At 31.0% G+C, this 51,333-nt stretch carries 56 protein-coding genes and 7 tRNA genes; 10 read left to right on the forward strand and 53 right to left on the reverse strand.

Going from position 1 to position 51,333, the window contains the following annotated elements:
- Positions 1 to 200 precede the first annotated feature (200 nt).
- The 11 genes from EDC18_RS13490 to EDC18_RS13535 all read right to left on the reverse strand — a co-directional run bounded on the left by EDC18_RS13490 (position 201) and on the right by EDC18_RS13535 (position 7,239).
- Positions 201 to 527, reverse strand: a complete 327-nt coding sequence (locus EDC18_RS13490) for a DUF6142 family protein (RefSeq protein WP_132253995.1) — start codon at positions 525 to 527, stop codon at positions 201 to 203.
- The gene (locus tag EDC18_RS13495) at positions 520 to 1,008 is read right to left on the reverse strand and encodes a VanZ family protein (RefSeq protein WP_243115123.1); all 489 of its coding nucleotides are present in this window, start codon (positions 1,006 to 1,008) and stop codon (positions 520 to 522) included. Before EDC18_RS13495 ends, EDC18_RS13490 begins: the two co-directional genes overlap by 8 nt.
- 34 nt (positions 1,009 to 1,042) lie before the next feature.
- Positions 1,043 to 1,276, reverse strand: a complete 234-nt coding sequence (locus EDC18_RS13500) for a hypothetical protein (protein WP_132253998.1) — start codon at positions 1,274 to 1,276, stop codon at positions 1,043 to 1,045.
- A 150-nt stretch (positions 1,277 to 1,426) separates the two neighbouring features.
- Positions 1,427 to 1,552: a hypothetical protein gene (locus EDC18_RS14890; RefSeq protein ID WP_279230945.1), complete on the reverse strand. Its 126-nt coding sequence runs from the start codon at positions 1,550 to 1,552 to the stop codon at positions 1,427 to 1,429.
- A 25-nt stretch (positions 1,553 to 1,577) separates the two neighbouring features.
- Positions 1,578 to 2,081, reverse strand: coding sequence for a GNAT family N-acetyltransferase (locus EDC18_RS13505; RefSeq protein WP_132254000.1), 504 nt, complete (start codon positions 2,079 to 2,081; stop codon positions 1,578 to 1,580).
- Between the two features lie 8 nt (positions 2,082 to 2,089).
- Positions 2,090 to 2,668, reverse strand: coding sequence for a signal peptidase I (gene lepB, locus EDC18_RS13510; RefSeq protein WP_132254002.1), 579 nt, complete (start codon positions 2,666 to 2,668; stop codon positions 2,090 to 2,092).
- Positions 2,669 to 2,876: 208 nt separating this feature from the next.
- Entirely contained in the window at positions 2,877 to 3,944 is a 1,068-nt protein-coding gene (locus tag EDC18_RS13515; protein WP_132254004.1) for an NAD(P)H-dependent flavin oxidoreductase, read from the reverse strand.
- 252 nt (positions 3,945 to 4,196) lie between these two features.
- Positions 4,197 to 5,045 carry a DegV family protein gene (locus tag EDC18_RS13520; RefSeq protein WP_132254006.1) on the reverse strand — a complete coding sequence of 283 codons (849 nt, stop codon included), beginning with the start codon at positions 5,043 to 5,045 and terminating at the stop codon, positions 4,197 to 4,199.
- Positions 5,046 to 5,367: 322 nt separating this feature from the next.
- Positions 5,368 to 5,769 carry an arsenate reductase ArsC gene (locus EDC18_RS13525; protein WP_132254008.1) on the reverse strand — a complete coding sequence of 134 codons (402 nt, stop codon included), beginning with the start codon at positions 5,767 to 5,769 and terminating at the stop codon, positions 5,368 to 5,370.
- Positions 5,770 to 5,792: 23 nt separating this feature from the next.
- On the reverse strand, positions 5,793 to 6,836 hold the full coding sequence (gene arsB, locus EDC18_RS13530; RefSeq protein ID WP_132254010.1) for an ACR3 family arsenite efflux transporter: 1,044 nt from the start codon (positions 6,834 to 6,836) through the stop codon (positions 5,793 to 5,795).
- A gap of 28 nt (positions 6,837 to 6,864) precedes the next feature.
- A complete protein-coding gene (locus tag EDC18_RS13535) occupies positions 6,865 to 7,239 on the reverse strand; it encodes an ArsR/SmtB family transcription factor (protein ID WP_243115125.1) in 375 nt (124 codons plus the stop codon).
- Between the two features lie 201 nt (positions 7,240 to 7,440).
- Here EDC18_RS13535 and EDC18_RS13540 point away from each other — a divergent pair, with 201 nt between their 5' ends.
- Positions 7,441 to 8,172 carry a DUF4397 domain-containing protein gene (locus EDC18_RS13540; protein ID WP_132254011.1) on the forward strand — a complete coding sequence of 244 codons (732 nt, stop codon included), beginning with the start codon at positions 7,441 to 7,443 and terminating at the stop codon, positions 8,170 to 8,172.
- An 82-nt stretch (positions 8,173 to 8,254) separates the two neighbouring features.
- Here EDC18_RS13540 and hcp read toward each other — a convergent pair whose 3' ends face one another.
- The 9 genes from hcp to ric form a co-directional block, all read right to left on the reverse strand.
- A complete protein-coding gene (gene hcp / locus EDC18_RS13545) occupies positions 8,255 to 9,889 on the reverse strand; it encodes a hydroxylamine reductase (RefSeq protein WP_442929371.1) in 1,635 nt (544 codons plus the stop codon).
- A 387-nt stretch (positions 9,890 to 10,276) separates the two neighbouring features.
- Positions 10,277 to 10,465 (reverse strand): ferredoxin, encoded by a 189-nt coding sequence (locus tag EDC18_RS13550; RefSeq protein ID WP_132254015.1) that lies wholly within the window; start codon positions 10,463 to 10,465, stop codon positions 10,277 to 10,279.
- Positions 10,466 to 10,684: 219 nt separating this feature from the next.
- On the reverse strand, positions 10,685 to 11,029 hold the full coding sequence (locus EDC18_RS13555) for a cupin domain-containing protein (protein WP_132254017.1): 345 nt from the start codon (positions 11,027 to 11,029) through the stop codon (positions 10,685 to 10,687).
- Positions 11,030 to 11,044: 15 nt separating this feature from the next.
- Positions 11,045 to 11,602 carry a hemerythrin domain-containing protein gene (locus EDC18_RS13560; protein ID WP_132254019.1) on the reverse strand — a complete coding sequence of 186 codons (558 nt, stop codon included), beginning with the start codon at positions 11,600 to 11,602 and terminating at the stop codon, positions 11,045 to 11,047.
- Between the two features lie 12 nt (positions 11,603 to 11,614).
- Positions 11,615 to 12,241, reverse strand: coding sequence for a hypothetical protein (locus EDC18_RS13565; RefSeq protein WP_132254021.1), 627 nt, complete (start codon positions 12,239 to 12,241; stop codon positions 11,615 to 11,617).
- A 22-nt stretch (positions 12,242 to 12,263) separates the two neighbouring features.
- The gene (locus EDC18_RS13570; protein ID WP_132254023.1) at positions 12,264 to 12,449 is read right to left on the reverse strand and encodes a DUF1858 domain-containing protein; all 186 of its coding nucleotides are present in this window, start codon (positions 12,447 to 12,449) and stop codon (positions 12,264 to 12,266) included.
- Between the two features lie 21 nt (positions 12,450 to 12,470).
- Positions 12,471 to 12,875 (reverse strand): hemerythrin domain-containing protein, encoded by a 405-nt coding sequence (locus EDC18_RS13575; RefSeq protein ID WP_132254024.1) that lies wholly within the window; start codon positions 12,873 to 12,875, stop codon positions 12,471 to 12,473.
- Between the two features lie 81 nt (positions 12,876 to 12,956).
- Entirely contained in the window at positions 12,957 to 14,147 is a 1,191-nt protein-coding gene (locus EDC18_RS13580) for an anaerobic nitric oxide reductase flavorubredoxin (RefSeq protein ID WP_132254026.1), read from the reverse strand.
- Positions 14,148 to 14,161: 14 nt separating this feature from the next.
- Positions 14,162 to 14,857, reverse strand: coding sequence for an iron-sulfur cluster repair di-iron protein (gene ric, locus EDC18_RS13585; RefSeq protein ID WP_132254028.1), 696 nt, complete (start codon positions 14,855 to 14,857; stop codon positions 14,162 to 14,164).
- A gap of 150 nt (positions 14,858 to 15,007) precedes the next feature.
- Between ric and EDC18_RS13590 the strand changes: the two genes are divergently transcribed.
- From EDC18_RS13590 to EDC18_RS13620, 7 genes are all read left to right on the forward strand, one after another.
- Positions 15,008 to 15,712 (forward strand): Crp/Fnr family transcriptional regulator, encoded by a 705-nt coding sequence (locus EDC18_RS13590; protein WP_132254029.1) that lies wholly within the window; start codon positions 15,008 to 15,010, stop codon positions 15,710 to 15,712.
- 89 nt (positions 15,713 to 15,801) lie between these two features.
- Positions 15,802 to 16,536, forward strand: a complete 735-nt coding sequence (locus EDC18_RS13595) for a DUF4397 domain-containing protein (protein WP_132254031.1) — start codon at positions 15,802 to 15,804, stop codon at positions 16,534 to 16,536.
- Positions 16,537 to 16,565: 29 nt separating this feature from the next.
- Positions 16,566 to 17,255: a DUF4397 domain-containing protein gene (locus tag EDC18_RS13600; RefSeq protein WP_132254033.1), complete on the forward strand. Its 690-nt coding sequence runs from the start codon at positions 16,566 to 16,568 to the stop codon at positions 17,253 to 17,255.
- 109 nt (positions 17,256 to 17,364) lie between these two features.
- On the forward strand, positions 17,365 to 18,081 hold the full coding sequence (locus EDC18_RS13605; protein ID WP_132254034.1) for a DUF4397 domain-containing protein: 717 nt from the start codon (positions 17,365 to 17,367) through the stop codon (positions 18,079 to 18,081).
- A gap of 38 nt (positions 18,082 to 18,119) precedes the next feature.
- Positions 18,120 to 18,842 carry a DUF4397 domain-containing protein gene (locus EDC18_RS13610; RefSeq protein ID WP_132254036.1) on the forward strand — a complete coding sequence of 241 codons (723 nt, stop codon included), beginning with the start codon at positions 18,120 to 18,122 and terminating at the stop codon, positions 18,840 to 18,842.
- 157 nt (positions 18,843 to 18,999) lie between these two features.
- Complete coding sequence (locus EDC18_RS13615; protein ID WP_165878595.1) at positions 19,000 to 19,644, forward strand: DUF4397 domain-containing protein; 645 nt, start codon at positions 19,000 to 19,002, stop codon at positions 19,642 to 19,644.
- 170 nt (positions 19,645 to 19,814) lie between these two features.
- The gene (locus tag EDC18_RS13620) at positions 19,815 to 20,546 is read left to right on the forward strand and encodes a DUF4397 domain-containing protein (RefSeq protein ID WP_132254040.1); all 732 of its coding nucleotides are present in this window, start codon (positions 19,815 to 19,817) and stop codon (positions 20,544 to 20,546) included.
- 44 nt (positions 20,547 to 20,590) lie between these two features.
- On the opposite strand, the gene EDC18_RS13625 is transcribed toward EDC18_RS13620, so the two are convergent.
- The 14 genes from EDC18_RS13625 to EDC18_RS13690 form a co-directional block, all read right to left on the reverse strand.
- Positions 20,591 to 21,178 (reverse strand): TetR/AcrR family transcriptional regulator, encoded by a 588-nt coding sequence (locus EDC18_RS13625; protein ID WP_132254042.1) that lies wholly within the window; start codon positions 21,176 to 21,178, stop codon positions 20,591 to 20,593.
- Positions 21,179 to 21,211: 33 nt separating this feature from the next.
- Positions 21,212 to 21,601, reverse strand: coding sequence for a response regulator (locus EDC18_RS13630; protein ID WP_132254043.1), 390 nt, complete (start codon positions 21,599 to 21,601; stop codon positions 21,212 to 21,214).
- Positions 21,598 to 23,898 (reverse strand): ATP-binding protein, encoded by a 2,301-nt coding sequence (locus EDC18_RS13635; protein WP_132254045.1) that lies wholly within the window; start codon positions 23,896 to 23,898, stop codon positions 21,598 to 21,600. Before EDC18_RS13635 ends, EDC18_RS13630 begins: the two co-directional genes overlap by 4 nt.
- 73 nt (positions 23,899 to 23,971) lie before the next feature.
- Positions 23,972 to 24,991, reverse strand: a complete 1,020-nt coding sequence (locus EDC18_RS13640; RefSeq protein WP_132254047.1) for a protein-glutamate methylesterase/protein-glutamine glutaminase — start codon at positions 24,989 to 24,991, stop codon at positions 23,972 to 23,974.
- Position 24,992: 1 nt separating this feature from the next.
- Positions 24,993 to 25,811, reverse strand: a complete 819-nt coding sequence (locus tag EDC18_RS13645) for a CheR family methyltransferase (RefSeq protein ID WP_132254049.1) — start codon at positions 25,809 to 25,811, stop codon at positions 24,993 to 24,995.
- 43 nt (positions 25,812 to 25,854) lie between these two features.
- Complete coding sequence (locus tag EDC18_RS13650) at positions 25,855 to 27,567, reverse strand: methyl-accepting chemotaxis protein (protein WP_132254051.1); 1,713 nt, start codon at positions 27,565 to 27,567, stop codon at positions 25,855 to 25,857.
- 14 nt (positions 27,568 to 27,581) lie between these two features.
- Positions 27,582 to 28,073, reverse strand: a complete 492-nt coding sequence (locus tag EDC18_RS13655; protein ID WP_132254053.1) for a chemotaxis protein CheW — start codon at positions 28,071 to 28,073, stop codon at positions 27,582 to 27,584.
- Positions 28,074 to 28,088: 15 nt separating this feature from the next.
- Positions 28,089 to 30,110 (reverse strand): chemotaxis protein CheA, encoded by a 2,022-nt coding sequence (locus tag EDC18_RS13660; RefSeq protein ID WP_132254055.1) that lies wholly within the window; start codon positions 30,108 to 30,110, stop codon positions 28,089 to 28,091.
- 11 nt (positions 30,111 to 30,121) lie between these two features.
- Positions 30,122 to 30,475: a response regulator gene (locus tag EDC18_RS13665; RefSeq protein WP_132254057.1), complete on the reverse strand. Its 354-nt coding sequence runs from the start codon at positions 30,473 to 30,475 to the stop codon at positions 30,122 to 30,124.
- 145 nt (positions 30,476 to 30,620) lie between these two features.
- Positions 30,621 to 31,889: an MFS transporter gene (locus tag EDC18_RS13670; RefSeq protein WP_132254059.1), complete on the reverse strand. Its 1,269-nt coding sequence runs from the start codon at positions 31,887 to 31,889 to the stop codon at positions 30,621 to 30,623.
- A gap of 67 nt (positions 31,890 to 31,956) precedes the next feature.
- On the reverse strand, positions 31,957 to 32,298 hold the full coding sequence (locus tag EDC18_RS13675; protein WP_132254061.1) for a hypothetical protein: 342 nt from the start codon (positions 32,296 to 32,298) through the stop codon (positions 31,957 to 31,959).
- Complete coding sequence (locus EDC18_RS13680) at positions 32,282 to 33,463, reverse strand: DUF1576 domain-containing protein (protein ID WP_207669225.1); 1,182 nt, start codon at positions 33,461 to 33,463, stop codon at positions 32,282 to 32,284. Before EDC18_RS13680 ends, EDC18_RS13675 begins: the two co-directional genes overlap by 17 nt.
- A 277-nt stretch (positions 33,464 to 33,740) precedes the next feature.
- The gene (gene mgtE / locus EDC18_RS13685; RefSeq protein WP_132254064.1) at positions 33,741 to 35,081 is read right to left on the reverse strand and encodes a magnesium transporter; all 1,341 of its coding nucleotides are present in this window, start codon (positions 35,079 to 35,081) and stop codon (positions 33,741 to 33,743) included.
- 254 nt (positions 35,082 to 35,335) lie between these two features.
- The gene (locus EDC18_RS13690; protein ID WP_132254065.1) at positions 35,336 to 35,842 is read right to left on the reverse strand and encodes a phosphatase PAP2 family protein; all 507 of its coding nucleotides are present in this window, start codon (positions 35,840 to 35,842) and stop codon (positions 35,336 to 35,338) included.
- A gap of 116 nt (positions 35,843 to 35,958) precedes the next feature.
- Here EDC18_RS13690 and EDC18_RS13695 point away from each other — a divergent pair, with 116 nt between their 5' ends.
- Positions 35,959 to 37,116, forward strand: a complete 1,158-nt coding sequence (locus tag EDC18_RS13695; protein WP_132254067.1) for an HD-GYP domain-containing protein — start codon at positions 35,959 to 35,961, stop codon at positions 37,114 to 37,116.
- Positions 37,117 to 37,152: 36 nt separating this feature from the next.
- Here the strand turns inward: EDC18_RS13695 and EDC18_RS13700 are convergent, their stop codons facing one another.
- From EDC18_RS13700 to EDC18_RS13720, 5 genes are all read right to left on the reverse strand, one after another.
- Positions 37,153 to 38,082 (reverse strand): ABC transporter ATP-binding protein, encoded by a 930-nt coding sequence (locus EDC18_RS13700; RefSeq protein WP_132254069.1) that lies wholly within the window; start codon positions 38,080 to 38,082, stop codon positions 37,153 to 37,155.
- Positions 38,082 to 39,113, reverse strand: coding sequence for an ABC transporter ATP-binding protein (locus EDC18_RS13705; protein ID WP_132254070.1), 1,032 nt, complete (start codon positions 39,111 to 39,113; stop codon positions 38,082 to 38,084). Before EDC18_RS13705 ends, EDC18_RS13700 begins: the two co-directional genes overlap by 1 nt.
- Before the next feature lie 16 nt (positions 39,114 to 39,129).
- Positions 39,130 to 40,344, reverse strand: a complete 1,215-nt coding sequence (gene opp3C / locus EDC18_RS13710; RefSeq protein WP_132254072.1) for an oligopeptide ABC transporter permease — start codon at positions 40,342 to 40,344, stop codon at positions 39,130 to 39,132.
- 1 nt (position 40,345) lies between these two features.
- Positions 40,346 to 41,275 (reverse strand): ABC transporter permease, encoded by a 930-nt coding sequence (locus EDC18_RS13715; protein WP_132254074.1) that lies wholly within the window; start codon positions 41,273 to 41,275, stop codon positions 40,346 to 40,348.
- A gap of 192 nt (positions 41,276 to 41,467) precedes the next feature.
- Positions 41,468 to 43,141, reverse strand: a complete 1,674-nt coding sequence (locus EDC18_RS13720; protein WP_132254075.1) for an ABC transporter substrate-binding protein — start codon at positions 43,139 to 43,141, stop codon at positions 41,468 to 41,470.
- A gap of 335 nt (positions 43,142 to 43,476) precedes the next feature.
- Here EDC18_RS13720 and EDC18_RS13725 point away from each other — a divergent pair, with 335 nt between their 5' ends.
- A complete protein-coding gene (locus tag EDC18_RS13725) occupies positions 43,477 to 43,950 on the forward strand; it encodes a CYTH domain-containing protein (protein ID WP_132254077.1) in 474 nt (157 codons plus the stop codon).
- Positions 43,951 to 44,286: 336 nt separating this feature from the next.
- Here the strand turns inward: EDC18_RS13725 and EDC18_RS13730 are convergent.
- The 14 genes from EDC18_RS13730 to EDC18_RS13795 all read right to left on the reverse strand — a co-directional run bounded on the left by EDC18_RS13730 (position 44,287) and on the right by EDC18_RS13795 (position 51,136).
- Positions 44,287 to 44,367: transfer RNA gene (locus EDC18_RS13730), tRNA-Leu, on the reverse strand.
- A gap of 28 nt (positions 44,368 to 44,395) precedes the next feature.
- Positions 44,396 to 44,468, reverse strand: a tRNA-Lys gene (locus EDC18_RS13735).
- A gap of 6 nt (positions 44,469 to 44,474) precedes the next feature.
- Positions 44,475 to 44,546: transfer RNA gene (locus EDC18_RS13740), tRNA-Gln, on the reverse strand.
- A gap of 18 nt (positions 44,547 to 44,564) precedes the next feature.
- Positions 44,565 to 44,638 (reverse strand) — tRNA-His (locus EDC18_RS13745).
- Positions 44,639 to 44,697: 59 nt separating this feature from the next.
- Positions 44,698 to 44,771 (reverse strand) — tRNA-Arg (locus EDC18_RS13750).
- 22 nt (positions 44,772 to 44,793) lie between these two features.
- A tRNA-Gly gene (locus EDC18_RS13755) sits at positions 44,794 to 44,864 on the reverse strand.
- Positions 44,865 to 44,872: 8 nt separating this feature from the next.
- A tRNA-Pro gene (locus EDC18_RS13760) sits at positions 44,873 to 44,947 on the reverse strand.
- Positions 44,948 to 45,167: 220 nt separating this feature from the next.
- A complete protein-coding gene (locus EDC18_RS13765) occupies positions 45,168 to 45,647 on the reverse strand; it encodes a metallophosphoesterase (RefSeq protein WP_132254079.1) in 480 nt (159 codons plus the stop codon).
- Positions 45,644 to 46,252, reverse strand: coding sequence for an XTP/dITP diphosphatase (locus tag EDC18_RS13770; protein WP_132254080.1), 609 nt, complete (start codon positions 46,250 to 46,252; stop codon positions 45,644 to 45,646). The genes EDC18_RS13765 and EDC18_RS13770 overlap by 4 nt, the downstream gene beginning before the upstream one ends.
- Positions 46,242 to 46,973: a ribonuclease PH gene (gene rph, locus EDC18_RS13775; protein ID WP_132254082.1), complete on the reverse strand. Its 732-nt coding sequence runs from the start codon at positions 46,971 to 46,973 to the stop codon at positions 46,242 to 46,244. The genes EDC18_RS13770 and rph overlap by 11 nt, the downstream gene beginning before the upstream one ends.
- Positions 46,937 to 47,461 carry a hypothetical protein gene (locus EDC18_RS13780; RefSeq protein ID WP_132254083.1) on the reverse strand — a complete coding sequence of 175 codons (525 nt, stop codon included), beginning with the start codon at positions 47,459 to 47,461 and terminating at the stop codon, positions 46,937 to 46,939. The genes rph and EDC18_RS13780 overlap by 37 nt, the downstream gene beginning before the upstream one ends.
- A gap of 241 nt (positions 47,462 to 47,702) precedes the next feature.
- Positions 47,703 to 49,931, reverse strand: coding sequence for an N-acetylmuramoyl-L-alanine amidase (locus tag EDC18_RS13785; RefSeq protein WP_132254085.1), 2,229 nt, complete (start codon positions 49,929 to 49,931; stop codon positions 47,703 to 47,705).
- Between the two features lie 307 nt (positions 49,932 to 50,238).
- Positions 50,239 to 50,772: a Gx transporter family protein gene (locus EDC18_RS13790; protein ID WP_243115124.1), complete on the reverse strand. Its 534-nt coding sequence runs from the start codon at positions 50,770 to 50,772 to the stop codon at positions 50,239 to 50,241.
- Positions 50,756 to 51,136: a NusG domain II-containing protein gene (locus tag EDC18_RS13795; protein WP_165878596.1), complete on the reverse strand. Its 381-nt coding sequence runs from the start codon at positions 51,134 to 51,136 to the stop codon at positions 50,756 to 50,758. The genes EDC18_RS13790 and EDC18_RS13795 overlap by 17 nt, the downstream gene beginning before the upstream one ends.
- Positions 51,137 to 51,333: the final 197 nt, after the last annotated feature.

Consider the following 51,333-nt stretch of genomic DNA (forward strand, 5'->3'; position numbering starts at 1 on the left):
TAACATGTTAAAGGGAATTGAGGATAAGTGCATTATTTTTTTACAAAAAAATAATGTTGAGGTTTTTACACCCCAACATTTATTATAGAACCTAATAATAACAACAACAATAATAATAATAATGATTATGATTTATAGAAAACTTTCCTAATATTAACAAAACAAAAGAGATATCGTAAAAAAATAACGATATCTCTTTTTTAATATACTATTCCTAAGTAATAAAAATACATAAACATAACTGCAATAATACCATTTCCAATTAATCCAATTAATGAATACATCTTTATGGCTTCTTGCTGAAACAATCCTATGATTCCAAAAAAGAATCCAATAACCGATGTAATTAAACTCACCAAACCTAAAAAACCAACTAATACCAACTGAGTTTCATCTACTGGTTTTATTACCATCAATATAAATATTAAACTTATAAATATTGTTAAAGATATAACCCCTAATACCGTTGAAACAATCCCTATTCGTGAATGCTTTAAATTATTCAACTTTAATTGTAATCTATCCATAAGTATCCCCTTTAATCTTTTTACACTTTGTATATACCTTCGCGGCTACATAATATAATATATATCCAATTGCACCACCTAGAGTATTTAATATCATATCATCCACATCAAAAATACCAACTCTAAAATGTAATTGTAATAATTCAATTAATAAACTAACAACAAAACTACATACAACAACCTTTACAAAACTCTTATAATATTTGCTTAAAATTGGCAAATAAAACCCTAAAGGGACAAATGCTAGTATGTTCCCAAATAAATTGGTTACCCAATATAAAAAAGTCATATTCTGTCGATATACTATAAATCTTCTAATCTCTTTGAAGGGGATAATATTATATGTATATTCATCTATTATTTGAGTTCTTCCATAGTAATCACTAAAAAACAATACGTTCATCAAGAGAATAATATATATAAAAAACAAAATATAACTTCCAAATTTATAATACTTCTTATCAATTTTTTTAAATATCAAAATATACACTCCCTAAAACTCAACAAGACCTTTATCAGTTCATTACATAGATTAAGATACTATTTATAAAGGATAAAAAGAAGCCAACAACACCTAATACAAGGGATCCCTTCATAATGATTGTTGATTTTCTATTTAAACTCTTGATACTTAGTATAATACATAGCAAACTTATACAGACGCCAATTAAAGGCAATAACCAAAGTACTAAACCCATTATTCCAAAAAAGATGGTCATTACGACATACTTGCCATCATGTTCATACATTATTAATCACCTATTTTCATTTTCATCCCCATTTTTTGTAACACAATGTGGACAAACACATATTATATAGTATCACTAAAGATGAAGCTACCGCTGTACAATTAATAATTGTACACTACCACATTCATTCCTCCTTATTAGGTGCAGAGTCTACTCTGCACCTCTTTTTAGAAGCAATCCTCCAAAGATTATACTTAAAGTTCCAACAGCAACGCTAACGACTATCGTTACAATCCCTAGAATAATATTAACTTTCCCAACCATTTTGGCACTCATTTAAAAGCCCCCTTTGTAGTTAAATTTACTTATTATTATCATTAATCCATTGATAAAATTGTACATCTATATACCTGTCAAATTTATAGCCCACTTCTTTTAATTCACCGGCCAACTTAAAGCCATGTTTTAAATGCAATTTTATACTTTCATGGTTTTCACTGGCTATTCTAGCAATAATAGTATGACACTTTCTATTTTCTCTCATCTCTTTTAACAAGTGAGCCATCAATTGATTACCTATCCCTTGACATCTAAAATTTTCATCCACATATAGTGATATTTCTGTTGTATTTTTATAAGCACATTTATCGAATAATTTGGATAAGGAAATCCAACCACAAACCACATTGTCCACTTCCATAACAAAAATAGGTAGATTATCTGAGAAATATTTGTCAAACCAGTTTTTTCTATCTTGGACTGTTTTTGGTTCAATATCAAAAGTTGCTACCGTCTTAAGTATAGCTTGGTTATATATTTCTGTTATTCTTCCTAAATCTTTTAGTTTACCGTCTCTTATAATCATATATACACCTAATTTCTATTTACTTTTAACCAATAACTCCCTATGACATTTTCAATTGGAACTGTTCCTATATGTCTGCTGTCCTCACTAACATTTCTATTGTCTCCAAGTACAAAAATATGTCCTTTAGGAACAATAATCTGTTCATCAATATTATATCTAGCAGGTTTATCCAAATAGGGTTCCTCTAATATTTCTCCATTTAGCATTACAGTATTCTCAGTAAACTCAATGATATCTCCTTCTTTACCCACAATTCTTTTTATCCAATAGTAATCATCTTGACTTTTTGTAATTAAAAAAGCTATTAAGTTGTTTCTAAGGTTAAACCCTAACTCATCCAAGACTGTTCTTTTTTTGTCTACTCTACTATCAATCACTACTATATCTCCATAATCATAGGACTTATTAATTGTGCTCAATTTATTAATAATTATTCTATCATTATTCTTTAGAGTGCCTTCCATAGATCTCCCTTGTACCTGAGTTGGTTGTACTATAAAAGTATTAATAACCAATACGCTAATAAATGCACCTATAATGTAAATACTCCAACTAAGTAATTCCTTAAAAATTCTCTTCTTCATATACTCACCCTAACTTTTAATATCTATTTTTATCTTTATTTTATTATACCCTAAAAGTTAAATATTTCAATTCATATTATCATATTATCTATAGATTTATTATTAAAGTCTTTCTGTTAACCCTATAATTAAAGTAACGAAAAAGGAATACAAAATGAGATGGTTATTATTATCCCATAGTGTATCCCTTAAGTTTTTTATACTTTTACTATGATTCTTTTATTTGACTTTCTATTTCATTCATAACGTCTTGTACTGACATAATTCTATCCGCTAAGTGAGCATTAGCTCCACAGAACATCAAGCCATTATCAGAATCACCTTTTACTGCGTCAATTAATGCTTTACTTATACAGAATGGTATTTCCTTAGGATTGCAAGACGATATACATAAATGACATTTATTATCAACAATTCTTTCTTTATTATTAAGTCTCTTTACGAAATTATTATTAATTGCTCTACCTGGTAATCCTACAGGAGACTTAACCAAAGTGATATCTTCTTCCTTACAATCAATATATTTTTGTTTGTAATTATCATGAGCATCACATTCATTTGTTGTAACAAATCTAGTAGCTATTTGTACACCGTCTACACCTAATTTTAAGTATTTTGTCACATCATAGCCATCATATATACCTCCTGCTGCTATAACAGGAATTTTCATATTATATTCTGCTTCATAGTTTTTGATTTCTTCCATTATCTCTATAAGAATCTTATCAAAATCAATATCATTATTAATATCTTCTTCTGAAAAGCCTAAGTGACCCCCTGCTTTTGGCCCTTCTACAATTACCATATCTGCAGTTCTTTTGTACTTCTTATCCCAACTTTTAAGAATAAGTCTTAATGCTCTTACAGAGGAAACAATAGGTGCGATTTTAACTTTTGTACCTTCAACAAGTTGTGGCAATTTTATAGGTAAACCAGCTCCTGATATAATTAAATCAATACCACTATCTACCGCTTCTTTAACATATTCATCATAGTATCTTTGAGCCACCATAAAATTAATGCCAATGATACCTTTATGAATATTATTCTTTGCTTCAGAGATATGTTTTTTCAATGCCCTTATATTCGCTTTTAAAGGATTCGAGTAAAAATCCTCCTCATCGTATCCAATTTGCGCGCCTGAAAGAACGCCTATCCCACCAGCATTGGTAACTGCTGCTGCTAACTTACCTCTTGATACCCCTATTCCCATGCCACCTTGTACAATAGGTAACCTTACTTCTATATCTCCAATTTTAAGTGGCTTTATGTCCATAACTACAACTCCTTTTGACCTTACTTTATAAATGTATAAATATACTTATATCTATTATAAAGTATATATGATAAAATGTAAATTGTTTTGATAATAAAATATTTTGATATACAAAGCTTTTTTGATATAAATCTTTTTAATCATTGTTAAATCAAATAAAACCATATCTTAAATTATTAATATATTATTCTTTTTTTATTCCTAGGATATAGAAAAAGCGCAACAAAAAATGCTACGCTTATCATTTATTTATTATTTTGAAAAAAATAAAGCTAAAGTACCAGGTCCTGCATGAGATCCTATTGCACACCCTATATTATTTATAATAAAGTCTTTACATCCAAATTCTTCTTCAATCATATTTTTTAATTTGTGGGCAGTTTCTAAGTCATCCCCATGGCTTATTGCAATTGTTTGATCTGATAAATTATTGCCTCGTTCTTTCATTAAGTCAACAATTCTTTTGATTACCTTTGCTCTACCTCTAATTTTTTCAAGTGGTACTAATTTTCCATTTTCAACACTTAGTATTGGTTTAATATTAAGGAGTCCACCAACAAATGCTGACGTACGACTTAATCGGCCACCTCTACATAAGTACTCTAAATTATCAACAGTAAATACATGTTCCATATTTTGTGCACTTTGTTTAACTGCTTCAATGATCTCATCTTTGGACTTGCCACTTTCTGCCATTAATGCAGCTTTATAAACAACCAGTCCAAAACCTAATGAAACACATTGACTATCAATATTCGTTATATCTGCCTCAGGAAATTCTTCTAATATTTCATTTCTTGCCATAACCGCAGATTGATATGTACCTGATAACTCAGATGATATTGCAATGTAAATACATTCCTTGCCTTCTTTAACATATTTGTCAAAAACTTTAGAGAACATATCTGGCGGTATTTGAGAGGTTTTATAAACCTTACCCTCTTTCATATCATCAAATATTTTTTTAGGTTTAATGGTTACTCCATCCAAATACTCTACATCATCAAGGTAAACAAGTATTGGTAATACTTCAATATTATACTTTTTGATTATTTCCTCTGGTAAATCACAATTACTGTCGGTGATAATTTGTATAGCCATATTAAACCCACTCCCACAAAATGTATTTATATTTCTATTATATTATAATATGTTATATTTTATTTGTCTATCTTTTGATTATCAAAGTATTTGAAAGTCTAATCTGCAAACTTGCTTGCAAGGATTTGGAGATTAGACTTTCAATGAAGCTTATGTCTCTTACGAAGTAAAGGCATAAGGTGAGTTAACAAAGCTTATGTCTCTTGCAAAGTAAGAGGCATAAGGTGAGTTAATAAAGTCTAATCTGCAAACTTGCTTGCAAGGATTTGAAAATCACCCTTTCAATGAATAAAGAGTGCACCATAAGGCACACTCTCTTGAATTAAAGTTCATTATTCTTTACTCTAGCAATTAACTCTTCAACTTTTCCTTTAATAATATCTCTCGTTTCTCTAAAGCCTTCAATTGGGCCACCTGATGGATCTGTTAAGCCCCAATCTTCTCTATGTTTCGTTGGGAATGTTGGGCATTGAACATTACATCCCATTGTAATGACGATATCCATTTGTGGTGGAATATCACTTAATAACTTAGGCTTATGTTCACTCATATCTACGCCTGCTTCTTCCATTACTTCAACAGCTAAAGGTTTAACTTCTGGATAATCCTCTGTCCCTGCAGAATATACTTCTAACACATCACTACCAAGATTTTTGGCCCAACCTTCTGCCATTTGAGAACGGCAAGAATTGTGTACACATATAAACGCTACTTTCTTTTTCATATAATCCACCTCTTTCGTTAGATTTAATCAAATGCTTTTTTTGTTTTATTAACTATTTTTACTAAGGTAAGCATAAGTGGTACTTCTACCAATACACCTACTACGGTAACTAATGCTGCTCCTGATTGTGCCCCAAATAGAGTAATTGCAACTGCAACTGCTAATTCAAAGAAATTACTTGATCCAATTAATGCTGCTGGACCTGCTACATTATGAGGTAATTTCCAAGCTTTCGCCCAACCATAAGCCAGGAAGAAAATTAAAAACGTCTGGATTATTAATGGGATTGCAATGAGTACTATGTGTACTGGATTGTTAATAATGGCATCTCCTTGGAATGTAAAGATCAAAGTAAGTGTCAATAATAACCCTGTGATGGTAACGCCATTAAACTTCTTAACAAATACTTCTTCAAAGTATTCTTCACCTTTAGCTTTAATAATAAACTTTCTTGATAAATAGCCACCTAATAAAGGTATTATTATAAAGAATGCAACGGATAAAAATAATGTATCATAAGGAATTGGTACATTTGACACCCCTAATAAAAATGCTACTATAGGTGTAAATGCCACTAATAAAATCAAATTATTAACAGCAACTTGAACCAATGTATACGCACCATCACCCTTTGTTAAATGACTCCATACAAACACCATTGCTGTACAAGGTGCTGCCCCTAAAAGCACTGCTCCTGCTAAGTAATTCTCAGCCAATTCAGGTGAAAACCAATTTTTAAAAACAAACTGAAAGAAAAATGCAGCGATCAAATACATTGTAAAAGGTTTAATTAACCAGTTCACCACTGTTGTAACTGCTAACCCTTTTGGTTTTTTAGACGCCTCTACAATACTACTAAAATCAATTTTTAACATCATTGGGTAAATCATTAACCAAATTAATATTGCAATTGGAATAGAAATCTTTGCAACCTCAAGTCTTTCTAGTGTCTCAGGAACAATAGGTAAAAATCTTCCAATAGCAACCCCTGCAACAATACAAATGGCAACCCAAATGGTTAGATACTTTTCAAAAAAACCTATACCTTGTTTTTGTTCTTTTTCCATAATGATAACCTCCTATAGGATAATAATATTATTTCACACATTGTTCTGTTAATACTTTTAAAACTTTCTCCTTATCGTCTCTTAGAAAAGTACAATCAAATTCACTACTCAAATAACGGTGTAACAGCTCTATGTCTTTATCCATTGTAAACTGACTTCTAAGATAATCGTATAGCTCTTTGTGTTCCTCAATAAAAGTATCACTAATCCTATAATATACCCATTGAGCACTCTTAAAACTTTCAATTATACCAGCACTTTTTAATTTATTTAAATGGCGGGAAGCATTCGACTGTGTTATATCAAGTAAGGATTCTAACTCACAGACACATAACTCCTTCTCCATTAATAAATGAAGAATTCTAAGCCTATTCCCATCACCAACTGCCTTTAAAATATTCACTAACAAATGATCCACCTCCATATGCGTATATGAGCATCTACTCATATACTATAATATGCAAAAATTATTAAAAAGTCAACTAACTTTACAAAAGCTTAACATTTTTATAATTCTACTTTTCTCTACTATATTAAAATCAGTCTCATAATATATCATCTATGGCATATAATAATTTAATTAGAATATAAAGAGGTTTTTTATATGTGGATCCCTCCCAAAGAAGATTCTATCCATTCCGCTCCTTCTTATTATATTACACAACAACAAGTACGAGGATATATAACATTAGGTCCCCAACCTCCCACTTCATTAATCGTAAGGCCTATTAGCAGAGTTAGTGCTCACATACGATTTGCTAATTTCTCACAGCTAGCACCTATTATCAATATATATCTGGATAACAGGCTTATTGCTAATAATCTTAGATACAAGCAACAGACAATGTATTTATCTTTAGAACCAAGAGCATATACTCTTTCTATTAATCTTTCTAATGAACCTGATACGCTTTTTTATGAAACAACTATCGTTATTCCAGATGAAGCTGTTATTTCTACAGTATCAGTTAATTTATTAGAAGGCTTAAAAATTATAGATATTAGTGATGATGCTGAAATTACCTCTGATAAAGTATCTATAAAATTTGTTAATGTTTCCCCTGATTCTCCACCTCTAAGCTTTCTAATAAACGCCCAAGAAAAGTTTAATAATATTAATGCCAATGAGAGCACTGATTATATTCAAATAACAACTGCTTCTAATTTTAATATAGAAATTAAACGTACTGATACTGGAGAAATTATATCTACTGTCCCTAATGTTTTATTACTAACTGGAAATGCTTATACTTTTTATGCCATAGGTCTATTCTACGGAACCCCTTCATTTGAAGTTGTTAGTTCTCTAGATGGTAGTTCTTATTTCTTGGATTGATTTCATTGGAAATTAATTAGGTTATTACAAAAAAACTAGAGCAAGTAAACTCACTCTAGTTTTAAATAGGGGGATAGGGGGATTATCCTAAGATAGCTTTTAAATCTTCATCTGGTGTAGAAATTGGTTTCACCGCAAATTGCTCAACTAAAACATTTAATACATTTGGTGAAACAAATGCTGGTAATGAAGGTCCAATATGAATATTCTTAATACCTAAAGATAATAAAGTTAAAAGAATACATACAGCCTTTTGCTCATACCAAGATAAAATAATAGATAATGGTAAGTCATTAACTCCACATTCAAATGCTTCTGCTAATGCTACGGCAATTCTAATTGCTGAGTATGAATCATTACATTGACCTACATCTAGTAATCTTGGTAATGGACCAATATTACCATGATCCAATTTATTGAATCTAAACTTACCACAAGCTACTGTTAAAATCACAGTATCGGCTGGCGTTTTTTCAGCTATTTCTGTATAATAATTTCTTCCTGACTTAGCACCATCACAACCACCAATTAAGAAGAAATGTCTAATTAAACCATCTTTTACTGCGCCAACAATTGTTTCAGCGTGACTTAAAGTAGCATTATGTCCGAAACCAGTCATAATTTCTTTTACTTCTTCATCTTCAGTAAATCCACCTAATTCAATTGCTTTTTCAATCATAGCAGTAAAATCTTTTTTACCATCTACTTCTTCAATATGTTGCATTTCTGGGAATCCTACAACACTTGTTGAGTAAATTCTATCTGCATAAGATGCTTTTGGTTTTTGTAAACAGTTAGTTGTCATTAAGATACATCCTGGAAGACCATCAAACTCTTTTTGTTGATCTTGCCAAGCACCACCGAAGTTACCTACTAAATGTGGATACTTATTAAGTTCTGGATAACCATGAGCTGGTAACATTTCACCGTGTGTATAAATGTTAACCCCTTTACCTTCTGTTTGCTCAAGCAACTCTTTTAAATCGTGTAAATCATGACCTGAAATAACGATGAAAGGTCCTTTTTTATTATTAATATTTACCGCTGTTGGTGTTGGATGACCATAAGTACCTGTATTAGCACTATCAAGCAATGCCATACATTTTAAGTTAACGCCACCAAACTCCATTAAAATATCAAGTAACTCAGCCACACCTAAATCATCATTCACTGTTGCACCAAAAGCTTTAAAGAAATAATTGTTAACTTCTTCATCTGCACTACCTAATACAAAAGCGTGGTGTGCATAAGCCGCCATACCTTTTAACCCGTATATTAACATCTCTCTTAAAGAACGAACATCTTCATTTAAAGTATCATCAACCATAATACCAGCAATTTTAGAATCTCTAATCATTTCATCTAAAGTACCTGGTAAAATATAAGTTGCTTCTGCTGGCACTTTACCTTCAACATCTCCAAGCTCAGCTTTTAACTCGGCTTTAATTGCAGCACCTTCTTTAAGAAACTCAGCAAATCTCTCATCATCAAAATTAACATTCGTTAAAGTTGAAAATGCAGTATCTATAACAAAATTTTGAACTCTAGCATTAATTTTTTTACCTTGATCTAATAACTTACTTCCGTAAAAACCAATACCTTTTAATTGATAAATTAATAAATCTTGTAAACCAGAAACCTCTGGTGTCTTTCCACATACTCCCATAGACGTACAGGCTTTACCACCTGCTGTCTGCTCACATTGATAACAAAACATTGACATAAAATATACCTCCTAGAATTTTTTAATCTATGATACAATCCTTAAAAAGAATGTGTTGTTGTATCTCTTAAACTTATTATAGTCCATAGGGGTATATCTTTCTGTAACAAATGTTACACCAAGCAAAGAAAATTAAACTAATTTGTTTTACCGTGTATAAAAGTTGATTAATATTGTATAAAACACTCTATGTACAAGCAAGTAAATGATTTTAGACTGAAAAATCACCTAATAGAAAAAGCCTAGGGGTATTATATATAAGATTATACAGCGGAGCCACGGATGGCGTAGCTCGACCCTCTTATCCAAGGATGGATAAGGGTCGATAAATCTTATTTATAATACCCCTAGGCACGACCCTAGCAATGGTTTTAAATGTATCTACCCAATTTCAATTGCATCAGTAGGGCAAGACTCTGCAGCCTCTTGTGCAGCATCCTCATGCTCTGATGGCACATCAACGTCTATAGCAACTGCCAACCCATCATCTTCCATTCTATAAACCTCTGGACAGATACTTGGACATAACTCACAACCGATACAAGCTTCCTTATCAACATGTGCTTTCATAATTAAAAACTCCTTTCAAAATTCATAATATATACCTTCAAGAGAAGTGGCAACAGTAACCTATTATTAGCCCTCATCTCCTAAAAGTATTAACACTCATCGTTAATAATATACTTCTATATTATCTCAACTTATTCCTCATAATGCAAATAAATTATAATTTTATTAAAAGTAGTACCCTCAAAATCCTAGAAGGCCTTTGAAAATACTACTTTATCTTTAATTTTGAGAAAAAATAACCACTAGTAACATTTTAAACTGCTCTATGGCTTCTAACCCGTGTGGAATACCCGCTGGCATTACAATCATTTCACCTTTACTTACTTCAAAAACCTCATCACCAATCGTGATTTTTGAACTACCATCTAAAACATAAACCAATGCATCCCCACTAGAAGAATGAGAACTGATTTCTTCTCCTTTATCAAAGGCAAACAAAGTTAAACTTGATGCTTTTCCCTGTGATAAAGTTCTACTTACCACTTGACCCTCTTGATAGGTTACAAGGTCCTCCATAATTTCTACTTTTGAAAAATCTATATTTTTAATTAAATGATTCGCCATATAATATCTCTCCTTTTAATTTTCATATTTGTTTTCAAGACTTTCTAATAGCCCAATATATTTTTTCTGAACTTCATTATCTGTTGCATTACGTTCATACTCAAAACTTTCTTTATTGATTCGATCGAGTGTTTCTTTGGCAAGATTGTTCTGTGCAAAAGTAAATACCACATTGTCTTCTTTATCAATATGTCTTGTTAATAAATCATGATACCCTATAGCATTGGCAATGATGTCTAATCTTGCTTTATTATCTCCTGCTATCACTTTGTTAACGGCTTCTTCTAATTGTTGCATAAACAGTCTTCCTAAATCATGTTCTACAAGCATACCGTATTTTACTAATTTTTCTGCTGCTGAACCTAATTCTTCAACCATTCTGTTAAATAAAAAATCTTCTTCCTTACCATGATGATGTTTATCCGCATAATTTCTAACAAAATCAATCATCTTAAAAAAATCTTTATAGTCTATATCTTCATTATCCATGACTTTATAACAAACTTTTTTTATGACTGCAAGCATACGCTTTATATATCTATGCTCATCGATCATTAATTCTAAACTATTCATAAACTCACGCTCCTAATTTTTATTTATGGTATGCGTAAAACCTGATTTTTCATAAGTAAAATTCCCACTTAGATTTTCTACAAAAGATTTAACCCAAGCTTCTCTTAGTTCATAAAAAACTTCTATATCTCCTGCAACTCGATCCCAATAAGGTTTATGCAAACAAGCTGTTACTGTCCATACAAATTTTGTATCTGTACTTGTAACAATTTGATTTACTCTATCACAAGGCATCCCTTCAATTACAAAGTTATTTAATGCATTAAAAACTTCCTCTGGGTTTTCAATTTCACCATCAAGATGAGTGGCTGCTAAAGCACCTTGTTCTTTAAAAAGACCTATAATACTTTCTTTAATAGAGTCATCCACTTCTAGCATTTTAGTAATCAAAAAACCCTGTCTTGTTTCAACATTGGATATTTTTTGTTGTAACCAACCGTGTATATTAGACGTATCAATAATACTTTCTAAATCTTTACCCCCTGTTGGCTCTCCAAATTTATCATAACTTTCAACTTTCCATTCTTCTGCTGGCAAGCCTTTTTCTTTAGCTAATTCTATAATCTTATCTTCTAATCTCTCAGCCCATATAATCTTATTGTATAACCAAAAATGTATATCTCCTAAAAACAAACTCATATGACATCCTCCAGTAAAATTATTATTTATTTAATGCTTCTAATATGGTATTGACATCTAAACCGTGTACCATAGCTGCTTCTTCAATGGTTTCTCCTTGTGCAGAAGGGCAACCCATACATCCCATTCCAAAGGACATTAAAACACCTGCTGCCTCTGGTTTTGCTCTTAATACTTCTCCAATTGTCATATCTTTATTTACATTCATGATAATGCCTCCTATTTTAATTTATAATAATATATACAACTCTTTTTCTTCCTTTTTAAGTCTTCCTAATAATGCTGCCATTACATTTTTAGTATTTTCTTTAAAGGACTCCATATCGCTAATTATCTTGCTCATAGTATTGTACTTCACTTTATAATCTTCGAAGATACTATTTAGGTTACCCATTTCTTCAACAAAAAGACTCGCTGTTTGTGAAATTTTATGATTCGTATTCTCTATTAAGTTAGGGTACATATATTTATCTTCTGAATTAAGATGAATCTTCAATATGCCAGCTAACTGATTAATTTTCATAGCTATTTGTGTTGCATTTTCTTTTATAGAATCGTTTTTTAATCCTTCAATTTCTCTAATGATCTTTTCTATATCGCTATGCTGCTTGGTTAGGATTTCAATTTGTTTCATCTCATTCACTCCTTGATTGTAATTATAAAGAATTACAATCTTTTATTCTGTAACCCAGGTTACCAATTGGTAATTTTTTTCTTATTTGAAAGCCTTCGCAAATTCTTTCCCATATGCTCTGCACTTTTCCATATGTTCTTCATCTGGATTCCATAAAACTTTTATGCCTTTATCTATAACTTCTATTTTTGATGCCTCTAATAATTGAGTTAATATATCAACAGATTGACCTGACCAACCATATGAACCAAAAGCTGCTGATTTTTTATCTTTAAACTGCAACCCTTTTATCATTTCCATAAGAGATGCCATAGATGATAATATACCGTTATTTATAGTAGAAGATCCTACCAATACACCTTGTGATTTAAAAACTTCTGTTATGACATCATTTTTATCGGATTTGGCTACATTATAAAGCTTAATATTATAATCTGGTAAAACTGCTTTAATACCTTCTGCAATGGCTTCTGCCATTCTTTTTGTTGCATCCCACATAGTTTCATATATTAATGTGATTTGTTTTTCTTGATAATTGTTAGCCCATTTCAAATAATTTTCAACTACTTGCACTGGATTGTCTCTCCATATAATACCGTGACTTGGGCAAATCATATTAATAGGAAGATTAAAGTCTAAGACCTCGTGAATTTTTTTAGTTACTAAGGGGCTAAATGGCGTTAATATATTGGCATAATATTTAATAGATTCTTGGTATAATTCACCTTGATCAACCAAATCATTATACATAAGCTCTGATGCATAATGCTGTCCGAAGGCATCATTACTAAATAAGATATCTTCTCCTTTTAAGTAGGTCATCATACTGTCTGGCCAATGTAACATTCTAGCTTCAATAAAAATCAATTGATTCTTCCCAATATCTAATGTATCTCCTGTTTTTACTTCAACAAAATTCCAATCTTTATGGAAATGGCCTTTTAATGAAGTGATACCGTTTTTTGTACAATATATAGGTGTATCAGGGATTTCTTTCATCAGCTCTTCTAAGGCCCCACTATGATCTATCTCGGCATGGTTTGCAATAATATAGTCAATGTCCTTTAAATCAATTTCTTTTTTTAATGCTTCTACATATTCCTTAGCAAAGGGTTTCCAAACGGTATCAATCAATACAGTTTTTTCATCTTTAATAAGGTAAGAATTATATGAAGAACCTTTATGAGTAGAGTACTCCTCACCATGAAAAGACCTTAATTCCCAATCTATTTTTCCTACCCAAGTAATTGTATCATTTATTTTAAAGCTCATAATTATCAACCCTTCTATAGTATATTTTTAAACAAAATATTATTTTCAAGATGTATATGTTGGTATAAGTCAAGTTCTAATTCTTTTAGTTTTTCATAAGTGGTAATATAAGTTTGGCAAACACCTGTAGGCGCTTTATAATCAAATGTAATTTTGTTCATTCTTTTTAATATGTCTCCTGCTTTTTCGTGTTCTTCCTCTAATTCAATAATGGTTTTTTTAATATGCCCTTTTTCCTTTTCATCAACTGCCTCATCGTACTTAAGGACTAAAGGAAATAAGACTTCTTCTTCTTTTACAAGATGGCTTTCTAATTCATCTTTTAACATATGAAAACCTGTGTTGATTTCACTTAATACATTTGGAAATTTATCTGAATGTACTTCGTATATTTTATTAACTAACCCACTTATAATTGGTAATGTCTCCCTTAAATAATCATGGTGGGTTCTTATGATATGATTGATTAGTTCTGGTTTTGAATATAAAGCATAATTAACCTCATTATCATTATTTCTAATTTCCCCATCTTTATTAAGGTTTTCTAGAATAAATTCACTATCTAAACCTTCTTCCTCAATGACTTCTCCTAATGCTCTGTGACCTCCACAACAAAAATCTATGCCATATTTTAAAAACACATTTATTGTTTTAGGTTGATCTGTTACAATCTCACCAATTTTATCTTCTAATCTAATTTCTTTACTCATAACGACACACTCCTTTAAGTCATATTGTTTTTTTGTTCTCTATGTGTTTATAATACAATTAACCCATAATTTTTTCTGTGATTATAATCACATTTTAATTAATTTATAATTATAGTTATAAAATATTTCATTTTACATAGGAGGTTTAATATGCTTAACACTTGTAATTGCAGTGCTTGCAATGATAAGTACTGTGCTAAAAAAGTTTCACTTTTTTCTAATCTAGATACAAACCAAATTTTAAAGGTGGTTAATAAAATAGATCATAAATCTTATAAAAAGGGAGAAATCCTCTTCTCTGAAGGGGATATTGCAGATAGGTTTTTCATTGTAAACAAAGGCAGCCTTAAGGTTTATAACTATACAAAAGATGGGAAAGAACAAATACTATATATATTATCTGAAAGTGATTTTTTAGGGGATTTGAATCTTTTTAAAGAAGGTGTTTTTGATTATTACGCCATGGCCTTAGAAGATACGGCCTTATGTACTTTGAACAAACAAGATTTTAATCATATCCTCTTAGAAAATCCTGAAATCAATCTTAAAATCCTAGATTATGCCTATGAACGTATTACTACCTTAGAAAAACTAATACAAACCCTAAACACAAAAGACATTAATACTAGACTAGCTAACTTATTAATTAATATCTCTAAAAACTTTGGCATAAAAAAAGGAAAGGAAATTGAGATAACCTTACCTCTTAGTAGAGAAGATATGGCCAGTTATTTAGGATTAACACGAGAAACTGTAAGTAGACATTTAAGTGATTTACAAAATCAAAACATTATTAAAATGATAGGTAATAAGAAAATGGTTGTATTAGATATGAATGAACTGAATAATTTATAAACCTTGCTCCTATAAAACTTTACATTATGAACATACACTCATTTATACTTCTTGTAATACTATATACTAACTTATTCTAAGGTGATGCTATGTTTAGAGATAGAGATAATTATGATAGTAACTATATGCAATCCACCGAACTGGTATTTCCTCCTGGTGGTAGAGGTTTTTATCCGGAACCCGATATATCTTTTGTTCCCCTTAGACCTTATGAATCTTATATTAGATTTGGTCATTTTTCTCCAGATTCCCCTCCTGTGGATGTCTATTTAGATGATCTAATCATAGGAGAAGGGGTTAATTTTACAGCAGTTACTGAGTATTTTTTAGTTGGCACGGATGCCCATACCGTACAAATATATATTACAGGGGATAAAGAGTACCCTATCTATGAAGAAACCTTTTATCTTCCTGCTGGTAGCCTTGTAACACTGGCCTCTATTAACTTGTTTGATAATATCTCCTTTGAATTAATTAATGATACAACCCGAATAGAACCGGAGCAAATGTTTGTAAAGTTTGTTAACTTATCTTACGGCTCACCTACCTTAGATTTACTTATAAATGATGAAGTCTATTTTTCCAATATTCCTTATAACGAAACATCTTATTACTTTCCAATTGTCAACAATAAACCATACTACAATATGACTTTACTAAACTCCCAAACAGGGGAATTGGTTCTTAACTTCTTTAATGTCCCTTTAGAAGGCAACCATGCCTATACCATTTATGCTTTAGGTATTTATAATGGTACTCCAGATACATTTCTTCTTATAACCATTGATGGAAGCACTTATGTATTAGAGGAATTTCCGGATTAAAAATTATTTCTATAAAAAAAGGTGATTTTATGACAAAGAAAAATAATATGGATAATACTATCTCTAATATTAATGTGCCCATTGCAATATACCCGCCTTCTGAATTACTGGTTAAACCAACCAGTAGAAGCAACTCATATATTAGAATAGGCCACTTTTCTCCTGATGCACCACCCGTTGATGCTTATATTGATGATTATTTACTGGCTAGTAATTTATCCTTTGGACAAGAAACTTTTTATAAAATCATTGAACCAGATAGTCATAATATAAAGCTTTATCCAACAGGAGAAAAAAACTCGCCCCTCATAGACGAAACAATAAAAATACCAAAAGGTACTGTGGTTTCAACAATTGCTATTAATAGATTAGATAAATTAGATATTATACTTGTGAATGACAATGTATACGTTAGCCCCGGTGAGATTATGATTAAATTTTCAAATATGTCTCCAAATGGAAGGAGTATGAACTTTTATATTAATGATGCGTTAATCTTTGAAAATGTAACTTATAGGGATGTAACATATTATACGGACTTAAGTATTAATACTTACTACAATATTCTTGTAACAGATTATGTAACTGGAGAAGCTATAATAGATGTTCCTAATTTGATTCTTTTACCTACCAGTGCCTACTCTTTCTATGGTGTTGGTCTTCAAGACAATTATAGATTAGTTATTACATTAGATGGAAGTTCCTATTTTTTTGATTAATATGCACTCAGAAACCTACTTATTTCAAACTATATAATGTATATTCTGATTAATCACAATATTGGTTTGTACACATATTATATAGTAAAATACTTTTAGGTGATTTTAGATGTGGATTAATCCAACAAGAAAACCTAGCTGTCCTTATTATCTTAAGTTAATTAATAAACAAAGTTTTGGTCATCCTCCCACTGATCTAGTCGTTAAACCTCATACTCGGAAAAATTCATATCTTAGATTTGCAAACTTTTGCACTGACACACCAGAAATAGATGTATATGTTGAGAATCGTCCAATTGCAAAAAAACTAAGGTATGGTACTTTATCTATGTACGCAACCCTCTCTCCAGGGAAACATCTGGTAAAGATTTATGCCCCTGATGATAAACACAAAGTTTATTATAGTGATTATATCACTATAGATAAAGATGATATTATAACTACTTTTGCTTTTGACCAAACTTATAATTCAGAGCTTATTGGTTTTAATGACGATGTTATTGTAATTCCTACAGAAATATTCATTCGCTTCATAAATTGCTCTCCCGATGCACCTCCATTAACCTTCATTATAAATCTTGAAAAAACTTTTAGTAATATATCTGTTAATTTAGTTCCTCAATATAAAAAAGTAAAAATAAATTCAAATTATGATATTATCATCCAGCGTTCAGATACTGATGAGGTAATTTACAATGTCCCCAATATTATTCTTATTCCAGGCAGGGCTTATACCTTCTATGGCATTGGCATAATTGATGAGGAACCACCTTTTCAACTTGTCGCTTCACTAGATGGTAGTTCCTATTTTGAGGATTATTATTAGATCAAATAAAATTTAGAATATGAATAGGTGGTATTTATATGTGGATAAATTCATTAGATTGTCTTAGTCCGCCTTATTATGTAAAAGCATGTGTAAGAACAAAAAGAACTTTAGGACCTTATCCTCCTACAGACTTAATTATTAAGCCTGAATCTAGGGATCGTTCTTATATTAGAGTTGCAAACTTTTCTCCTGAAACACCAGAAATCGATGTGTATATTGGTAATAGACTCTTGGCAAAAGACTTGCAATTTGGAGAACTTACGATATATATTACCGTAATTCCAGGGAAATATAAACTCACTTTAACGCCTCCAGGGGATAGGGATAACCCTTATTTTTCAAGTGAAATAACCATTGAGGAACGATCTGTTATTTCTACCATTGCAGTGAATTTATTAGACCCAGATGCTAGACTTAAAGTGATCGATGATGATGTGTATGTCTTACCTAATAAAATCTTTATCAAATTTGTTAATACTGTTTATGATTCTCCCCCATTGGACTTTATCTTGAACTTAAATAAGTTATTTAGTAATGTTACTTATCCTATGGTAACTGATTTTAAATTGATAGATATGGCTTACCTTTATAATTTGATTATTCAACGTGCTGATACCAATGAAGTAATCTTTAACATCCCTAATATAGTTCTTGAACCTGGGAAAGTTTATACCTTTTATGGCATTGGATTAATGGAAGGGGATCCCCCTTTTGAAGTTGTAGCTTCCTTAGATGGCAGTTCCTATTTTTTAAATTAAAAAGTGGCATGCCCACTTTTTAATTTATCTTTATCACTGTTGAATTGATTTCTACATACTATATAAAAAAACAATAGGTGAAACTATGTGGATTAGTTCTAAAAGTTCATTAAAACCTCCATATTATAAAAAAACATTCTCCAAGGAAATAATGCCCTTGAGTACAAATATGTCTACTCCTTTTGGACACACGCCCATTAATGAGGATTCTTATATACGCTTTGCTAATTTTATTCCTGAACTATTGGATGTAGATATATATTTTAATGATACACTTAAAGTAAGGAATCTTAGGTATGGTGAAGAAACCTCTTATATTTCCTTTTCTCCTGGAGACTATAAAATCACTATATTTTCAACCATTGACAATGCCCAACCTCTAGTTGAAACAAGTATTGAGATTACCACACCAGGCTTAATATTAACTATCCCATTACACTCCCTTGACAAAGAAGAACTAAATATTATAGAAGATAATGCACTGATTATTCCCAATGAAATCTTTGTTAAGTTTGTTAACCTTTCCCCTAATTCTCCACCCTTAAACTTTATTTTTAATTTAGTTGACATCTTCAGAAATATAATTTATGACTATAGCAGTAATTACAAATTAATAGAAAAAGCTCCTAATTATCATATTATAATTCAGAATGCCCAAACAAATAAAATATTATATGATTTACCTAATATTGTGCTAGAACCTGGTAATGCATATACTTTTTTTGCCATTGGAATCATGGATGGTGATCCACCTTTTAAATTAGTCGTATCCTTAGACGGAAGTTCTTATCTTACAGATTAATTAAAGATCTTATTATTTAGACACTTCCTTGAGTGTCTAAATTTTTTAACATATATCCTAAAATCTATTTCCCATTCCGTTCAACATATTTTATAGAAACCTTGAAGTGCATAGAACAATCTGATTTTTCTAACATATACTAAAATAAAGTATTGATAGGGAGGATACTTATGTGGATTACTCCAAGGAATAATAGAATCCATTCAACTTGCCCTTATTATATAAAATCTTTGGAAACAAGAAGATTTAGATCTTTAACTTATCACCCTCCAACAGATTTATTGATAAAACCCCATACAAGAGTAAGCTCTTATATACGATTTGCTAATTTTTCACCCTATGCCCCTAAAATTGATATTTATCTTGATCACAGAGTCATTGCTAAAAATGTAAATTTTGCTGAACAGACCATGTATATTACAGTAGCGCCAAAAGAGTATACTGTAAGCATATACCGTTCAGATGAACCTAATGAAGTATTATATGAAACAACAATTGATATTCCCGAAGAATCCGTTATTTCTACCATCTCTATCAATTTAATAAATGGGGTAGACCTAATATCCGTAGATGATGACGCTCGTATACTACCTGATGAGGTTTTTATAAAATTTGCTAATGTTTCTCCTGGTTCCCCACCCTTGGATTTTATTGTTAATTTAAATGACTATTTTACAAATACTCATTTTAACTATATCAGCAATTATGAAGTTCTTGAAAAAGCCCCTAATTATAACGTAATCATAAGACGTTCTGATACCCATGAAGTTATTTATAATGTGCCTAATATTTTATTAAAAACGGGTAATGCCTATACTTTTTATGCCATAGGCATACTTGACGGAGAGCCACCATTCACATTTGTAACCTCTTTAGATGGTAGTTCATACTTTGTTGATTAAGATTAAATAATTATTTAAGAAAGTTAGTATTATATCCGTTAATACTAACTTTTAAAATAATTATTTAATACACTCTGAATAGAATTATTAACTTCTTCTTTAATTGAAAAGTTAAATTTATTAATTCGCCATTTTATAATTTTATAAATAATTGTCCCATGTATAATCTCTGCCAAATTGTCAATGCCTTCTACTTCTTTTATTAGATTCATTTCTACTCCAGTATGGATTTTTTTTTCTATAAAATTTATTCTTGTTGTAAAAATATCATATATTTTTTTTGAGAGTTCTTCTATATTGTAAAACACTTCTATACATAAGGTTATAGCTGTAATTTCTTGGTAATTTTCATAGTATTCTGCATAAGCATTTACAAAATATAGAATGGCTTCTTTTGGATTAAGATTCTTCAATTCTGTTGTTTTAATAATATCTTCATCAAACTGAGAGTAATGGTCTAACACAGCTAAAAGTATTTCATTCTTTGTGTTAAAGTGTTTAAATATTGTGCCTTCTGAAATATTTAAACCTTTGGCTATTTCACGAGTTGATAATCCTTGAATCCCTAGTTCATTAATGATTTCAACTGTGGTAAAAATTATTCTTTCTTTTGTATGTAATACTTTTTTCATATTGCCTCCTAATATAACATAACCCCTTCATTTTTATCTTGTAATTAACTCTAGCTTACTTAGAACATTTAAAAACTTTTCTATATTGATAGGTTTAGCAGCATAAGCATCAGAACCTTCTTCAAATGTGTTTTGAACGATTTCTGACTCCCCTAAAGCAGTTGTCATTATAATCTTAGCGTTTATCATTTTCGAATGTTTTTCTAAATCTCTTATAGCCTTTAATGTTTTTAATCCGTCTACTTTGGGCATCATAATATCCAAGCATATTAAATCATAAGGTTCTTTCTCCTTTAGTGCAATCATTACAGCATCTATTGCTTCTAAACCATCCACTACCAAATCACATTTTCCATAATCAGTTAATACATTAAATAAAAACTTTCTACTGGCTAAATCGTCCTCTGCTATTAATATTTTCATTTATACCCATCCCTTTCATTAATCAAGTTGTTATATTCGTCTTTTAACTGGTTAATAAAATAGTATGCTTCCTCCAAATCCCCTCTTCTAATGGATAATTCTATTTTGAATGCCTTATTTTTTATAGAATCAGCATCTATCTTTATGGCTTCCATTTTTAAAACATTGGCGCGATTTTCTATTAAATCTAAATTGTTATCTTTCATTCCCTTATCTAACTCAATAATAAATTCTTTAATTTGTTCTAACTCACTTAATTTAACATTAAAAGTTTTTTTCCCATCTTTATTCCCCTTTTCTTTATGCTGGTTAATAACTTGGTTTATTTTATACAAAAGCAAGTTCATATCTATAGGTTTAGATATATAATCATTTACGCCATATTCTAAGAATTTTTCTTTGTCCCCTCCTAAGGCATAGGCAGTAAGAGCAATAATTGGTATACTATCTTTATAAATATCTCTAATCATATTTGTAACCTGTATGCCATCCATTAAGGGCATTTGAATATCCATAAGTATTAAATCTATATCTTTGATTTTTTTATAAATTTCAATCGCATCTAATCCATTATTAGCAGTTATAATGTTGTATTTGGAACCTAATATTTTTAAAACCAGTTGTTGGTTCACCATATCGTCTTCTACTAACAATATAGTATAATTTTTATCTTTATTGCATTTCTCTAGGGGGTTTAATACAATCTTTTCTTCTAAATTTGTATTTCCAGCCCCTAATAAAATTGGAATAGAAAATCCAAAGGTGCTACCTATTCCAATTTTACTTTCAACCCAAATATGCCCTCCCATCATTTCAACCAGTTGTTTTGAAATGACTAGTCCTAATCCTGTTCCACTATACTTTTTAGTATAGGAACCATCCAATTGACTAAAGCTTTTAAATAAGTTTCCTAAATCTTTTTCCCTAATTCCAATCCCTGTATCTTTAATAATAAAAGTAAGTTCCTTCTTATTGTTATCAGATTCTTTCATATCAACAATAATATCTACACTACCAAACTCAGTAAACTTTATGGCATTATGAATCAAATTATTTAGTATTTGATTTAATCTATAGAGATCACCGTAAACAAATTGTGGGATATTATTTATGCCCATAATATTTAGTTCTATTTCTTTTTCATTTGCTTTTTTATTATGTATTTTGATCAATTCTTGAATCATTTTATAAATATCAAATTGCCTATTTTCTATCTCTAATTTTTTTGCTTCCATCTTAGAAAAGTCTAAGATATCATTTATTATCTTTAACAACAAATTTCCTGAAGACTTTGCTATTAGTAAATTTTCTCTTTGATCCTTATTAAGCTCTGTTAAGAGTGTTAGATCTATCATACCAAGCAAGCCATTAAGAGGGGTTCTTATCTCATGGCTCATATTGGCAAGAAACTCACTTTTTAACTTATTAGCTTCTTCTGCCATCTCCATTGAATTCTTCATATTCTTTTCTATTTTTTTCTTTTCTGTAATATCTTCTATTACCACTAAGATTTTCTTATTTCCACCTATATTGATAGGCACGAAATCATATTTTAACCATTTTTCTATTTGCTTATTATTCACTAGTGTATTGTAATTGGAAATAATGTCTTTATATGGCTTTTTTTTCTCCAATACTTTTATTAAGTTTTTTCTAATATTACATAAAGGGCACCCTTTTCCTTGTCCACATTGAGCCCCCATGGCATTTAAACATTTTAATGTATTACCAAAATACTCCCCAATAATGGTATCTTTATCTTTAGCAAAAGTACTTCTATAAACTTGATTATAGTTATAGACCTTTATGTTTTCATCTAATATAACCATACCCAAAGGAGAGTTGTCAAAAACTGCTTTAAAATTATTTTTTTGGTTAATTTGTTCCACTTCATTTTTTCTGATTCTTGTAATATCCCTAAATACGATAACAACACCAACCACTTCTCCATTGGCATTACTTATTGGGGATATTTTAGCAGAAATATATTTTATTGAACCATCACTATGTACGAGAACCGTATCTTTTTTTAAGCCTAGCGATTTTTTCTCTTTTATAACTTCTTTATATGGAATAACAAGTTCTTTGTCATTTGTAATATTTGCTAGTCTGAATTCAGTTTCTAAATTTTTATGATATACGTCACTAATATCTTTACCTATTAAATTGGCAGCGCTTTGGTTTATATAAATAATATTGGCTTCATTATCAGTTGCTATTACGCCATCCCCAATACATTCAAGGGTAGATAATAATAAATCAATATCTTGTTCTTTTAATTTACTAATCTCTTTCATTTAGCACCTCGTTCATCCAATACATTATCCGTAAAACTTATGTCTCTTAGCCACCCACGAGACATAAGTTGAGTTAGTACAAACTGTTATATATTTCTTTAGATATCTTGTCTATGGAAAGTTGTTTATTTACAGCTCCAATATTTTCTGCCACTTTAGGCATGCCGTATACTACTGAACTTTTTTCATCTTGCCCAATTGTTAGAGCACCCATTCTTTTCATTTTTAACAATCCTTTTGCCCCATCATAACCCATTCCAGTTAATAGAACACCAATCGCCCGACTTTTTAAAACAGTAGCAACAGAATCGAATAATATATCTACAGAAGGACAGTGACCATTCATTTTTTCACCATCAAAGCATTCTACTTTATACTTTTTTCCAGCCTTGACAACTCTCATATGTTTGTCCCCTGGCGCAATTAATATTTTATTTTCTTCTATGTATTCTCCAGAGGTAGCTTCTTTTACTTCATATTTTAACATTGTATTAAGCCTCTGGGCAAACATTTTAGAAAAACCAGGTGGAATATGTTGAACAATGACAATTCCAGGTATGTTGTAATCCATATCCCTTAATATATTGGTTATGGCTTCGATGCCTCCAGTGGAAGCGCCTATGGCTACTATATCATATTTACTATTGCTATTTGTATTGGCCTTTTGTGTCCTTTCATCTTTAGAGCCATTACTAGTGAACATAGTGGTATTTAATAAACTTTTGATCTTTTTAATAAGATTTATAATGAAATAATGAATGTCTTCGGAACTTTTATAATTTGGTTTAGGAAGAAAATCTACTGCGCCTTTTTCTAACAATTCAACATTAAATTTATTTATACTACTTACTATTACAATGGGAATTTCATATTGAGGTAGTAGTTTTTTAATAAAATCAATACCATTCATTTTAGGCATTTCTATATCACAAGTCATTACATCTGGTTCAAATTGGAGAATTTTATCTCTTGCATCATAGGGGTCTGTTGCTGTTGCAACTACTTCTATATGGGGATCTGTTGATAAGTTCTTTTTTAGAAATTCTCTAAAAAACAACGAATCATCTACGATAAGAACTTTAATATTTCTCATGCTAATTTCCCTTTCTATAAACAGATGGTTGAATATAACTAAAGCCAACTTTTTCTCTATTTATAGTTTCTGAATGACCTATAAATAAATAGCCACCATCTTCTAACCCATTATAGAATTTATTAAGAAGCTTATGTCGTGTTTCATCATCAAAGTAAATCATGACATTTCTACAAAAAATTACCTGAAATTTCTTTTTAAACGGAAAAATACCTTCCATTAAATTAAACCGTCTAAAAAGAATTTCCTCTCTAATCTTTGATTTTATTTGATATGTTTCTTCATCTAATTTGTCAAAGTATTTATCTTGCCATGGTTTTGATATGTTTTTTATTTTATCATAAGGATATATCCCATTTATGCCCTGATCTAAAACTTCTTTTGAAATGTCTGTAGCTAATATTTTTGTGTCCCAAAGTCCTTTTTCTTCCCCAAAAAATTCATTTATGACCATAGCAAGGGTATAAGCTTCCTCCCCTGTTGAACAACCTGCACTCCAAATTCTTAAGTCCTTACCTTTAGCTCTTTTCTTTAATTCTGGTAAAACCTTTTCCCATAAATAATTAAAGTGCTGGGCTTCTCTTAAGAAATAGGTATGATTTGTCGTTATTCTCTCTACCAATTCTGATGCAATCATTCCCGTCTTATCTTCTATTAATTGATCATAGTAATCACTAAAACAATTAAAATTGTTAGCTTTAAGATAATTGTTTAATCTTGATGCTAATAACGTTTTTTTGCCCTCTTTTAAATGAATACCATAATTGTTTTTAATATAATGTGCCAGTAGATTAAATTCTTTATCTTTTAACATAATCATATTCTTACTTCCCCCCTTCACTTATTTTTTTAAACCCTAGCTCTTAGTACTTTCCAAATTCATTGTCATTTAAAATAATTTTTTTCTTTGTCTCTCTATGCTTATTACTGGTTTTTTCTTGAATTTTTATTAATTTTTTATCATAATCATACTCTTCTTTTTCTATATTTTTATTGTAATTATTGCCTTTTTTATTCTGTTTAAGGTTAAATTTACTTACTAGTTCATTTAACATATCTGCTTGATTAGAAAGTTCTTCACTAGCAGCAGCACTTTCTTCAGCTGTAGCAGAATTTTCTTGAACCACTTCTGATATTTGTAATAAGCCTTCATTTACTTGAGCAATGCCTGCTGATTGTTCTGTTGAAGCAACATTTACATCTTCAATAATTTCAGCAACTTTGCTTATATCTCCTACTATCTTAAATAGTGATTCCGCTGTTTTATTGGCTATATTTGTTCCTTCTTCTGCTCTTGAAATAGAATCTTCAATCATTGTAGTCGTTTCTTTTGCTGCATCTGCTGACCTTGCTGCTAAATTGCGTACTTCTTCTGCAACAACAGCAAAGCCTTTTCCATGTTGACCTGCTCTAGCTGCTTCTACAGCTGCATTAAGTGCTAAAATATTTGTTTGGAAAGCAATCTCATCAATTACTTTTATAACTTTCGAAATATTATTTGAAGCATTATTAATATCCATCATTGCTGTCAGCATCTTATTCATTTGTGTAGAGCTTTCTTCAGCACTTTTTCTTGTTTCATCAGCAAGAGAATTGGCTTTGCTAGCATTATTAGAATTTAATTCTGTTTGGGATGCTATTTCTTCAATTGAAGCCGTTAACTCTTCTAATGTACTGGCTTGCTCTGTAGCCCCCTGAGACAAGGAAATGCTAGAATCAGATAATTGTGTTGATCCAGCAGCAACTTGTTCAGATGCTAAATTGATATCTAGTAATAAATTATTAATGTTATCCGTCATCCTTTTAAATGTAGTTGCCATTTTTCCTAATTCGTCTTTTGTATCAATATCTACCTCTACATCTAAATTTCCTTCTGCTATTTTCTCTGTTGCCTCTACCAATTTATAAATAGGTTTCTTAATTATATGACTAATGAATATACCTAAACCTATAGAAATAAGAATCCCTATAAAAATAATAATTAACATTAATTTTTGAGCTGTTTCAACTTCCCTTGCTGCAGCATTTTCATTATAATCTACTACCTCAGTAATGAGATCTTTAACCTTAAAAAATGATACTCTGGATACTAAAAAAGCATCATATATTCTATCATTGATTTCTAAAACTTCAATAGAGTCTAGTCCAATGCCAGAATTGGTTAATCTATCTTTTTGCAAGTTTAAATCATATACAATTCTATGATCATACTCCCATTGGTTTTTGGCATCCTGAAAATTGTTCCATAGTTCTAATTCCTTGCTTGATTGTGGAAAAGATAAATAAATATCAGATTCTTCTTGTATTCTCTTAAAAGCATCATCTATCCATTTATATTGTGGCTCTCTTAATTGTTTCTCAATTAACCTTTCATTTACTAAGCCTCTTTCTGCCAACACCACATCCGAAATAGATGCTTCAATTTCTACCAAGCTTACAAGACTGGTTAATCTTACATCTCCCACTTGTCTTAAATAATTAATCCCTATAAAACCAACTACCCCTGCAATTGCTGCTACTGTCAAAAATCCAAGTATTAATTTCACACCAATTTTTAAATTTATAAACCATTTCATATATTATTCCTCCTTTAGTTTAAATGCTCTAATTCTTCAATTTCTGTATTGGATAATAATTTTTCTGAGTCTAATAATAGAACAACTTCTTTATTGGTTTTCCCTATTCCTTTTATATATCTATTGTTTTGTTTGCTTATTTCTGGAGGATCCACTATTTTATCTTCTAATATGGTTAGCACTTCAGACACACTGTCTACAATCAACCCTATTGAAATCTCATTTACATTAATGACAACTATACAAGTTCTATCATTATAGTCTATAATATCCCTTTTAAATTTTAGCCTTACATCCATAACAGGAATGATTTTTCCTCTTAGATTAATGATGCCTTTTATGTATTCAGGAAGTTCTGGTATCTCAGTAATTGGCTGTATGCCAATAATTTCTGTAACATACTTAATGTCAATGCCATATATTTCACTTCCAGTTGTAAAAATCAAAAATTTGTTTTTTTGTGTATCTTCATCTTCCATTATATTGTCCTTTAATCCGTCAGACATATATACCGCTCCTTTCTATTTTGAATACATATGTATTAACTTAGATGGGTCTAATATCAAACTAATACTACCATCCCCTAACAAAGTACACCCTGTTATACCTTCAATATTTTTTGTTTGCTGTATGTATTTTGGTAAATTTTTAACAACTACTTGCTGCTGTCCTACCAATTCATCCACTAATATACAAATGCTTTGTATATCATTTTCAATCATTATTAATACACCTTTAGAAAACTTATCTACATTCGTTTTAACATTATATATTTTACTTAATCTTATTATAGGATAACATTTACCTCTTACTAGAATCATTTCTGAGTTGTCAGGGTTTTTAATAATATCTTTGTCTTCTGCTCTAAAAGATTCTCTAATATCACATATTGGAATGGTATACCTTGAACTCCCAACCTTAATATTCATTCCTTCTATTATGGCAAGAGTCAAGGGTATCTTAATAATAAAACTTGTGCCTTCTCCTTTTTTGCTTTCTATAGTGATGTTACCACCTATGGTTTCTATATTTTTAGTCACCACATCCATGCCAACCCCTCTTCCTGAAAACTCTGTGACGTCTTTTTTCGTTGAGAATCCTGGGAGAAAAATCAAAGAATATATTTCTTTATCTGTGTAATCCTTAGGCTCTTTGGTTAGCAAATTATTTTCTTTAGCCTTTGCTATAAGCTTATTCTTATCTAGCCCTCTTCCATCATCTCTTACAATAATCATTACATCATTACCTGAATTCTTTGCTTCTAAAAGGATCTTACCTTTTCCATTTTTATTACTTTTTATACGTTCCTCTGATGTTTCTATGCCATGATCTAAAGAATTTCTAACTAAGTGCATTATTGGATCTGAAATGTGCTCAATTATATTTTTGTCTACTTCTGTTTCTTCCCCTCTTATTTCTAGTTCAACGTTTTTTCCTAGTTTTTTATTCATATCTCTTACAATACGATTCATCTTGTGAAAAGTATTGGCTAACGGGACCATTCGTATGGACATTACCAAATCTTGTAATTCACTTGTTAATTTATTTAATAATCTTGATGCTTTATTAAAGTTATTAAGTTTTAATCCTGTCAAATCTGGATTTTGAATGACCATAGACTCTGCTATTACCATTTCTCCTACAATATCCATTAATTTATCAAGTTTATCTACATTGACGTTAATCATATTACTTGATGATATTTTTTTATCTTTTTTATCAGTTGTTAAATTACTACGGGTAATAAGTTTATCTTCTTTTTTACCGAAAGATATTTCCCATTCTTCTTCAATCATTTCTTCTAATTCTAATGCCTTTAAAAATATTGTTTCTGAGAAAAAGTCGTATGCTTCTTTATAACTTTGATTTGTTTTTAAGTAAATAATAAACCCGTTCTTTTTTATTTCTTCTGCGCTATCTTCATTATTAATGACTTCCTCAGGTATATGAAAAATATCATTTGTAATTTCTTTGAGGTTGTGGATAATGGTATAGGCTCTAATATTCTCCATTTCACATCCCTCTTCAAAAAATATCTTGGCTCTAAATGAGTTTTTATACTTTTCCTCAACACAACTTTTATCTTGGCTTATATAGTACTTAACATTCTCATTTATTTCTTTAACTTCCTTTTGATTTTTTCCTTCTATTAATAGTAGGTACTCTTTTAGTTTACTAATTAGGTGGGTTATATCACCGTCAGGATTGTCCCCATTCTTTATTTTCTCAACTTCGATTTTTATAAAATCTATGCCTTCAAATATTAAGTCTGCTAAATCTGAAAAATTATAATTAATATGACTTTCTTCCCTTAACACAAAAAATATATCTTCTATTGTATGAGCAAGATGAGCAATATTATCGTACATCATCATCCCAGAAGAGCCTTTAATAGTGTGCATATGTCTAAAAATTTCATTAATATCTATTTCACTTAACTTTTCTGCCCCTTCATTGGCTAATATACACTGTTCAATCTGCTCAATAAGCTGGACCGTTTCAAAGATATACATTTCAATCATAGGTTCAAAATTATTGCTCACTTCAACACCTCCTACAGCTTACTTAACGTTTTCAACACTTGCTCCTCTTTAAAAGGTTTTACTATAAAAGATTTGGCACCATTTGTTATGGCTTCTACTACAATAACTTCTTGTCCCATAGCAGATACAATAACTACTTTTGCTTGACCATCAAACTTTACTATTTCTTTTAATGCCTCTATACCGCCCATTATTGGCATTGTAATGTCCAATGTAACGATGTCTGGTTTTAAAGCTTTATATTTTTCTACACCTACTTGCCCATTTTCCGCTTCTCCTATAACATCATAACCATTTCTTTCTAAGATATATCTAATTGTACTTCTCATAAATGCTGCATCATCTACTATTAATACCTTTTTCATTGTCTTACCTCCCAACAAGATTAAGTGAGTGATTACTCGCTTTTATTATCTTTATTTTAATTTATTTGTCAGTAAATGTCAATATATGCGACAAAAAACCTATTGGACACATTCTAAAGTCCTATAGGTTTTCTATAAAGTGTATTTATTTATATTTTTTTATTGGTTTTGGCGCACTTAAAGCCGATATTATGCCTAATAACGCAAACACCATCATAACAATTAATATTTCTTTGTACCCCTTAAAGTAATCAAAGGCAAAACCAAATGGCAGTGGACCAAAGGCAGAACCTATAACACCTATTGTCATTGATGCACCTTTAATACTCCCTAAATGTTTTCTACCATAATAATTGGCCCAAACATAATTAACACATACCCCATTAAGGCCTTTAACCAATCCGCTAGTTATGCCAAATAATAGGACTATTGCTATATGCCTACTGTTTATTAATATAATGATGCCTACTAGCTCTATAATAAACATAGCAACCATTACGTATTGGACTTTTATCTTATCTACAATATATCCTGCTAGAAAGGTAACTGGAAAACTTACCATGGCCATAGTACTTAAGACCAATGTTGCCACTGTTCTATCTAATCCATTTTCACCTATAATAGAATAAAAATGAAAGACTATTCCCGTACTTATCATGGAGGGAACTGCTATGTTAAATAACATTAACCAAAATGATCTTGTTTTTACTGCTTCATTAAGTGTCCATGAAATTTCCATTGTGTCTTCTTGTGATCTATTCTCTTCAGTAGAGACATCTGTTTTAAGATTATCTGGTAATAATCCAATGTCCTCTGGTTTATTTCTTAAAAATATGTAGGCTACGGGCAAATAAATAACCCATAAAAGGATTGCCCATACTCGCCATGTTACTCTCCAACCCCATAACTCAATTGTAAAATTGTTTATAATTGGCACAACGGCAGCAGATGTAACCATCCCCAAAGACATAAGACTTAGTGCAAAAGCTCTTCTTTTTATAAACCATTGTGGCACTAACGTTGAAGAAAGTAAGGACATAGATCCTTGTCCAAACAACCTTAACATAAAGAATCCAATAAATAACATTACAGGATTAATAACAAAACTACTCCATATACAAGCTATCCCTAACAAAATAGCTATAATAATACTCATACGTCTGTGTTTGTACTTATCTATGCATCTGCCTATTAAAAATAGTACAAACCCTGCACAAATAGTTGCAAGAGAATACATTAGTGAGACCAATGATCTCTCCCATCCAAATTGTCCAATGTATTGGTCAATAAATATTGAAATTGAGTAAGTTTGACCTGGACCGGAAAAGAAATAACCTAATGCTGCTAAGAATACAATAACCCAACCATAATAAAATGGTGTGGCCACTGTAAGTGAGTTTTTTTTAAATTCCATGTTGCCCTCCTTTAAATAGTTAGCAAAAAAAAATCACTTTTTTAAAAAAGTGATTCAATTAATATTATTATTTATTTCTGTATAGTTCTATCTCTATTAAATCTGCTGTAACATTTACTTCTGCTTTATCAATCATAATACCTATTAAATTTAGTTCTGCTTCAACGTCTGATTCTCCTGTTAACTCCCAATAGTATTCTTCAATTTCTTCTTGTTTTGGTGAAGTAACACCCTTAATCAATCGTTCGATCTTTTTGTCTTCGCCTTTTCTATAATCACTTTTAATGGTAATCATATAGTCTTCTTTTCTATTTTTTACATTAACATCAATATCTGTAGCGCCAATCATTAGCAAAAAGGTCGTTAATTCATCTATAATTTTACATACTCTTTTATTGCTGTGCTTCATAATAATCCTCCTTTTTAAATGCTTCAATAATTGGAATCAAAAACATAGCGACTATTCCAGTTGTAAATCCTACATTGTATAAATTCAATCCACCATGCAAAACTCCCATATGAGAAGCTGCTGTAGCAGTTAAAAATCCAGCTACTATACCATAAGGCCATCCATATTTACCTGGAATAGGCGCTAAACCTGTTGCAAACAAAGAGGCAACAATCACTCCTGGTGCATTAAGAGTCCAAGCATTGAGTATACTGCCTAGTATTAAACCACCAATAATAGGGGTCATGTTTTTAATATGTTTTCCAAAAGCGCCAAACCCAAATATTGTGAGTATGCCACCAATAGCTGGCCCATTTAATTCTCCTTTAATTAACAATACATATCCTAGAGCAGCTATTCCATTTATTCCCATATTAATGAGTGTCACACCAAAACCTTCTAAAGTGACAAAATCACAAATTAATCTTCCTGAATATGAAAATATGTTTTTTAAATTGCTTATCTTTTTATTATTATAAAAATAACCTACAATTATAACGACTACAAAGAAAATAAATAAAAACCATCCCATTAAAGTATTATTGCCTTCACTCCAAATGGCTTTACTTTCAACTTCTATTCCATACACTTTTAATATGGCCATTAAAATAGTTCCGATTAACCCTGAAGAAAATCCAACGTTATACATAACAAAACCTTGATGCACCCTTAATAGATATGTTGCTACAGGGGGTAATATAATACCCACTACTAAACCAACACCAGTACTTAATAATATCCTTGTGCCTAAAGAATAAGGGGTAGCAAATAATAATTGTGAAAAAACAGGTCCTAAGCAAGTTCCTAAAAAAGCAACATATATGTATTTATTAAATTTATCTTTTTGTATTTTGGCAAAAATTAAAACGCCAAATATAATAATCCACATATTTAATATGTTTTTTCCAAAAAGAGCAAACCCCGTTAATAAAGACAATGTACCAAAAGCAACCCCTGATAAATCTATTTTTTGATACCTAAAAATCATTATTGCAAATAAAGTTACTAATCCTGAATTTACAAAAGCAGCGCCTATACCTGCAACTTCAATATAATCTGTCATTAGAACACTAGGTTCTTGTAATAATAGAAGCATGCCCTCAAAGATATCTTTAGGATTTTCCATAATAAGACCTAACCCTAAAAATATTAAAGCATAAATTGTTACTAAAATATATTTCATATTATATGTAATAGATACTTGAGTGTGTTGATTTTGTTCGTTAATAACTAGCCCTCCCTAAAAATAAGAAAAAATTAATCTAAGTCCATATAAAGTATACAACATCCATATACCAATTGCAAGAATTACATTATTTTCCTTCATAATATGGTTTTTATCTTTTATTATGCATAATAAAGCGCTAATAGATGAGCTATTAGCGCCATTGTTATTTGTTTTTCTATACCAATCCCAAGAAATATGCTGCCAATTGAAAATAAGCAATTAATGCAAGGGCATCTACTATTGTTGTAATTAATGGTGCTGCCATAATAGCTGGGTCAAGCTTTAATGTTTTTGCAATTATGGGTAGTATCCCTCCCACTAATTTTGCTAGAACTACCGTTAAGAATAAAGTTAAACATACTACTAAGGAGATAAGAAAATCTGCACCTTCAACAAAGAAATAAATTCTAAAAAAATTAAGGAAAGCTAACGCAAAACCAACTATTATACTTACTCTAAATTCTTTCCACACTACCTTTAGTGCATCTTTTCTTTCAATCTGTCCTAATGCTAATCCACGAATGACCAATGTAGCAGATTGGGATCCTGAGTTACCAGCAGTATCCATAAGCATGGGAATAAATGTTGTTAATATTAAAACTGTTTCTAATATATCTTCATATCCTTGTATAATATTCCCAGTAAAGGTTGCTGAAAACATAAGGACTAATAACCATAGAATTCTATGTTTTGCCAATGAAAAGACACTAGTCTTTAAATACTCTTCTTCTGATGGTTCTAGTGCGGCCATTTTTTGGAAATCTTCTGTATTTTCTTGCTCAATAATGTCGACAACGTCATCAATAGTAATGATTCCAACCAATCTATTCTCTTTGTCTACTACAGGCATTGCTACTAAGTCATACTTTTTAAATAAATAGGCAATCTCTTCTTGATCATCATCTGTTTTAATGGATAAGAAATTTTTATCCATAATATCGTCAATAATGACATTTTCGTCATTTAATATTAATTTTCTAATAGGGACAATCCCCTCTAATCTTCTTGCCTTATCTGTTATGTAACATATATCTATAGTTTCTTTATCAACACCTGTTTTCTTAATATGCTCTAAAGAAGCCTTTACAGTCATTTCTTTATCAAGATCAACATATTCAATGGTCATAATACTTCCAGCAGAGTTGTCTGGATATTTTAAAAACTGATTGATCAATTTACGTTTTTCTTCAGTTGTATTTTTCAGAATTTTTTTAACCACATTCGCTGGCATTTCTTCTAATAAATCAACAGCATCATCTAAAAACAAATCATCTATAATATTTTTTGTTTCTTTATCTGTAATAGATTCAATAACATATTGTTGCTGTTCAAAAGATAGGTATGTAAATACATCTGCAGCCATTTCTTTAGGTAGTAATCTAAAGACAATCATTATGGCATCTTCTTCTAATTCTGCAAAAAGCTGAGCTATATCTACTACATTCATCTTTCCAATTTCATTTTTAATTTGAGAGTATTTGCCTTGTGCAAACAACTCAATAATTATATCTTTCATAAATTGAGTCCTCCTTTAAATTATGGTAGTATTTTAGTTTTTTTGTCATACTCACAATAGTTTTGTACCTATGTAAAGGTCCCGAATCCATACTACCACCTCTTTCGACTCAATTTATCCTGAAATAAGTATAGAGTCCCAAGAGACTCTATACTTATTTCATATATAATATATTATAAGTCTATACAAATCAAATTGCAAGCAAAGTATTTTTATTCCTCATTTTTTTGTCATTTATTTACAAATATATCCCCTTACTGTATCAAGAGAAATACTATATATGTGACGAAATATCCTATTATCCCACCAACAAGAACATCTAACGGAAAGTGTACCCCTACAATTATTCTTGAAATTCCCGTTAATATAGCCACACAAAAAGCAATAATACCTATAGTAGGATTTACTAAAAATACAGCTGTTGCTATTGAAAAAGCAGACATAGCATGCATACTGGGAAATGAACTGTTTTCTGCATGTTCAATATAATTTTTTATATTCAACTTAACAAAAGGTCTTTCTCTTTTAAAACTGTTTCTAATAATTTTAGTAATAAAATAAGCAATACTTGGTCCCATAATAAAAGGAATAAGGATTAAATCTTTTTTAAACACCATTATAAGAATAAACCCTATATATAAAGCAAAAAACACCTTTGAAGACAACCAAGTGATTACTGCCATCCACTTTCCAATGCCATTGTGTTTATTAGTAATGGAATGTATTCTATTAAATAATTTTTCATCTATTCTTGTTAGCACTTGTAATCATCCTTAAAACTTTTTATAATTAAAATATGCCCTGATTATATTATAAAAAGCTAAAATACACAATACATATCCTGTACACTTATAAAAAGAGAAAGAGGAACTATAAAATGACATTAAATTATACAAAAAAATTAGTAAAGGATATTATACCAGGTGAAATTGTATTACATCCAATATATCGCTCAGATGGTCTTCTCCTTATTAATAAATATAAAGAACTTACTCAAGAAGTTATATCTACAATTCAAACAAATTTATCTTCTAATTCTATCCTTATAGTTACTTCTAATAAAGGAGAATTAAACTTATTCCTTAATAGCTCTTATTCTCAGGATACTTTTAAAAAGGATTTAGACATCTTATCTAAAGATTTCAACCTTGGTTCTAACGTAACCTTTAGTACTGCTAGTTCCTTTGATCTAACCAGCACTATAGATAAAGGTTGTTTCTTCATAGACCTACTTTCTAAAATTCCTTTATGGCATTCCATTGATCATTTATTTGAGGCCACTCATTTAAAAAATAGAGCAATACAGTTCAAAGAAAAGTTTATTACCAAATTAACTACTGAAAAAGTTTTTCATTCTTGGTTAACAACAATTCTTAACTATGATGACAATTTAATGGTGCACAGCATTAATATAACTAGTATCTCCCTTATCATAGGCTTAACTTTAGAATTGCAAGATGATCTATTACAAGATTTATGCTTTGCTGCTTTATTTTCTAATTTAGGCTTTACAAAAATTCCAAAAGATAAGCTTGCTTTTGAACTTAAAAACAATCAATTATACACATATGTTATACAGAAACATCTTGAGGTTTTTTCTAGTATAACTATGGAATCTCCTAATTTGAGAAGAAAACAAATTATATATGGCATATTAGATAGCCATGAACATTACGATGGTACAGGTCCTCATAATAAAAAAGGTAATGAAATAAGTTTAATCGGTAGAATACTAAATCTGTCTCACTCTTATGATGCTTTAGTTAATGGATATGAATATACTACGGGAATGGTGCCTTTTCAAGCTTTAAAGTCCATTTGTGAAGGGAAAAACACAAGATTTGACCCTTATATTATTAATACCTTTATTCATAGAACCACTTTTTTTAATTTGGGACAAACCATTCATCTAACAAATACTGTAAAAGGTATTATTGTTGGTTTTTATGATTATTTAAACTATCCTTATTTACCCGTTCTAAAATTAGAAGATGGTAGAATAATCGATCTTGTTAAAGTTTATTATAATAAATAAGGCAGCATCCCCTAATGGTGGATACTACCTTGTTTTTTACAATTCTTTTTTATATTCTTCTATCTCAGGTTCTGAAGCATATACCCAATGTCCTTTTGCAATTTCAACCCAGCTAGGCTTATACTGTGTATAATCATGGCTTTTAGAATTATAGTGAATTCTTTTTCTCTCTTTTTCTGTTTTTGGATCTGGTAATGGTATTGCTGATAATAAGGATTTTGTGTAGGGATGCAATGGTTTTTCGTATAATGTATGGCTGTCTGCCAACTCTACTAACCTTCCATTATTCATAACCCCAACTCTATCACTAATGTATTTGACCATTGATAAGTCATGGGCTATAAAAAGATAGGTTAATCCACGTTCCTTTTTTAATTTATTCATCAAGTTAACCACTTGGGCTTGAATAGAAACATCTAAGGCAGATATTGGTTCATCTGCAATAATAAATTCTGGTTCTATGGCTAATGCCCTTGCAATACCTATTCTTTGTCTTTGACCTCCAGAAAACTCGTGTGGATACCTAGAAGCATGGTCTCTATTTAATCCAACTGTTTCCAACAACTCTATAACCTTATTCATTCTCTCTTCTTTATTCTTTGCTAATTTATGAATGTCGATACCTTCCGCTATAATATCTCCAACAGTCATTCTAGGATTTAAACACGCTTGAGGATCTTGAAAGATCATTTGAATCTTTTTATTAATCTCCTTTTGTTTAGATCCACTTAACTTCCCTTGAATTTTTTCTCCGTCAAATAGTATTTCTCCTTCAGTTGCCTCATATAATCTTATAATGGTACGACCTGTAGTGGATTTACCTGAACCGGATTCACCTACTAAACCAAAAGTTTCTCCTTTATATATATCAAATGTTATGCCATCAACGGCCTTAACAATAGATTTATGCCCTAAATCGAAGTATTGCTTTAAATTCTTAACTTCTAGTAACTTTTTTTGTGCCATTACGTATTCTCTCCTTCCACAAGTTTCTGAACAGTTGATGGTGGGACCACTACTGGTGCACTTTCATGCAATAACCAAGTAACCACATAGTGTGTGTCAGAAACTTTATAAAGAGGCGGATCCATTTCAAAATCTATTTTAAGGGCATATTCACTTCTACGAGCAAATGCATCCCCCTTTGGTGGATTCATCAAATCAGGTGGTGACCCTGGAATTGAATACAGTTCTGCTTCATCAGAATCTAAGCTTGGCATTGATGCCAATAATCCCCAAGTATAAGGATGTCTTGGACGATAAAAAACATCATCTGCTGTACCAATTTCTACTACTTTACCAGCGTACATAACGGCAACTCTGTCTGCAACATTGGCTACAACCCCTAAATCATGGGTGATGAAAATAACAGAAACCCCTGTTTTTTCTTGAAGTTCTTTTATTAACTCAAGTATTTGTGCTTGTATGGTAACATCTAATGCCGTTGTTGGCTCATCTGCAATCAATATCTTAGGGTTACAGGACAGTGCTATGGCAATAACAATTCTTTGTCTCATACCACCAGAGAATTGATGGGGGTACTGTTTAAACCTTTTTTCGGGCTCACTAATGCCAACCAATTTAATTAATTCAAGGGCCTTAATCTTAGCTTCTTTTTTACTAAGACCTTGATGCTTAATAATACCTTCCATTATTTGCTTACCTATTGACATAACAGGATTTAACGAAGTCATAGGATCTTGAAAAATCATAGCAATTTCTTTGCCCCTTATTTTTTGCAAGTCCTTTTCTTTTAATTTTGTAAGGTCTTTATTATCAAACTTTATACTGCTTCCTTCTTTTATTTTACCGTTATCTGCTAAAATGCCCATTATTGTTTTAGAAGCAACTGATTTACCTGAACCTGATTCTCCAACAATGGCCAATGTTTCACCTTCATACAGATCAAAACTTACTCCTCTAACAGCCTCTACCTCACCGCCATAAGTAGCAAAGGAGACTTGTAAGTTATTCACTTCTAGAATTTTATTATTCATATTTATCCTCCTCTTTCTACTTATTACGCATCTTAGGATCTAGTGCATCTCTTAATCCATTAGCCAGTATATTAATACTTAACATTAACAAACATAATACTGCTGTAGGAATGAAAAGCATAGAGGGGTAAGATCTTAATGTAGAAACCCCATCACTGATTAATACCCCTAGGGATGCGTGAGGCGCTGGCACACCAAGGCCTATGAACGCTAAAAAGGCTTCATAAAAAATAGCACCTGGTATAGAAAATGTAATCATAATAATCACTTGTCCCACAATATTAGGCAGTAAGTGTTTTTTTATTAGTGAGAAGTTTGATGCACCTAAAGTTCTTGCAGCCAAAACATACTCTTGGGATTTAAGTTTTAAAAACTGAGCTCTCACAACCCTAGCCATTCCCATCCAACCTGTTATTGCTATGGCTAATGATATGGGTAAAATACCTGGATCCATAACTAAAATGAATAAGATAATAATAACCAAACTAGGAATACCACTTAGAATCTCTATAAATCGCATCATATACATATCTATTTTTCCACCAAAAAATCCAGCAATACTTCCATATATAACACCAATTAACATATCGATAATTGCCGCTAAAAGACCAATGTATAAGGAGATTCTTGCGCCATTCCATACCCTAGTCCATATATCCCTTGCCAAATCATCTGTTCCAAACCAAAAATAAGAATTATCTACACCCTTTACCACATAGGTATTTTCTCTAATTCTATAACTTGTTTGCGTAACAGCAATTTGATAAATCTTAGCGTTATTTTCTTCAATTACATTTAATATTTCATAGCTGCCTTCTGGGTATCTTCCAAGAGAGACTTCAGGCACTTCTAATGTATTTGTCGTCTCAATTGTACCTAGTAATGTATATTCATTTTCATTGTATTGGCTTAATCGATTGGCGCCAACATCTCTAATTAAAGTACCGTCAAAGATACCAATTTTTTCAAGAACTGGTATTCTTGGTGGTAAAAGGTTATTTCTACTGATAGGTTGAATCTGTCTATCATAACTATATTCATTCATATAGGGCCCAGCAATAGCCATAATAATAATGATTATCAAAGTAACCATCCCTATAATAGCACCTTTATTTTTTAGTAGTCTTTTTCTTGCATCCTGCCAATAAGTTAAGGATGGTCTTTCAATTTTTTCTTGTAAAGATAAGTCTATAGCTACACGTTCAAACATATCTTTGGATAAGTTCTTCATCCTACTTACCTCCTGACAATCTTATTCTTGGATCAATGATGCCATATAATATATCTACAATTAAGATAACGGAGATATATAAGAAGCTATAAAAAGCAGCAACGCCAAGTATTACAAAATAATCATTTCTTGTAATCCCTTCAACCAATAAGAAACTTACACCTGCTATGCCAAAGATTCTTTCCACAACAACAGACCCAGTTAATAGGGTAATGGTCATTGGCCCTAATATGGTAATAACAGGAATTAATGCATTTCTAAGAGAATGTCTCTTTATGACTTGACTATTAGATAATCCTTTTGCTTTTGCCAATAATGTATAATCACTACTTAAAACCTCTACTAATTCTGTTCTCATAAACCTGGCAGTAGAAGATATAACAAAAACAGACAAGGATATGGCTGGCAATATTAATGATCTAAAATCATCTCTAACATAGATAACAGGCAACCATCCTCCTCGAACACCTACCCAATATTGCAATAATGTGGCAAATACAAAAGATGGAACTGAAACCCCTACAATGGCTGTAATAGTGGTTAAATGATCCCAAGGGGTATTCCGTTTAATAGCTGACAAAGCCCCTAGAAAGATACCCATAAGGGTACCAAAAAATAAAGCCAATGCACCCACTTTTATGGTTACGGGTAATCTTGGTAATATCAAATCTCTAAAAACCTCTTGATTGTCATAGGTAAAGGAAACCCCAAAATCTCCTCTAAGCACATTGCCCATATAATTGATATATTGAATATGAAAAGGCTCATCTAAACCATACTTTTCATTTAATATTCTAATTTGGTTTTGACTAAGTTTATCATCTTTAAATGGTGTTCCAGGCATAAATTGCAGCAATAAAAATGTAATGGATATAATGATAAATAATGTTATAAACCCATAAAATAATCTTTGTGATATATATCTTAACAAATTAGTACACCTCCACTTAATGTTTAAAAATACTTATCCTTTAACTTTCCTATCTCACAAGAAAGGGACTTGGTGTCATTTTCTTGTGAGATAGGAAAGAATTTTTGTTATAAAAATAGCTTTCCTTGTAGAAAAAACGCCCTGTATCTTAACAAGACGTTTCTTCTGTATACCTCATCTAATATACAATACTTATCTATTGTTAATATTAAAATCGATATAGAATATTACAGGTTCTTCTTCTCTTATGAAATTAGGATCTTCAATATATTTCTCAACAAAATCTTGAGACAATCTTACACGATCAATTTCTCCTGTTTCAAATAAGTTTACACTTGTTGCAACATCTTTAATTATTCTAAAGTTAATTCTATCCATTTTAACTTCATCGGCACCATAATAATTTGGGTTTTTAATAAATTCAAAACCATATCCAATTTGCCAATTGCTTAATACAAATGGTCCATTGTATAATGTTGTATCAACTGATGTACCAAATCTATCTCCCATTGCTTCTGCAAAATCTTCGTTAATTGGATAAAAACTTGGGAAAGCCATCATATTTAAGAAATATGGTACCGGTGTTTCTAATGTTACTTCTAAAGTATATTCATCAATAGCTCTAACGCCTAACTCTTCTAATGCTACTTCACCATTCATCACTGCTGATGCATTTTTAATACCTGCTGTTTCTAACATAAAGGCATATTGTGCACCTGTATTTGGGTTACCTAATCTTCTCCAAGAGTAAACAAAATCGTGAGCTGTTACTTGATCACCGTTTGACCAAACAGAATCATCTCTTAAATCAAAGATATAAGTTAATCCATCTTCACTTACTTCATATCCTGTTGCAATAGCTAGCTCAAGAACATCGTTCTCTCCTAACATAAATAACCCTTCATTTACATTTGCCATTGCTTGGAATGATACTGCATCTGTTGCTTTATTTATATCCATTGTTGGGATATCAGATGTTTCTACTAATCTAATTACTTTTTCACCATTAACTAGGCGAGTTGTATCTGCAGCTTTAAAAGTATAATCTCCACCGAAGTTATGTTTTCTGATACCTGTTACATATGGTTGTTCTACAATAGAACGTCCTCTTTGATAAACAGGTGCGATTACTGCATCTTCGAATAAGATTCTTTCTGTTTCTTGTAATAATTGCCATCTTGCTATAAGATCAGTTACTAAATCACCTGATTTTGCTCTTCTTATATTTTCATCGAATTGACTGTTTGAGTATTTGGCATCGTTGTAACCACCATCTGTAACAAACATATCTAAGAATGTCATTGGATCTTGGTAGTCAGGACCCCAACCTGCAAGATTAAGATCAAACTGGCCATTTCTAGCCATTTCTAATTTATTTTCAAATGGTTGTTGAACAATTCTTACACTTAGACCTGGTAAATATTCTTGTAATTGTCCTTGAATAAACTCAGAAATTCTTCTTCCATTGTCATTATCAAAAGTTAGGAAATCAAGGTTTACTTTTCCAAATTTTAATTCTTCTTTTGCTAAATTCCAGTAATTTAATGCTTCTTCCGAGTTGAATACGTTCATTTCTGAGTAAGCATTTCTAAAGTCATTTCCTTCTTCATCGTGAACCATATTTAATGGAACAAAGAAGTTAGCTGGTACTGACCCGTTTCTTAATATTTGATCTGTAATATAAAGCTTATCAAATGCCATTGAGATTGCTTTACGGGCATTTACATTTTGAAGCAATTCTGCTCCTGTAATTTCAACATTTTCATAAGGATTATTAGATTGAACATTAGTTGCTTTTTCTGCACAACCAGATATTACAGCTACTAACATCATAATTGCTAAAATAAGAGATAATCTCTTTTTCATCGTACCATTCCTTTCAAGTTGTAAGTTCTAGTTATTTTAAGTACTTTTTGTCGAATTTTGTTCGACACCTGAGTTATTATATCAGCTATTTTTTATAAATGCAATTAATATTGCATATTTTCGCGTCTGTCAAATACTGTATCTATGGGATTTATCCCATTATTCCAAATAACACTTTGTCTTGATAAATAAAATATGAATTATTTCCTTCATTTTTTAATTGTTGACTTTATATGGATTACTTAGGTTTATATATATAAACAGTTGACTTTAGAGTTAAAATAACATAAATTTGATTTAGTGGTGTAAACTATATCTGTAAAGGAGTTGTTATTATGGAGATTGAAAGAAAATATCTTATAAATAATTTAGATACCGTTGGTAATCTTTCTTTATTAAAGTATGATGTAATAGAGCAAGGGTATCTTTGCACTGAACCTGTTATACGTATTAGAAAACAATCCCAAGACTACTATTTGACTTATAAGTCTAAGGGGTTACTCCAGAGGGAAGAGATTAATGAAAAGATTAGTGATAAGACTTACAGTCATTTGAAAGAGAAGATTGATTTTAATCTTATTGAAAAGACTCGGTATTATATTCCTTTTGATAATGGGTTAGTTGGGGAATTGGATGTTTTTGAGGGTAAGCTTAAGGGTTTGATGGTTATAGAAGTGGAGTTTAAGTCTTTGGATGAGGCTGATGAGTTTGTGCCTCCTGAGTGGTTTGGGCGGGAAGTTACTTTTGAGGGGGCGTTTCAGAATAATCAGTTGGTTAGGTTAGAGTCTTTATCAGGGCTTTTCTTGTAGAACCTTTTGAAATTCAATTTTTATTGGGCCGTATGAGTGCCTGAGGGATATACCGCTAGTTCCATTAGATATTTTTTGAAAACCTAAGTGCATTACAATAGATATCCCTCAGTCGCTCATACTGTTTTCGTGGTTTTTTATTGTACGTTAAATGTATGTTCCACCTTTATATCTTTTAATAATTTACAATATACCTTCCGCTACACTACAGGCACAATGTTCCAATGAAAAAGTAAATACCAAATCCTTGCACGCAAGTTTTCAAATTACATTTTCATATTAAATATTTTTACATAGCAAAAAACACTGTCCTATTTCATACAGTGTTTTTTAGTGTGCGGGTAGAGGGAGTCGAACCCCCACGCCGAAGGCACTAGATCCTAAGTCTAGCGCGTCTGCCAATTCCGCCATACCCGCAAGGCAATTTGTTTTTTTTGGAAATAAGTGAGTCACCCGGGGCTCGAACCCGGGACAACTGGATTAAAAGTCCAGTGCTCTACCAGCTGAGCTAGTAACCCACGTAACTGGGTAGGAAGGATTCGAACCTTCGCATGCAGCAGTCAAAGTGCTGTGCCTTACCGCTTGGCGACTACCCATTGTTAAAGTGTTTTAAGGGTGAGTAATGGGATTCGAACCCACGGCCTCTAGAGCCACAATCTAGCGCTCTAACCAACTGAGCTATACCCACCGCATAGAATACTATTTAAACATATTATATATAAAATGTCAAGCATTTTTTATATAAAACGTGCCTGCAGGGATTCGAACCCCGGACACGTGGCTTAGAAGGCCACTGCTCTATCCTACTGAGCTACAGGCACACATACACAAAGTTATGTGTGAAGCGGGTGATGGGAATCGAACCCACGTATCCAGCTTGGAAGGCTGGTGTTCTACCATTGAACTACACCCGCAGAACCAATCGGGGTGACAGGATTCGAACCTGCGACCTCTTGAACCCAAATCAAGCGCTCTAGCCAAGCTGAGCCACACCCCGTTTGTTTTGCTATCTTTGACGCAAGAGTAATTATACAATGCAGCAAAACAAATGTCAACACTTAATCTTATTTTTTTTTATTTTTTTTGTAAATGTCAAGAGAAACCTTTAAAAACCTGGTTTTTTCAACTCATTATTCTTTATTTTTTTCTTGAAAATTCCTATTTGTTAAGTTTTTTATATCTTAATTTTTTATAATAATCTTCTAGAAAAACCATGTTTATTTTATAAAACTCTCAATGATTGCTTGTATATTATTACTATTATCTATACTAATAATACCATAAGAAAGTTTATTTCCTCCTCTAGGAGATGATATACTTCCTGGATTCATAAGTATGATTTCATCTTCATCTAGATATGGTATATGTGTATGTCCAAAAAGAACTATATCTGCATTCTGTCTTTTTCCAGTTTTTTTTATAGTACTATATTCCCATTTTACATTGTATTGATGGCCATGGGTTAAAAAAATCCGCTTATTTTTGTATTCAATTATTTTTTCTTTAGGGTACTTTGAAATAAAATCACAATTCCCTGCAATATATTCAATTTTAATTTCTTCTATTATCTCTAAGGTTTCTGCATCTCTTACTAAGTCACCTAAATGTATTATTAAATCAATGTTTTTGTTGTTTTTAATTATTTGTAAAACATTATCAATTTTTCCATGAGTATCACTAATCACTAGTATGCTCATTTTTTTTCTCCTAAATACTTATTTAATTCTTTTTTCATCAATTCTAATGCTTTTCCTCTATGGCTTATTTTATTTTTTAATGCCGGTGACATCTCAGCTGTTGTACAATTATATTCTGGCACATAAAAAATAGGGTCATATCCAAAACCTTGGTCCCCTTTTATGTCATAGTCTATAATACCTTCTATAACGCCCCTTGTTGTAAATGTTTTTCCATCAGGGAAAACTGTTGCTATCACACTAACAAATCTAGCCGTTCTTTTTTCCTCTGGAACGTCCTTTAATATATCTAGAATCATTTGATTTTTTATGTTATAAGGGGTATCTTCTCCACCATATCTAGCAGAGTAAACACCTGGTTTTTTATCCATATAATCTACTTCAAGACCTGAATCATCTGCCATTACGATGCTACCAGTATGTTCCATAATCTCTTTTGCTTTTTTTATGGCATTTTCTTCAAAAGTTAATCCATCTTCTTCAACATCTAAATCTATTCCTGCTTCTTTTAATGAAACAATCTCAATATTAGAATCCTCTAATATCATTCTGATTTCTTTCATCTTTCCCTCATTTTTTGTTGCAAATATGATCTTATATTTCATTTGCTATATCTCCTAGTACTTCTTTTTGCTTTTCAATTAATTCTTGTATCCCTTTTTCAGCAAGTTCTAGTAACTCATTTAACTGATTTCTATTAAAGGGTGCTTCTTCCCCTGTACCTTGTATTTCAATATATTCATTATTTGTCATCACAACATTCATATCTACCTGTGCTTTGCTGTCTTCACTATAGCATAAATCTAATAAGCCTTCTGATCCAACAATCCCTACACTGGTTGCTGCTACGAAAGATTTAAGAGGTATTTTTTTAATAAGTCCTTTTTTCTTTAAATGATTACAAGCTAAGGCTAGTGCAACGAATGCTCCTGTAATACTTGCTGTTCTAGTACCACCATCTGCTTGAATGACGTCACAATCTATGGTTATGGTTCTTTCCCCTAATGCTTTATTATCAACCACAGACCTTAAAGCCCTACCAATTAACCTTGATATTTCAACTGATCTTTTGTTTTGTTTTAATCGATTGATGTCTCTACCATTTCTATCATGTGTGGCTCTAGGCAACATATCATATTCTGCCGTTACCCATCCTTCTCCTGAATCTTTCTTAAAAGGAGGGACTCTTTCTTCTACCGTTGCATTACATATTACTTTTGTATCTCCCATTTCTATTAAGACAGATCCTTCTGGATATTTAATATAGTCTTTATAAAAAGTTACAGGTCTTAATTCATTACTTTTTCTTCCATCAATTCTTGGCATATTATTTTTTTCCTTTCATTCCATTGCTCTCTTGTATATTGATTAATAACAGTACCTTCTCTAAAATACGCTTCTCCATAAATATTTATAGTAACCCTATTAATCTCGTCTACAGAAAATAGTGTTGATAATAATTGATTTACCAAATCCCATTCCCAACTATTACCACCATAATTCATTATATCATTTGTCACTGTAAGTTCAAGATGCTGATCCTTATAATCTAAATAAATAATTTCTGGGGTACCTGGTATTAAAGAGATATACTCATCTTCATTATTAAATAAATTATCACAAAGTATTCTTACCTTACTTTCAACGGTTAATTCATCCCCTAAGCTAATTTGTACAGGATAAAGCCTATAATTAATTTCTTCATTTACTGTTATGTATTCTTCATAAAAATACACAAAAAATTCATTCCTTGATGTCTGACTATCTTGATTTAAAATATTAAACAAAAACATAAATACATAAAAAACAATCATTTATCTCCACCCCAATATGTAAATTATTGTTAACTATTCCATTTTATTACATTTATACCTTTTGGACAAGTATATAATAATAAAATAAAATTCATATTGTCATTATTCTCATATATTTATGAAGTTATACCCCTACTTTTTATTTCATATAATCCTTTTTTGGGAAGAGCTACCTTCAAGAAATTACTGCTGGTTTCTAAAAAAAGCTAATCCATGGCTTGTACCATGAATTAGCTTTTTATTATCTTTTAGTTGGATACCTTTGGAATGTTTCAAGGATTGCAAGATATAGTGATGTTGCTGAATTTTTTAAAAACTGTTCATCTTTTAACTTAGCTGCATCAGCTTCATTAGAGATAAAACCAATTTCTACTAAAACAGCTGGCATATTGGTATTATTAAGAACAAAAATATTTTCTCTTGGCTTTAATCCCCTACTATTCATTTTCAATGTATTAATCATTGAATTTTGAAAAATTCTTGCTACTGTTTCTGTATTAACTCCATTAATCACTTTAGGGCAATACAATGTTTCTAACCCATTGGCTGAAGTGCCTTCATGTGCATTATTATGTATGCTTAAAAATAAATCTGCTTCCACTTCATTAGCTAAATCAGTACGTTGTCGCAATGTTGGATAAGTATCCTCTAATCTTGTATAATAGGCTTTAATTGACGGATTTTTATCCATTAATTGCTTTAAGTATAATGTTATTTTAAGAGTTAATTCTTTTTCTACTAAACCATTATTTTTTCTAATAGCACCTGGATCGCCACCACCGTGCCCTGCATCAATGACAATAATTTTATCATACTTATCTTTAGGTAAATATGCTTTTATAACTAGATTATCCTTTTCTTCTATTACATCAAATGCATATATCCTATTAGACGTTATATTAAGTACTGTATTCCCTTTTTCATTTAATGTAAAATACAGTTGATCAATTCTTGAGTCATTTACTTCTAATGTACCACTACCATATAAAGCTAAATGATTCCCTGGTATTTCAATGGTAAATTTCTTTTGATTGTATATATCATTTAACTTTAATTGATTCATTGTAATACCCTTTGGTTTTGCAATGGTAATAGCAGGTACAATATGATTCTCATATTTTATATTTTTATATCCAGGTTCTTGTATTTGTATCATTGTACTATTATTTTCTTTCGTAATCTCAAAATCTGTTTGTCCATCGGTAACTAAAACAATTCTAGTTGTATTTTCATCGAATTGAGCCGTTCTTACTTCTCTAATATATTGACCTTCAACAACAGCTGTTTTAAAAGTCAATCCAGAAGTTGTATTAGGCATATCAATAACCAATCGATCTGGGTTACTTAATCGAAAAATATTTACATCCGGTGCTAAAAATCCTGTTGTTTTAATAAAATCTCCTTTATCGTTTTGTCCTATCTCCATTAACTCAACAATATTATTTAAGACAGTTACTCTTATTTCTTTTCTATCTTCTGATAAAGAGACATTAAAGTTGACACTGCTTTGCTTTTTGTCAAAAACTACTCTTGTTACCATTGGAACTAATTTAAATTGGCTTGATCTAATTCTGGAAATATATCTATCCTTATACTCTACCTCACTTGCCAATCTCGATTCAGCATTATTAATATCAATAACCATTCTATCTTCCAAAGCTAATTTATCAAATGAGCTTATGGGTCCAGTGGCTTTAATAATAAACTGACTCATATTATGTAACTCTTTATGCTCAATAGATGCAATTTTTACAACACCATAATTTTCTCTTGTCATTGGCTCTTCATTATATAACTTAAGTATTTCTGCTATATTGTCATTTTCTGCTATCCACATCAGTGGATTATTAGCTAATGGCGTTGGCAAAGGCCTTTTTGCTTCTTTACTTTCTAGATCAATAATTTCGCTCTCTTGTTTAGGATCCAATTCGTTTTTTTCTTTTTCAAGGTTATTTTCGCTACTACTATCTGTAGATAAGATTGCTATATATTCATTAGCATCCCAATCAACTTCAACTCCCATAGTTTCAGATACAAACCTTATTGGAATCATTGTTTTTGCGTATTCTTTTGATGTGTCTCTAATTAACTTCGCTGGTACATCTAAAGTAACTGGTTGATTATTAACATGGGCTATATTGCTATTTATTTTTAATCTTATTTCTTTGTCTTCATATGTAATAAGTACTTCTTGTGTATCATTAATCCAATCTACTTTAGCCCCCATACTCTCTGATTCAAAAACTTCTCTAGCTGGCACCAATGTCCTACTGTCAACAATGATACCTGGCATATCTCCAGTTTGTACTTCTTTATCATTTATGACAACTCTAACGACTCTACTATTGTATCTATGAACTTGTCCATTATACTCTATGAACATACCTGTGTTTGCAAATACTTCTGTTGGTATATATTGAATAAACAACAGTATAGCCAACATAAACCCTAATATTCTTTTAAAATTCATTCCCTCACCTCTCTAAGATTCTATAAAAAGTAACAACATCTGTATGTAAAAGTACACTATAACCAATACTCATATACGAATTATATCAAATATTGCAGATTTATTAAAGACTGCTATTGATTATGTAACACAAACGTAAAATGTTGTGTTTTTTTTAATATTTTGCTTATGAAATTAATTTTATGTAAACCTTTTTAAATGCTAATTACTATCAACTATCCTAACTCAATACTGTAAATTTCCTTACAATAATTAAAAAAGTGCTCTAACAAATTTTTTTGTGAGCACTTTTTACATATGATTTTCTTTATATAAAAGCTTTTTTCATATATGTGATTAACAGATTTACTGCAATTCCTATTGCAACACCCGTTATGGTACTAATAATCACTAACAATGGTAAGTAATAAATTATATTTATGTTTTCTATAATAATACCAGCTACAATAATTTGACCTATACTATGAGTAATGGCACCTATAACGCTTATAATTATGATACTAAAAACTTTATTCATGGTTTTTACCAATAAAGCCATTACTAAAAAACTTAAGATACCTCCTGCAAAACTCATAAACAAACTAATCCCTGTACCAATAAAGAATGAGCCTAGAATAATTCTTAATATGACCACTGTGAACGCTTCTGGAAATCTTAAAAAAACAATACTCACTAAAGTAATTATATTTGCTAATCCTAGCTTTGCTCCTTGAATAGGAAATATATTGCCTATTAGCATTCTCTCAAAGTAACTTAGGACTAACGCAGCAGAAATAAGCATACTCATAAATACCATTTTTTGTACTTTTGACATTCCATTAAATCTAGTTTGATATATCATCTATTCCCACATCCCCCTCTCCTATTATCTCTACTGATACTCTATGTGGTAAACATACAATAATAGGGCCTGGCTGAGTAATCTTAGCTGTATGAACACAAACTTTATCTGGACAATTGGCTTCGATAATTTCTGCACCACTTTTATCTATATTAATTGTATTAAAGCCTCTCTCTGTTTCTAAGTCAATTTTCCTAATACCTTCGATTTCTTTAAATGGTATAGTCGTATATACTTGTCCATCTACCTTTATTTGTACAGATTTTTCTTCTAGTCCTTCACTACCACTAAAAAATCTAAAGGCTACCCATCCTATTATTATAACAACAAATATGACTAAAAAAATCTTATCTCCCTTTTTCAACAGCTTTTCCTCCGTATTTTATTGTCTACCTATTATAATATCATGATAATTATTTCTTTGAAAAGGTCAAATAAAAAGTCCTCGTATTTCTACAAGAACTTTTGGTTCTATAATAAATGTTGGGGTGTAAAAACCTCAACATTATTTTTTTGTAAAAAAATAATGCACTTATCCTCAATTCCCTTTAACATGTTAAT

It is taken from the genome of Natranaerovirga pectinivora (assembly GCF_004342165.1).
Taxonomy (GTDB): domain Bacteria; phylum Bacillota; class Clostridia; order Lachnospirales; family DSM-24629; genus Natranaerovirga; species Natranaerovirga pectinivora.

What these genes read in the sequence shown, in the direction of transcription:
- EDC18_RS13490 (WP_132253995.1), bottom strand. Translation starts at nt 527, where the DNA reads ATGGATAGATTACAATTAAAGTTGAATAATTTAAAGCATTCACGAATA.
- EDC18_RS13500 (WP_132253998.1), bottom strand. Translation starts at nt 1,276, where the DNA reads ATGTATGAACATGATGGCAAGTATGTCGTAATGACCATCTTTTTTGGA.
- EDC18_RS14890 (WP_279230945.1), bottom strand. Translation starts at nt 1,552, where the DNA reads ATGAGTGCCAAAATGGTTGGGAAAGTTAATATTATTCTAGGGATTGTA.
- EDC18_RS13505 (WP_132254000.1), bottom strand. Translation starts at nt 2,081, where the DNA reads ATGATTATAAGAGACGGTAAACTAAAAGATTTAGGAAGAATAACAGAA.
- lepB (WP_132254002.1), bottom strand. Translation starts at nt 2,668, where the DNA reads ATGAAGAAGAGAATTTTTAAGGAATTACTTAGTTGGAGTATTTACATT.
- EDC18_RS13515 (WP_132254004.1), bottom strand. Translation starts at nt 3,944, where the DNA reads ATGGACATAAAGCCACTTAAAATTGGAGATATAGAAGTAAGGTTACCT.
- EDC18_RS13520 (WP_132254006.1), bottom strand. Translation starts at nt 5,045, where the DNA reads ATGGCTATACAAATTATCACCGACAGTAATTGTGATTTACCAGAGGAA.
- EDC18_RS13525 (WP_132254008.1), bottom strand. Translation starts at nt 5,769, where the DNA reads ATGAAAAAGAAAGTAGCGTTTATATGTGTACACAATTCTTGCCGTTCT.
- arsB (WP_132254010.1), bottom strand. Translation starts at nt 6,836, where the DNA reads ATGGAAAAAGAACAAAAACAAGGTATAGGTTTTTTTGAAAAGTATCTA.
- EDC18_RS13540 (WP_132254011.1), top strand. Translation starts at nt 7,441, where the DNA reads ATGTGGATCCCTCCCAAAGAAGATTCTATCCATTCCGCTCCTTCTTAT.
- hcp (WP_442929371.1), bottom strand. Translation starts at nt 9,889, where the DNA reads ATGTTTTGTTATCAATGTGAGCAGACAGCAGGTGGTAAAGCCTGTACG.
- EDC18_RS13550 (WP_132254015.1), bottom strand. Translation starts at nt 10,465, where the DNA reads ATGAAAGCACATGTTGATAAGGAAGCTTGTATCGGTTGTGAGTTATGT.
- EDC18_RS13555 (WP_132254017.1), bottom strand. Translation starts at nt 11,029, where the DNA reads ATGGCGAATCATTTAATTAAAAATATAGATTTTTCAAAAGTAGAAATT.
- EDC18_RS13560 (WP_132254019.1), bottom strand. Translation starts at nt 11,602, where the DNA reads ATGAATAGTTTAGAATTAATGATCGATGAGCATAGATATATAAAGCGT.
- EDC18_RS13565 (WP_132254021.1), bottom strand. Translation starts at nt 12,241, where the DNA reads ATGAGTTTGTTTTTAGGAGATATACATTTTTGGTTATACAATAAGATT.
- EDC18_RS13570 (WP_132254023.1), bottom strand. Translation starts at nt 12,449, where the DNA reads ATGAATGTAAATAAAGATATGACAATTGGAGAAGTATTAAGAGCAAAA.
- EDC18_RS13575 (WP_132254024.1), bottom strand. Translation starts at nt 12,875, where the DNA reads ATGAAACAAATTGAAATCCTAACCAAGCAGCATAGCGATATAGAAAAG.
- EDC18_RS13580 (WP_132254026.1), bottom strand. Translation starts at nt 14,147, where the DNA reads ATGAGCTTTAAAATAAATGATACAATTACTTGGGTAGGAAAAATAGAT.
- ric (WP_132254028.1), bottom strand. Translation starts at nt 14,857, where the DNA reads ATGAGTAAAGAAATTAGATTAGAAGATAAAATTGGTGAGATTGTAACA.
- EDC18_RS13590 (WP_132254029.1), top strand. Translation starts at nt 15,008, where the DNA reads ATGCTTAACACTTGTAATTGCAGTGCTTGCAATGATAAGTACTGTGCT.
- EDC18_RS13595 (WP_132254031.1), top strand. Translation starts at nt 15,802, where the DNA reads ATGTTTAGAGATAGAGATAATTATGATAGTAACTATATGCAATCCACC.
- EDC18_RS13600 (WP_132254033.1), top strand. Translation starts at nt 16,566, where the DNA reads ATGACAAAGAAAAATAATATGGATAATACTATCTCTAATATTAATGTG.
- EDC18_RS13605 (WP_132254034.1), top strand. Translation starts at nt 17,365, where the DNA reads ATGTGGATTAATCCAACAAGAAAACCTAGCTGTCCTTATTATCTTAAG.
- EDC18_RS13610 (WP_132254036.1), top strand. Translation starts at nt 18,120, where the DNA reads ATGTGGATAAATTCATTAGATTGTCTTAGTCCGCCTTATTATGTAAAA.
- EDC18_RS13620 (WP_132254040.1), top strand. Translation starts at nt 19,815, where the DNA reads ATGTGGATTACTCCAAGGAATAATAGAATCCATTCAACTTGCCCTTAT.
- EDC18_RS13625 (WP_132254042.1), bottom strand. Translation starts at nt 21,178, where the DNA reads ATGAAAAAAGTATTACATACAAAAGAAAGAATAATTTTTACCACAGTT.
- EDC18_RS13630 (WP_132254043.1), bottom strand. Translation starts at nt 21,601, where the DNA reads ATGAAAATATTAATAGCAGAGGACGATTTAGCCAGTAGAAAGTTTTTA.
- EDC18_RS13635 (WP_132254045.1), bottom strand. Translation starts at nt 23,898, where the DNA reads ATGAAAGAGATTAGTAAATTAAAAGAACAAGATATTGATTTATTATTA.
- EDC18_RS13640 (WP_132254047.1), bottom strand. Translation starts at nt 24,991, where the DNA reads ATGAGAAATATTAAAGTTCTTATCGTAGATGATTCGTTGTTTTTTAGA.
- EDC18_RS13645 (WP_132254049.1), bottom strand. Translation starts at nt 25,811, where the DNA reads ATGATTATGTTAAAAGATAAAGAATTTAATCTACTGGCACATTATATT.
- EDC18_RS13650 (WP_132254051.1), bottom strand. Translation starts at nt 27,567, where the DNA reads ATGAAATGGTTTATAAATTTAAAAATTGGTGTGAAATTAATACTTGGA.
- EDC18_RS13655 (WP_132254053.1), bottom strand. Translation starts at nt 28,073, where the DNA reads ATGTCTGACGGATTAAAGGACAATATAATGGAAGATGAAGATACACAA.
- EDC18_RS13665 (WP_132254057.1), bottom strand. Translation starts at nt 30,475, where the DNA reads ATGAAAAAGGTATTAATAGTAGATGATGCAGCATTTATGAGAAGTACA.
- EDC18_RS13670 (WP_132254059.1), bottom strand. Translation starts at nt 31,889, where the DNA reads ATGGAATTTAAAAAAAACTCACTTACAGTGGCCACACCATTTTATTAT.
- EDC18_RS13675 (WP_132254061.1), bottom strand. Translation starts at nt 32,298, where the DNA reads ATGAAGCACAGCAATAAAAGAGTATGTAAAATTATAGATGAATTAACG.
- EDC18_RS13680 (WP_207669225.1), bottom strand. Translation starts at nt 33,463, where the DNA reads ATGGAAAATCCTAAAGATATCTTTGAGGGCATGCTTCTATTATTACAA.
- mgtE (WP_132254064.1), bottom strand. Translation starts at nt 35,081, where the DNA reads ATGAAAGATATAATTATTGAGTTGTTTGCACAAGGCAAATACTCTCAA.
- EDC18_RS13695 (WP_132254067.1), top strand. Translation starts at nt 35,959, where the DNA reads ATGACATTAAATTATACAAAAAAATTAGTAAAGGATATTATACCAGGT.
- EDC18_RS13700 (WP_132254069.1), bottom strand. Translation starts at nt 38,082, where the DNA reads ATGGCACAAAAAAAGTTACTAGAAGTTAAGAATTTAAAGCAATACTTC.
- EDC18_RS13705 (WP_132254070.1), bottom strand. Translation starts at nt 39,113, where the DNA reads ATGAATAATAAAATTCTAGAAGTGAATAACTTACAAGTCTCCTTTGCT.
- opp3C (WP_132254072.1), bottom strand. Translation starts at nt 40,344, where the DNA reads ATGAAGAACTTATCCAAAGATATGTTTGAACGTGTAGCTATAGACTTA.
- EDC18_RS13720 (WP_132254075.1), bottom strand. Translation starts at nt 43,141, where the DNA reads ATGAAAAAGAGATTATCTCTTATTTTAGCAATTATGATGTTAGTAGCT.
- EDC18_RS13725 (WP_132254077.1), top strand. Translation starts at nt 43,477, where the DNA reads ATGGAGATTGAAAGAAAATATCTTATAAATAATTTAGATACCGTTGGT.
- EDC18_RS13765 (WP_132254079.1), bottom strand. Translation starts at nt 45,647, where the DNA reads ATGAGCATACTAGTGATTAGTGATACTCATGGAAAAATTGATAATGTT.
- EDC18_RS13770 (WP_132254080.1), bottom strand. Translation starts at nt 46,252, where the DNA reads ATGAAATATAAGATCATATTTGCAACAAAAAATGAGGGAAAGATGAAA.
- rph (WP_132254082.1), bottom strand. Translation starts at nt 46,973, where the DNA reads ATGCCAAGAATTGATGGAAGAAAAAGTAATGAATTAAGACCTGTAACT.
- EDC18_RS13780 (WP_132254083.1), bottom strand. Translation starts at nt 47,461, where the DNA reads ATGATTGTTTTTTATGTATTTATGTTTTTGTTTAATATTTTAAATCAA.
- EDC18_RS13785 (WP_132254085.1), bottom strand. Translation starts at nt 49,931, where the DNA reads ATGAATTTTAAAAGAATATTAGGGTTTATGTTGGCTATACTGTTGTTT.
- EDC18_RS13790 (WP_243115124.1), bottom strand. Translation starts at nt 50,772, where the DNA reads ATGATATATCAAACTAGATTTAATGGAATGTCAAAAGTACAAAAAATG.